Below are 52,983 nucleotides of genomic sequence, written 5' to 3'. Positions count from 1 at the left end.
GATTCAGCGGGTTACGATTGACGGAGCGAAGCGACGTCAAAGCGTATACAAAGTCGAGTCGGTTTAAGGATACGTTCGTTGGGTAGGGGAGCGTTCTGTAAGCCTGCGAAGGTGGCCTGTGAGGGTTGCTGGAGGTATCAGAAGTGCGAATGCTGACATAAGTAACGATAAAGCGGGTGAAAAGCCCGCTCGCCGGAAGACCAAGGGTTCCTGTCCAACGTTAATCGGGGCAGGGTGAGTCGACCCCTAAGGCGAGGCCGAAAGGCGTAGTCGATGGGAAACGGGTTAATATTCCCGTACTTGGTGTTACTGCGAAGGGGGGACGGAGAAGGCTATGTTGGCCGGGCGACGGTTGTCCCGGTTTAAGCGTGTAGGTGTGTGTTCCAGGTAAATCCGGTTCACTTTAACACTGAGGCGTGACGACGAGGCACTACGGTGCTGAAGCAACAAATGCCCTGCTTCCAGGAAAAGCCTCTAAGCATCAGGTAACATCAAATCGTACCCCAAACCGACACAGGTGGTCAGGTAGAGAATACCAAGGCGCTTGAGAGAACTCGGGTGAAGGAACTAGGCAAAATGGTGCCGTAACTTCGGGAGAAGGCACGCTGACACGTAGGTGAAGTGATTTACTCACGGAGCTGAAGTCAGTCGAAGATACCAGCTGGCTGCAACTGTTTATTAAAAACACAGCACTGTGCAAACACGAAAGTGGACGTATACGGTGTGACGCCTGCCCGGTGCCGGAAGGTTAATTGATGGGGTCAGCGCAAGCGAAGCTCCTGATCGAAGCCCCGGTAAACGGCGGCCGTAACTATAACGGTCCTAAGGTAGCGAAATTCCTTGTCGGGTAAGTTCCGACCTGCACGAATGGCGTAATGATGGCCAGGCTGTCTCCACCCGAGACTCAGTGAAATTGAACTCGCTGTGAAGATGCAGTGTACCCGCGGCAAGACGGAAAGACCCCGTGAACCTTTACTATAGCTTGACACTGAACATTGAGCCTTGATGTGTAGGATAGGTGGGAGGCTTTGAAGTGTGGACGCCAGTCTGCATGGAGCCGACCTTGAAATACCACCCTTTAATGTTTGATGTTCTAACGTGGACCCGTAATCCGGGTTGCGGACAGTGTCTGGTGGGTAGTTTGACTGGGGCGGTCTCCTCCTAAAGAGTAACGGAGGAGCACGAAGGTTGGCTAATCCTGGTCGGACATCAGGAGGTTAGTGCAATGGCATAAGCCAGCTTGACTGCGAGCGTGACGGCGCGAGCAGGTGCGAAAGCAGGTCATAGTGATCCGGTGGTTCTGAATGGAAGGGCCATCGCTCAACGGATAAAAGGTACTCCGGGGATAACAGGCTGATACCGCCCAAGAGTTCATATCGACGGCGGTGTTTGGCACCTCGATGTCGGCTCATCACATCCTGGGGCTGAAGTAGGTCCCAAGGGTATGGCTGTTCGCCATTTAAAGTGGTACGCGAGCTGGGTTTAGAACGTCGTGAGACAGTTCGGTCCCTATCTGCCGTGGGCGCTGGAGAACTGAGGGGGGCTGCTCCTAGTACGAGAGGACCGGAGTGGACGCATCACTGGTGTTCGGGTTGTCATGCCAATGGCACTGCCCGGTAGCTAAATGCGGAAGAGATAAGTGCTGAAAGCATCTAAGCACGAAACTTGCCCCGAGATGAGTTCTCCCTGAGACTTTAGGTCTCCTGAAGGAACGTTGAAGACGACGACGTTGATAGGCCGGGTGTGTAAGCGCAGCGATGCGTTGAGCTAACCGGTACTAATGAACCGTGAGGCTTAACCTTACAACGCCGAAGATGTTTTGGCGGTTGAGAGATGATTTTCAGCACTGATTCCGGATTTTCGGGAACGAAAGATTTTACGCTGAGGCAAGGCGGCAAATGAAGGAAAGGAAGGAGCATACTGAAGTATGTGACTGACTTTGCGAATGCAGCCAACGCAGCATCGGTGTAAAAGATTCGTTTCTGGCAACAGAATTTGCCTGGCGGCACTAGCGCGGTGGTCCCACCTGACCCCATGCCGAACTCAGAAGTGAAACGCCGTAGCGCCGATGGTAGTGTGGGGTCTCCCCATGCGAGAGTAGGGAACTGCCAGGCATCAAATTAAGCAAAAGGCTCAGTCGAAAGACTGGGCCTTTTGTTTTATCTGTAGTCTGTCGGTGAGCACTCGTTGCGCAGCAACGGCCCGGAGGGTGGCGGGCAGGACGCCCGCCATAAACTGCCAGGCATCAGACAAGTGAAGAAGCCCGTCCGTCAGGATGGGCTTTTTTGCGTGTGTAGTAACTGTAAAAATGTAGGCCTGATAAGCGCAGCGCCATCAGGCAACCGGCACCGCCGGATGGCAGCTTCGCCTTATCCGGCCCACAGCAATTATCCCGCCTACGAAGCTGGTGCTCTTGTAGAACCGATAAGAGCACAACCCACCCAATCGTTAACGATGAACTATCCTTTACACGTGCTTATATAAGCAGTGAGGATTTTCATTGGCTATCAAACCTTTTAACTACCAGCAAGACTTTTCCAGCATTGACTTCCGCCAGCAGCCTGAATTGTATCAGGTTGGACGAGGAGAGCAGGGGGTGCTACTGGTTGAACCCTACAAAAGCGAAATTCTTCCTTTCTGGCGCTATAAAGATGAAGCATCGGCGATGAAATCCGCAGAACAGATCTACCAGTTGTTCGAAGCTTACCGGCAGCAGGATGATTTCGTTGGTATGGACATGGCGCGTAAATTTATTCAGATGGGATACACCCGCGCCAGGCGATACGCTAACTATAAAGGCGGTAAAAAGTATGCCGAAGACGGCAGCCTGAATACACGGGGTAATGATCCTATTAAGGCCGCGGCGGCAACGGTTTTCAAAGGTTGGTGGGATAAAATTCGTCAGGACGAAGACTATCTGAAACTGAAACGCCAGCATCAGGCACGGTGGGGATAAAAATTAGCAAACAAATAATTAACACTTTATTTACTTTTTGGTCTCGCGTAATCTGAATCTCCAAAATAAAAGGCCGATTAAGCCTGGCAACGAGGAGAACAGTATGGCAGAAATTATTCAGCGTATAGATAGAAACAACGCTGAGGCTCCGAAGATGCGGCGACGCATATGGGCTATCGTGGGTGCATCTTCCGGAAACTTAGTGGAATGGTTTGATTTCTACGTCTACTCTTTCTGCTCGCTCTATTTTGCACATATCTTCTTTCCTTCTGGTAATACCACCACTCAGCTTTTGCAAACGGCAGGCGTCTTTGCCGCCGGTTTTTTAATGCGGCCTATCGGTGGGTGGCTGTTTGGACGCATTGCCGATCGACGCGGGCGCAAAGCCTCAATGTTGATTTCGGTGTGCATGATGTGCATGGGGTCGCTGGTGATTGCCTGCTTACCTGGTTACGATACCATCGGCACCTGGGCACCGGCGCTGCTACTTATTGCAAGGTTATTTCAGGGGCTCTCGGTAGGGGGAGAGTATGGGACCAGCGCGACATATATGAGTGAAGTTGCGCTTGAAGGTCGTAAGGGATTTTTCGCGTCGTTTCAGTATGTTACGCTTATCGGTGGCCAACTACTGGCATTGCTGGTCGTTGTGGTTTTGCAGCAGGTTCTGGAGGATGCTGAGCTTCGTGCCTGGGGATGGCGTATTCCCTTTGCGCTGGGCGCCGTGCTGGCGGTTGTGGCGTTATGGCTACGTCGCCAGCTGGATGAAACCTCGAAGCATGAGACTCGCGCATTAAAAGAAGCCGGTTCGTTGAAAGGTTTGTGGCGTAATCGCAAAGCCTTTTTGATGGTGCTTGGTTTCACCGCGGCAGGCTCGCTGTGCTTTTATACCTTCACCACCTATATGCAGAAATATCTGGTAAATACAGCAGGTATGCATGCCAATGTCGCCAGCGGCATTATGACGGCTGCGCTGTGTGTTTTCATGTTGGTGCAGCCGTTATTCGGCGCGTTATCCGATAAGATTGGAAGGCGCACCTCTATGCTATGTTTTGGCGCACTCGCGACGCTTTTCACCGTTCCAATTCTCTCCGCGTTGCAGAATGTGACGTCGCCTTATGCCGCATTTGCTTTAGTGATGTGCGCGCTATTGATTGTGAGTTTCTATACCTCGATTAGCGGGATCCTGAAAGCGGAGATGTTTCCGGCGCAGGTTCGCGCCCTGGGCGTCGGTTTATCTTACGCGGTAGCAAACGCGTTATTTGGCGGCTCTGCGGAATATGTCGCGCTGTCGCTAAAATCTGTCGGTATGGAGAGTTCGTTCTTCTGGTATGTTACCGCGATGGCCGTTCTGGCTTTCCTGGTTTCGTTGATGTTGCACCGTAAAGGAAAGGGCTTACGCCTTTAGTATCGCGCCATTTGCCAGATAGCGTAACCGGTTGTCGCGCCAGCGACATCCCAGACAAAATCTTTCCAGCTCCAGCCGCTGCCTTCCGGGCGGCTGTCCCAGAGTTCTTTTGAGGCTCCGAGACTCAAAGAAAACATCAGCCCTATCGCTGCGCTGCGGTCAGGGCTTACTCCCTGGTGACGCGCATACTCATTACCGGCTGCCGATAGCATCGCTGATGCCATAAAATGCTGGGCTTTATCCTGACCGCTCCAGCGGTCGTTAGCCAGATGGCTGCACCCGGAGAGAAACAACACCGTAAAAGGAATCAACACGCGCACCAGTTCACTCCTAAGAGAAAACCCCGTACAGGACGGGGCTTCGATTACAGGATACGGCTAATTAATCTGTCGATGCGGATCCGGCGCAGACGGCGAATCAATTTACGCACTTTTATCGGATAGTCGGCAATGCTCTGCAGGTCACGATAATGTTTTACGATGGTTGTGTGCGTTCGGATAAGTTCCAGCTCTTTTTCCCGCTGAGGGGCAAGCTCCTGCTTAGGGTCGTGGATCAGAATGGCGTTTTCCAGATCCAGACGCCAGGCGCGAGGATTCAGGTTGTTGCCGGTGAGTAGCATCCATTTATCATCTACCCACATCCCTTTCAAATGATAGGTATTGTCGTCATCTTTCCACAGACGCACCACAAGCTGATCGGTATTGACGTAATACTGTAAACGGCTCAGGAAGCGGCGCAGGTTAATCTCATAGAGATAGGGTAACGCGCCAATGATCTTGAACGGTTCATCTTCCGGAATGTAAAAATCATTCGCGGTTTTATCGCCAACAATGATTTCGACTTTCTTTCCGTCGCGCAGTAGCTGAATAATATTCCGCACCAGTACCGCTGGTAGATTGAAGTAAGGGGTACAAATGGTGAGCTTATGCTCCGCACAGGGCATGAGATGGAAAATGGTTTTGTTCAGCAGACTGGATTTGCCAAGCCCGACCAGCGGCGTAACGGAGAGCTGCTCGTCATTAGCGTCACCCTGAAAATGATATGACGCATCCCGCAACTCCTGACGGTATAAACGGATATCGTTTTTAATCTCCGGGCTTTTCGGACGCTGGGTATTATCCAGACGATTCACACCACGGCCATTCATCAGATTTTGCGTCACCCAGTCAAACATGATGTCTGCCATTTGCCGATTGCGAATCAGCTGGTAGCGATCGTAGCGATATTTGTCATGCTGATGGAGATAGACATCGTTCAGGCTGGCGCCGCTGTACAGGACGCTATCATCAATGATAAAGCCTTTAAAATGCAGTACGCCAAGCGCTTCTCGCGTATTAATCGGTACGCCGTAAACCGGGACATCAATGCCGGGGTTTTCCTGCGCTAGTCGGCAATACCAGTCTGCATTGGTATTCGAGGCCGCTGCGCCAATGCGCCCGCGTTGCGCGCGATGCCAGTCGACCAGCACCCTCACGTCCAGTTCAGGACGCTGCCGTTTAGCCGCATAGAGCGCGTCGAGTATACCTTTACCCCCATCGTCCTGTTCCAGATACAGGGCAACGATACAAATACGCTGCGTCGCGCTGGCGATTTTCTCCAGCAGTGTCTCCCGAAAAGTAGCAGGAGTATAAAAGAAATCTACATCATCAACTGACTGAGAAATCTTAGGGAGTTGGGCAAGGTGTTGTTGATGTTTATTACGCTTAAATTTTGACAACATCACAGTGCATTTCTTCTCTGTTCATTGAAGGGTCCTCTGTGCTATGCAGACGACATAAGCGAGCAATAATAACATCAGTACCCGTTAAAGTGGTCAACATTTCCAGTACATTACTCACGATTCATCACATTTGGCCAGATTTAGCGTCAATCCCACGATACCCTCGTCGAGCTGAATATCGACCTGAAATCCCAGTTTTCTGGCCAGCGCGACCATGCCGCGATTGTTCGGCATCGTAATACCGTTCAGCCGCTTCAATCCGTGATCGCGAGTATAGGCAATCAATTTCTCCATTAAACGGCGTCCTAAACCCAACCCTTTGAGATCTGAACGCACCAATACGGCAAACTCGGCATCTACGTTGTCAGGATCGGAGATCGCGCGCGTTACGCCGAGGATCTCTTCAGCGTTGTCCATCCGCCTCACGGCCACAAAGGCCATTTCTCGATCGTAGTCGATCTGCGTCATGTTGGCTAAATCTTCATGGGTGAATTCGTTGATCTCGCTGAAATAACGGTAGTAAAGATCCTCTTTGGTGACCTGGGCGATGAATTGTCGCAGCTGGGGCTCATCTTCCGGCAGGATAGGACGGAACAGGCAGCGATCGCCATTTTTCATCTCCACCCACTCTTCAAGCTGGTGGGGATAGGGGCGTACCGCAAGTCGACTTTCGTTATCGCCATCAAACGGGGCAATATCCAGCGTCACATCCAGCGCGGTAAACTCACTGGCGGAAGCCAGCAGCGGATGGATATCCAGACGCTGAATTTCCGGGCAGTCGACAATCAGGTTTGAAACCTGGACCAGCAGCTGGCTTAAACCGACAATATCCAGCGGACGCAGCGCGCTACGGGCGCGAATTTTCCGCTGTTTAATGCCCTGAATCACCAGATAGCGCGCCAGATTCATGTTGAGCGGCGGCAGCGCGACGACCGCCTGCTCTTCCGGACGCCACTCTACGCCGCCTTCACCCAACATAATCAAAGGACCAAACACCGGATCGTGCTCGACCACCACACGCAGCTCCTGCGCGCCGGCGCGGTTAGCCATGCTTTGTACCAGCAAACCGTGAATCCGCGCCTGCGGCCAGGCCATCTTTACACGATCGAAAATGGCGTTCGCGGCTTGTTGTACCTCGCTTGCGGTCCGCAGGTAAAGCATGACCCCCTGAACTTCAGATTTATGCGGAATGTCGGGCGAGCGCAGCTTGAGAGCTACCGGATAGCCTATCTGTTCGGCGATATGCACCGCTTCAGCGCTGTCGCTGGCAATCCAGGTTGGGAGCGTGTGCAGCCCATAGGCGTGTAAAATCGGCTGTACTTCATGGGTATCCAGTGAGGTGGCGCCTTCCGCAATCGCCCGCTGTAACAGATTATGCGCCTCAGTGGTATTGGACGTCAGGTTACTCGGCAACGCTGGCGTTTCCCGCAGTTGCTTCTGGTTACGCCGGTATTCCACCATATGCATAAACGCGGTAATCGTGCCTTCCGGCGTGCGGTAGGTTGGTAATCCGGCTTCGCTGAATAGCCGTCTTGCCTCCTGAGACGAGAACTCGCCGCACCAGTTTGTCAGCAGCGTAACAAACTTGCCTCTGGGGTGGCGCTTAATCGTCTCGATCAGAGCATGGGCGCTTTCCGTACCCGGCGCGGCAGCGCTGGGAGAGTGGATAACCATAAGCGCGTCAAAATCCTGACTGGCGAGCAGGATATCCAGCGTTTTGACGTAATGTTCGCTGCTGGCGTCATCACACAGATCCAGCGGATTGGCAATATCAATGTGCGCGGGAAGCGACTGCCGTAGTTGCAGGCAGGTCTCTTCGCTCAACGTCGCCAGCTTGCCGTTACGCGACCACAACTCATCTAACGCCAGCGCGGCAGGCGCGGCGCCATTGCTGATGATCATCAGTCTGTCGCCGCGTAGCGGACGCATATGGCTCAGTGTTTCGACGGCGGAAAAAAGCTCGTGCGTATCCTGGACTCGCAGCAGGCCTGCGCGCTGGATGGCCGCATCCCACGCAGGGTCCATTCCCGCGCTGGTATTAAGTAAACGCTGGGCTGCCGGGCTTCGGCCGCTTTTAATCACCAGAATCGGTTTGTTACGTGAAGCGCTACGGGCGGCGGAAACAAAACGGCGGGCGTCGCTTAACTGTTCCAGATAGAGCAAAATTGCGCTGGTCTTGCTATCGCGCGCCAGATAGTCCAGTAGTTCATCGACATCAATATCCAGGCTATCGCCCAGCGCGATAAAGTAGGAAAAGCCCATTTCACGCTGTTGCGCCCAGTCAAGAATAGTATTGGACACGGCGGCAGACTGGGAAATAAAAGCGAGCTTGCCCTGTTTAATCGGGACGGGAGAAAAGCTGGCATTCAGCCCTTGCCACGGCGCGAGGAGCCCAAGACTGTTTGGACCCAGCAGACGCATTTTATAATGCCGGGCACAGGCAAGAAGTTCTTCATGTTGTGACGAGGGAGCAGAAAGGATAATGCACGTTTTACACCCTTTCGCGCCAAGCGCGTCCAGTAACGCCAGGTTACGGCTGGCGTTAGTGCATAAAATAGCCAGATCGGGAGTAAAAGGGAGACTGGCGATATCCGGCCAGGCCATGACGCCTAAAACGGCTTTCCAGGCGGGCGTTACGGGAAGGACGGGGCCATTGAATCCGCCCGCCAACAAGTTACGCATCATCAGGTAACCCGCGCGGTGGGGCTTCATTGATGCGCCAATCACCGCGATCGATTTTGGTCGCAGTAGCGCTTCCAGTCCTTGCTGGCTCATACCGGTTTCCCTTACACAGAAGTGACCGGATAATTTTAAACGCTTTCGCTATTTTATGCTGTGACGTTTCCCGGATGTTGCGTTTTTCCTGCCAGATAGCGCGTTTTAAAACGGGTGAAATGTTCACCTAAACTGGTTGCCGCCTCGGTATCTCCCGCCAGATCTAACAACGCTATGGCGACTTCGGCGGTACAATATTGCCCTTCGGCATGGATTTCACGCAGACGATAAGCTGAAAGACGCGATAAATCGACGGAAATGACCGGCAGATGATCCAGATAAGGGCTTTTACGAAACATTTTACGTGCTTCGGGCCAGGTGCCGTCCAGCATGATAAACAGCGGCGGTTTCCCGGTGGGCGGGGTGGAAATGACCTCGCGCGCTTCGCCGGCGTAGGACGCAGGAAAAACCACTATCGGCTGATAATCCGGATGCTGTACCAGCTCCAGCAACGCCTGCGGCGGCTCGGTACGCGACCACTGAAACGCCGCGGTATCCGGCAAAATATCGGCTATCAGCCGGCCGGTATTGCTGGGTTTCATCGGTTCAGTGTCAAACATGACCAGACAAAAACGGCTTTTCGCCTGAGAAGGCGTTAACGTATCACACAGGCAAGATTTTAGCGGCAGCAGGCAGCGTTGACAGCGGCGAACCCGATTGCCTCTCGCAAGAAAAGGGCGTGTAGCGCGCGCAAGCCGTTCGGCGCGTAACTGAAGGACAGCGTTATTGGTCATAGAAAGCGTTTGCGGAGAAAAACGCTATTGTGGCAGAGGTGAAAACGGGGCACAAGATGTGCCCCGTGGCGTTTACAGCGCTTCGTTCAGCCAGCTGTCGAAAGGCGCTTTAGGCACTGCGCCATTAAGCATATCGACCACCTGTCCATGTTTAAAAATCATAATCGTCGGGATGCTGCGGATACCGAAACGGGCGCTGAGTTCCCGTTCCGCCTCGGTATTTACTTTGACGAAACGGACTTTACCGCTGCGCTCTTCTGCGACATCCTCGAAGATTGGCGCAAAGTTACGGCAAGGGCCGCACCAGGGTGCCCAAAAGTCGATCACCACTGGAAGATCGTCCTTCAACAGTTTGTCCAGCGTTTCGCCGGTCGCATTAATGACTTCTCCGTCAAACAACTCATGACCGCAGCGTCCACATTTTGCCGCGTCCTGAAGCCGATCGTCGGGGATGCGGTTAATGGCCTGACAATGGGTACAAACGGTGTTCATAGCTAACCTCTGAATACGTCGGAAGACGTCCCGCTACGCGCGGGATGTTTCTATAATGTTACATATTATCGAGGAGTCTGTGCTAAACAACAATGTGTTTTATTCAATGAGTACAATAGTCGCAAGCTTTTAAACGAAATCATGGCTAACCGGATGCACATCGGGTAATCTTCGCGCTTCGCGCAGCGCTGGTGGAGAAAAGCATGAACGATGAATTAAAAAACAAAAGCGGCAAAGTCAAAGTGATGTATGTCCGTAGTGATGATGACTCTGATAAACGCACCCATAACCCGCGTACCGGGAAAGGGGGAGGCCGCCCAGCAAAGTCTCGCACTGACGGTGGACGTCGCCCCGCCCGTGATGAGCGAAATAATCAGAGCCGTGACCGTAAACATGAAACTTCGCCGTGGCGCACTGTGTCCCGCGCGCCAGGCGATGAAACGCCTGAGAAAGTCGATCATGGTGGTATTAGCGGTAAAAGTTTTATCGACCCTGAAGTTTTGCGTCGCCAGCGTGCGGAAGAGACACGCGTCTACGGCGAAAACGCCTGCCAGGCGCTATTCCAGAGCCGTCCTGACGCCATCGTGCGCGCATGGTTTATCCAAAGCGTAACGCCGCGTTTTAAAGAGGCGCTGCGCTGGATGGCGGCGAATCGTAAAGCCTACCATGTGGTGGATGAAGCCGAACTGGCAAAAGCTTCCGGGACTGAGCACCACGGCGGCGTGTGTTTCCTGATTAAAAAGCGTAACGGTACGACCGTTAAGCAATGGGTAAAGCAGGCGGCGGATCAAGACTGCGTGCTGGCGTTGGAAGATGTCGCTAACCCGCATAATCTGGGCGGCATGATGCGTAGCTGCGCGCACTTCGGCGTGAAAGGCGTGGTGGTACAGGATGCGGCGTTGCTGGAGTCCGGCGCGGCGATTCGTACCGCGGAAGGCGGGGCGGAACATGTCCAGCCAATCACTGGTGAAAGCATTGTTGACGTACTGGATGACTTTCGTCAGGCGGGGTACACCGTGGTGACGACGTCCAGCGATCGCGGTCAGGCGCTCTTTAGTACGACCCTGCCGGAAAAGATGGTGCTGGTCTTAGGCCGTGAATATGACTACCTGCCGGAAGCGGCGCGCGAACCCGACGATCTGTGCGTGAAAATTAACGGCACCGGGAACGTGGAAAGCCTGAATGTGTCGGTTGCGACAGGCGTACTGCTCGCCGAGTGGTGGCGACAGAATAAAGCGTAAGGGCTGCAGCCCGGTGACGCAACGCGCGCCGGGCCAATGATGTACTTCCTACCGCCCGGTCAGACAAGGCGCTTTCGCGCCGTTATCCGGGCGATAAAACGGCGAGTCGCCAACGTTATTCACTCTCAGCCGGTAATACTGGCGTCCAGTCGATAGTTTTCTCGCCGTGTTGTTCCAGCCATTGGTTCGTTAGCGCAAAATGGTTACAGCCAAAAAATCCGCGGTGCGCAGAGAGTGGCGAGGGATGCGGAGCTTTCAGAATATGGTGGCGCTGTGGATCAATAATCGCGCCTTTCTTCTGGGCGTGCGAGCCCCACAACAGGAAGACGACCCCTTCGCGGTGTTGGTTAATCAGGCTTATCACTTTATCCGTAAAGGTTTCCCACCCCAGGCTGGCATGAGAGTGCGCCTGGCCTGCCCGTACCGTGAGCACCGTATTCAGTAACAGTACGCCCTGGCGCGCCCAGCTTTCCAGATAACCGTGCGCGGGGCGAACAAAGCCGGGAATGGAGGCTTCCAGCTCTTTGTACATATTCACTAATGACGGCGGGGGAGCGATCCCAGGACGCACGGAAAACGCCAGACCATGTGCCTGGCCGGGGCCGTGGTAAGGATCTTGTCCCAGGATCACCACCTTAACGTCGCCCAGTTCCGTGAAGCGAAAGGCATTAAACACATCTTTTTGCGGCGGGTAGACCGTGATACCCGACTGACGCTCGCCAGCAACAGTGTGAAGCGTATTGATAAAGTAAGGTTGCTGTTTCTCATCAGCCAGCACATCGTGCCAGGTTAACTCAGTCGCCATCTCGCTCTCCTGCGAATTTCCAGTTCCCTTAGCTTAACTGCTTCTTTCTGCAGTGCAAAATCCTGCGTGCTACAAAAACGGTTACCTACAAAAGATAGTTGAAAATTTATGTAAAAAGTTTATAGGTCTGAATGGTGTAAGTTGATGTAAAACAATAAATTCCCTTCATCACCCTTTTTATGGTGTGGTTTTTATTGATTTAAATCAAAGAATGAAGGGTGATCGAAGGGTATATATACACTCAAGCAACAATGGTTTTACCAATTGGCCGGGATTAGGCCGACCGAAATCAAATAATTTTGCCTGGGGAGGCATCACATGATTACAGGTATCCAGATTACTAAAGCCGCTAACGACGACCTGCTGAATTCCTTCTGGCTGCTGGACAGCGAAAAAGGCGAAGCGCGCTGCATCGTTGCAAAATCCGGCTTTGCTGAAGATGAAGTTGTGGCTGTCAGCAAACTGGGCGAGATTGAATACCGTGAAATTCCGATGGAAGTTAAACCGGAAGTACGCGTTGAAGGCGGTCAGCATCTGAACGTTAACGTTCTGCGTCGCGAAACTCTGGAAGATGCGGTTAAGCATCCGGAAAAATACCCGCAGCTGACTATTCGTGTTTCTGGTTATGCGGTGCGTTTTAACTCCCTGACGCCGGAACAGCAGCGCGACGTTATCGCTCGTACCTTTACCGAAAGCCTGTAAGGCTTATCCGGTAATAACAAGCGGAAGAGGCCGGGCCTTTTCCGCTTTTGTTTTATTTGGGTCAGTAAAAAATCCGCACCGCGCAGTACACCAGCAGTAACGCCAGAATGATATTTAACTGGCGACCATAATGGCGAAACGCCCGCTGAAACAGATGTCCCGCCAGCGCCCAACACACATTACCGAACGTGCCGATCAATGCCAGCAATATACTGACGCCGATGACCCAGTTCAGCGCCTGCGTTTGCGGTAAAACAAATGTAGACAGAGCGGTAATGCCGTACAGAATAATTTTGACGTTCACAAACTGCAGGCCAAAGCTTACCCAAAAGCCAACCGGTTTTGGTCTGACATTCTCATCCGCCGCTGGACTGGTGGCAATTTTCCACGCCAGCCACAGGATATACGCAGCCCCCACCCAACTGAGCAAATGAATGATTGCCGGATCGATAACCGCAAGGGAAAACGCGATCCCGGCGCACAGCAGCATGACGACCAAAAATCCCAGACTCATACCTGCCAGTACACGAATACTCTGCCGAAAACCATGTGCAGTTGCTGCGCTAAGCGCGAGAATATTGTTAGGGCCGGGGGTAAGGGCGGTGATTAATGTATAAGTCCAGAAAGCGCTTAAAAGCATCGGTGTCACTTGTCATCTCCTCTGTTTTAGCAGACAGTACCCGATATGAAATATTTAAAAAAATGAATGTTTTTTAATTCTGAATTCGAGATTTTCGATAGGTTGGTGGTTATGGATCTGCGTCGGTTTATTACGCTGAAAACGGTAGTGGAAGAGGGCTCGTTTCTGCGGGCTTCGCAAAAGCTGTGCTGTACTCAGTCGACGGTAACTTTTCATATTCAACAGCTTGAACGTGAGTTTTCCCTGCAACTGTTCGAGAAAATAGGGCGCCGAATGTGCCTGACCAATGAGGGGAAAAAGCTGATGCCGCATATCCATGAACTGACGCGAGTGATGGAGTCGATTCGTGAAGCCGCAAGACAGGATGCGGAACCCGGCGGAGAGCTGCGCGTGGCGACAGGTGAAACCTTACTGGCGTACAAAATGCCGCAGGTTTTACAACGATTTAAGCTGCGAGCGCCGAATGTCAGATTGTCGCTACAATCGCTGAATTGCTATGTGATACGTGATGCGTTGCTGAATGACGAGGTCGATCTGGGCGTTTTTTATCGCGTAGGTAATGATGACGCGCTCACGATGCAGCAACTGGGGGAGCAGTCGCTGGCGTTGGTGGCCTCTCCACTGCTACAGGATGCTGATTTTACGCAGCCAGATCAGCATATCCCCTGTAGCTTCATCATCAATGAACCGCAATGTGTCTTCCGCCAGCTGTTTGAAAGTACGCTACGGCAGAGGCGGATTACGCTGGAAAACACCATTGAACTGTGGAGTATTGAAAGCATTAAACAGTGTGTGGCTGCTAACCTGGGCATCAGCTTTTTACCACGATTTGCCGTTGAACGAGAACTTAGTACCGGTCAGTTGAAAGAGCTGCCGTTTGGCGCGCCGTCGCTATCGATCATGGCGCTGTGCGCCCATCATGCCGGGAAAGCGGTCAGCCCGGCAATGCAGATATTTATGCAGTGTATGGAGGCGTGTTTTACCGTGGAAGATAAAAAAATGCCAGGTTAACGAACCCGGCATTATCATCACTCTTCGCTGGATTGCTCCTGCATTTTCGTACCGCTTGGCTTGCGGCGCTTACCGATATTTTTTGTATCGCGGTGACGTTTCTTCACGCGCGGCTTCTCTTTTTCTTTCTCTTTTTTCTTCTCGGCGCGTTTCGCCAGCACTTTTTTCGACGGTTTGCCGGTCAGCTTTTCGCTGGGCGCACGCGTGGTCGGGCGAAGCTCATCAATGACGCGCGCTTTTAGCGGCTCTTCGATGTAGCGACCGATTTTCAGCAGCAACAGATGGTCGTGGGCTTCTACCAGCGAGATTGCAGTGCCTTTGCGACCCGCACGGCCTGTACGACCAATACGATGCAGATAGGTATCGCCACTGCGCGGCATGTCGAAGTTAATGACGTGGCTGACGTCAGGAATATCAATCCCGCGTGCCGCGACGTCGGTCGCGACCAGCACGTTAACGCGACCGTCGGTGAGACGCTTAATACCTTCGTTACGTTTGATCTGCGCCATCTCACCTTCAAGATAGCAATTGTTGATCCCTGCCAGACGCAGCGTTTCAGCCAGTTCATGGACGCGTTCACGTTTACGTACAAACACGATAGAACGGGTTGCATCGTCTTGTTTTAGCAGGTGCTTCAACAGCGCAACTTTATGTTCGAAATTGTCGGCACGGTAGTACCACTGGTGAATTTTCTTACGCTCGCGGGTTGACGGATTGGCGGAAACCTCAACCGGGTCTTCCAGCAGGCGCTCGGCAAAATCTTTAATCGCATCGCCTTCCAGCGTGGCGGAGAACAGCATCGTCTGTTTACGCCAGCGGGTCTCACCAGCGATATGTTCAATGTCCTGAGCGAAGCCCATGTCGAGCATCCGGTCAGCTTCGTCAAGGATCAGTGTTTCAACCGCCCGGCAGTCAAAGTTCTCTTCTTTTATATATTGCAGCAGACGGCCCGTCGTGGCGACCACGATATCCTGGTTTTCGCTAAACACTTCAGCATGGTTCATATAGGCCACGCCGCCGGTAATCGTGGCGATATCCAGATGAGTATGCTTAGCCAGTTCACGAGCGTGATCGGCAACCTGCATTGCCAGTTCGCGGGTTGGCGTCAGGATCAGAATGCGCGGCGGCCCCGATTTTTTACGCGGAAAGTCGAGCAGGTGCTGCAACGCCGGCAGCAGATATGCCGCCGTTTTACCGGTGCCTGTCGGCGCAGAACCGAGTACATCACGGCCATCGAGCGCAGGCGGAATGGCGGCAGCCTGAATGGCGGTCGGGCGAGTGAAACCTTTATCCTGGAGGGCATCCAGCAGGCTTTCGTCGAGTTCAAGTTCGGAAAAAGTCGTTACAGTCATGTTCTACCTCTGTGTGGGGCGCTGATTATAGACGTTACGGCCGCAATCTTCATCTGTTTGTATGGATATCCCTTCTCAGGTATTGTTTTCACTCGGCGCTGTCGCCGTTTTTTTGCAAGGTTGTTTTTACATGTCTCAGTCTGGCTCCGTTCTTCGTCGTAACGGATTTACGTTTAAACAGTTTTTTGTCGCACACGATCGGTGTGCGATGAAAGTGGGAACTGACGGTATTTTACTCGGGGCGTGGGCGCCGGTCGCGGATGTAAAGCGAATTCTGGATATCGGTACTGGAAGCGGTCTGCTGGCGTTAATGCTGGCGCAGCGGACGGATGACAATGTGCCTATTGACGCCGTGGAACTGGATGCCGGGGCTGCCATGCAAGCGCAGGAAAACGTGGCTCACTCTCCCTGGCCGCATCGAATAACGGTGCATACTGACGATATTCAGAGTTGGGCGCCTCGCCAGACGGTACGCTTTGATCTTATTATCAGCAACCCGCCTTATTACGAACCCGGTGTGGAATGCGCCACGCCGCAGCGGGAGCAGGCGCGTTATACCGCTACGCTGGATCACCAGACGTTATTGGCTATTGCGGCGGATTGTATTACCGAAGACGGCTTTTTTTGCGTAGTCTTGCCGGAACAAATAGGTAACGCTTTTACGCAGCAAGCGCTCAACATGGGATGGCATTTGCGATTACGTACTGACGTTGCGGAAAACGAAGCGCGCTTGCCGCACCGGGTTTTGCTCGCATTCTCCCCGCAAGCCGGAGAGTGCTTTAGCGACAGATTAGTAATTCGCGGGTCAGACCAGCATTATTCTGAAAGTTATACGGCGCTGACCCAGGCATTTTATCTGTTTATGTGAGGCGTTAACGGCGAAAGGATCGATGGGCCTGATTCAGCCAGTTGTTGCGGATAATCCAGCGTAAAGTGCAGCCCCCGGCTCTCTTTACGCATCATCGCGCAACGTACAATCAGTTCGGCCACTTGCACCAGATTGCGCAGCTCCAGTAAATTATTCGAGACGCGAAAGTTGGCGTAATACTCGTCAATCTCTTGTTGCAACATAGTAATACGCCGTAGGGCGCGCTCCAGCCGTTTCGTCGTGCGCACAATGCCCACATAGTCCCACATCAGCAGGCGCAGTTCATGCCAGTTATGCTGAATCACCACCCGCTCATCGGCGTTCTCCACGCGGCTTTCATCCCAGGCGGGAAGGACGTCAACGCTGTGGACAGAAGGCATTCGCCTGTCGATATCCATTGCTGCGGACCAGCCGTACACTAAGCATTCCAGCAACGAGTTGGACGCCATACGGTTAGCGCCGTGCAGGCCGGTGTAACTGACTTCGCCAATGGCATATAAGCCGTCTACATCGGTACGACCATAATCATCGACGACCACGCCGCCGCAGGTATAGTGCGCGGCAGGAACAACGGGAATCGGTTCTTTGGTTAAATCCATCCCCAAATCGAGCAGTTTCGCATAGATCATCGGGAAGTGCTGGCGGACAAAATCGTCAGGCTTGTGGCTGATATCGAGAAACATACAGTCTGCGCCGAGTCGTTTCATCTCATGATCAATAGCGCGGGCGACAATATCGCGCGGCGCCAGTTCCCCGCGTTCGTCAACGTCCGGCATAAACCGTGAACCGTCCGGACGTTTAAGGTATGCGCCTTCGCCGCGCAGCGCTTCGGTAAGGAGAAAATTACGCGCCTGCGGGTGATAAAGGGCGGTGGGATGAAACTGGTTAAATTCCAGATTAGCGACCCGACAGCCTGCGCGCCAGGCCATCGCGATACCGTCGCCGGAGGAAATATCCGGGTTAGTGGTATATTGATAAACCTTTGAGGCGCCGCCGGTCGCCAGCACCACCGACTTCGCATGACAGGTTTCAACCCACTCTTTATTGCGATTCCAGATCCAGGCGCCGACGACCCGGCGAGGCCCCGGCAGACCCATTTTATCGGAGATAATTAAATCAACGGCGTTGCTGCGTTCCAGCACCTGAATATTAGGATGATTTTGCGCCCGACTGACCAACGTGGTTTCGACTTCCTTTCCGGTAGCGTCAGCGGCATGAAGGATACGGCGATGGCTATGGCCGCCTTCACGCGTGAGATGATAGCTCTCCTTGCCGTTTGGCTGGACATGCGTATCAAACAGGACGCCCTGATCGATAAGCCACTGCACGCAGGTACGAGCGTTGCTGGCGACAAACTCCACCGCGTGGCGATCGCAAATTCCGGCGCCGGCAATCAGCGTATCTTCGACATGTGACGCAATACTGTCGGTTTCATCAAACACGGCGGCAATACCGCCCTGCGCATAAAACGTGGAGCCCTCGCTCACCGGCCCTTTACTCAGGACGATAATCTTATGTTTTTCAGCCAGACGCAGCGCCAGCGAGAGTCCGGCCGCGCCGCTGCCGATAATTAACACATCACAGGACAGTTCAGGAGTTGTCATCATGGTTCTTGTTTAATTTACTAAACATGGTTGCGGCAGATTAGCACTATATGGCGCTAAAAAGCACGTTATGATTTCAAAAGTGTTGTACTTATTAAACATAAAATAAAAATACGGCGAGAGATAAACGGCAAAAAATATTTTATAGGGCAGGGTGTTAGCGTCAGATTTTGTAGTGAAATAAAGATGCTGTTAGGTTACTCTGCAAACGACGAAATGGGCATTTCTGTACAGATAGTGCGTTGTTCAGCATCTGTAGACTTATAATGGAAGATAAGACCTGTCTACAACATGACAAACAAAAACAAATGCGTAACGGAACTTTACGAAACATAGACACTCTAACCTGTTGCTTGCTCATAGTGCGGCTTATGGAGTGGCGTTTCGAAAGCGCGTGGAAATTTGGTTTGGGGAGACATTACCTCGGATGAGCGAGCAGTTAACGGACCAGGTCCTGGTTGAACGGGTCCAGAAGGGAGATCAGAAAGCCTTTAACTTACTGGTAGTGCGCTACCAGCATAAAGTGGCGAGTCTGGTTTCCCGCTATGTGCCATCGGGCGACGTTCCCGATGTCGTACAGGAATCATTTATTAAGGCCTATCGCGCGCTGGATTCTTTCCGGGGGGATAGCGCTTTTTATACCTGGTTGTATCGTATTGCGGTCAATACCGCGAAGAACTACCTGGTTGCGCAGGGGCGTCGTCCGCCTTCCAGTGATGTAGACGCGATTGAAGCAGAAAACTTTGAAAGCGGCGGTGCGCTGAAAGAAATTTCGAACCCTGAGAACTTAATGTTGTCAGAAGAACTGAGACAGATAGTTTTCCGAACTATTGAGTCCCTCCCGGAAGATTTACGTATGGCAATCACCTTACGGGAGCTGGATGGCCTGAGCTATGAAGAGATAGCGGCTATCATGGATTGTCCGGTGGGGACGGTGCGTTCACGTATCTTCCGGGCGCGGGAAGCTATTGATAATAAAGTTCAACCGCTTATCAGGCGTTGACGATAGCGGGATACTGGAAAAGGTATTAGGCATGCAGAAAGAAAAACTTTCCGCTTTGATGGATGGCGAAACGTTGGATAGTGAGCTGCTCAAAGCGCTTACGCACGACCCGGAAATGCAGAAAACCTGGGAGAGTTATCACCTGATCCGCGATTCAATGCGGGGGGATACGCCTGACGTTCTCCATTTCGATATATCCGCTCGCGTGATGGCCGCTATTGAAAACGAGCCAGTACGTCAGGTGTCGCCATTAATCCCTGAGGCCCAACCCGCTCCGCAGCAATGGCAGAAAATGCCGTTCTGGAAAAAAGTGCGTCCGTGGGCGGCGCAGCTTACCCAAATGGGCGTGGCGGCGTGCGTTTCACTTGCAGTTATCGTCGGTGTCCAGCACTATAATGGGCAATCTGAAACATCCCAACAACCTGAAACGCCGGTTTTCAATACCCTGCCTATGATGGGGAAAGCCAGCCCGGTAAGTCTGGGAGTGCCTTCTGAAGCAGCGCCTGTCGGCAGTCAGCAACAGCAGGTACAGGAGCAGCGTCGTCGCATTAATGCCATGTTGCAGGACTATGAACTGCAGCGCCGACTGCACTCCGAACAGCTTCAGTTTGAGCAGGCGCAAACCCAGCAAGCCGCGGTACAGGTGCCAGGAATCCAAACTTTAGGAACGCAATCGCAGTAATGAAGCAACTTTGGTTTGCCATGTCCCTTGTGGCGGCTAGCCTGTTCTTCTCAGTAAACGCCTCGGCCGACCCTGCGTCCGGGGCGTTATTGCAGCAGATGAACATCGCCAGTCAGTCACTGAATTACGAGCTGTCATTCGTCAGCATCACGAAACAAGGCGTTGAATCTCTGCGTTATCGACACGCACGCCTGGATGGTCGCCCGCTTGCGCAATTGCTACAGTTGGACGGTCCCCGCCGGGAGGTCGTACAGCGTGGTAATGAAATCAGTTATTTTGAACCGGGCCTTGAGCCGTTCACCCTGAACGGTGATTATATTGTCGATTCTCTGCCTTCCCTGATTTACACCGACTTCAAGCGCCTGGCGCCATACTACGACTTTATTTCTGTCGGACGCACCCGTATCGCAGACAGATTGTGCGAAGTTATCCGCGTTGTGGCGCGCGATGGTACGCGTTACAGCTATATCGTCTGGATGGACATGGACACCAAACTGCCGATGCGCGTTGATCTGCTGGATCGCGATGGCGAGACGCTGGAGCAGTTCCGCGTTATTGCGTTCACGGTGAGTCAGGATATCGGCAGCAACATGCAGGCGCTGGCGAAGGCGAATCTGCCGCCGCTGCTTTCTGTTCCCGGTGGCGAAAAAACGAAATTTAACTGGAGTCCATCCTGGGTGCCGCAAGGCTTTAGCGAAGTTTCCAGCAGCCGTCGTCCGTTGCCGACGATGGATAACCTGCCTATCGAATCGCGGCTTTATTCTGACGGTCTGTTTAGCTTTTCCGTCAATGTGAACCGGGCGACGCAAAACAGCAGCGATCAGATGCTGCGCACCGGGCGCCGAACGGTTTATAGCAGCGTTCGCGACAACGCGGAAATCACCATTGTCGGCGAGCTTCCACCGCAAACGGCGAAGCGCATTGCCGACAGTATCAAATTCAGGGCAGTACAATGATTAAAGAGTGGGCAACCGTTGTCTCCTGGCAGAATGGTCAGGCGGTGGTGAGCTGCGACGTTAAAGCGTCATGCAGCAGCTGCGCCTCCCGTGCGGGATGCGGCAGTCGCGTGCTGAATAAATTAGGGCCGCAAACCACCCATACCATTGTTGTGCCAAGCGCGGAGCCGCTGGCGCCGGGGCAGAAAGTCGAGTTGGGCATCGCCGAAAAAAGCCTTTTAGGTTCGGCGTTGCTGGTCTATATGTCGCCTTTAGCGGGGCTATTTCTTTGTGCGGCGCTTTTTCAGATGCTGTTTGGATCTGACCTTGCCGCATTAAGCGGGGCCGTGCTGGGCGGCGTGGGCGGTTTTCTGGTTGCCCGCGGCTATTCCCGAAAACTGGCGGAGCGCGACGCCTGGCAGCCGGTGATTTTAAACGTTGCCCTCCCGCCGGACCTTGTTCGCGTCGAAACTACCTCAATCGAAACGCGTCAGTAAACGTTTTGCCCAACGGTACACCTGCCGCGTTGGGTTGTTGTCCCGATAAGCATGCGCTTTTCCTGCGTTGCGGTGTTTTACAGGAAAAAAGCGAGGCGTTTTCCAGTTCCCGCTCTCCTTACACTATGAACATTTCCTCGCCTTAGCGTTGTAGTGTAGAATGCGGCGTTTCAGTTAAAACAGACGTTAAGCTCAGAACAGCGACCTCTAAAGTCTGGTCAACCAGGCGTAAGGCATAATAATTTATCTCTATGAAGAACATACGTAACTTTTCGATCATTGCTCACATTGACCACGGTAAATCGACGCTGTCTGACCGTATTATCCAAATCTGCGGTGGCCTGTCTGACCGTGAAATGGAAGCTCAGGTACTTGATTCGATGGATCTTGAGCGTGAGCGCGGTATTACTATTAAAGCCCAGAGTGTGACGCTGGATTTTAAAGCGTCTGATGGTGAAACTTATCAACTGAACTTTATCGACACGCCGGGACACGTTGACTTTTCCTATGAAGTTTCCCGTTCGTTAGCCGCCTGCGAGGGCGCGCTGCTGGTGGTGGATGCCGGCCAGGGCGTAGAAGCGCAAACGTTGGCGAACTGCTACACCGCGATGGAAATGGATCTTGAAGTGGTGCCGGTGCTTAACAAGATTGACCTGCCGGCCGCCGATCCGGAGCGTGTGGCGGAAGAAATCGAAGACATTGTCGGTATCGATGCGACGGACGCGGTACGCTGCTCCGCCAAAACGGGTGTCGGCGTGACGGATGTTCTGGAACGCCTGGTGCGCGATATCCCGCCGCCGCAAGGCGATCCGGACGGCCCGCTGCAGGCGCTGATTATTGACTCCTGGTTCGATAACTACCTGGGCGTGGTATCGCTGGTGCGTATTAAAAACGGCACCATGCGTAAAGGCGACAAAATTAAAGTGATGAGCACCGGGCAGACCTACAACGCTGACCGCCTGGGGATTTTCACGCCGAAGCAGGTTGATCGTACCGAGCTGAAGTGCGGCGAAGTAGGCTGGCTGGTGTGCGCCATTAAAGATATCCTCGGCGCGCCGGTTGGCGATACCTTAACCTCAGCGCGTAACCCAGCGGAAAAAGCGTTGCCGGGCTTTAAAAAGGTGAAACCGCAGGTCTATGCAGGTCTGTTTCCGGTCAGCTCCGACGATTATGAAAGTTTCCGCGACGCGCTCGGCAAGCTGAGCCTGAACGATGCCTCACTGTTTTATGAACCGGAAAGCTCCTCGGCGCTGGGCTTTGGTTTCCGCTGCGGCTTCCTCGGCCTGTTGCACATGGAGATCATTCAGGAGCGTCTGGAACGCGAATACGATCTGGATCTGATCACCACTGCGCCGACCGTGGTTTATGAAGTAGAAACAACGGCGAAAGAGACTATCTATGTTGATAGCCCCTCCAAGCTGCCGCCGTTGAATAACATTTATGAACTGCGCGAGCCTATCGCCGAATGTCATATGCTGTTACCACAAGCCTATTTAGGTAACGTTATTACGCTGTGTATTGAGAAACGCGGCGTACAAACTAACATGGTGTATCACGGTAACCAGGTCGCGTTGACCTATGAAATCCCGATGGCGGAAGTGGTGCTCGACTTCTTTGACCGTCTGAAATCAACGTCGCGCGGCTATGCGTCTCTGGATTATAACTTCAAGCGCTTCCAGGCTTCCGATATGGTGCGTGTTGATGTGTTAATCAACAACGAGCGTGTCGATGCGCTGGCGCTGATCACGCACCGTGATAACTCGCAAAGCCGTGGTCGCGAGCTGGTGGAGAAAATGAAAGATTTGATCCCACGTCAGCAGTTTGATATCGCGATTCAGGCGGCGATTGGTACGCATATTATTGCCCGTTCGACGGTAAAACAGTTACGTAAAAACGTGCTGGCGAAGTGCTACGGCGGTGATATCAGTCGTAAGAAAAAACTGCTGCAGAAACAGAAAGAAGGTAAGAAACGCATGAAGCAGATCGGTAACGTCGAGCTGCCTCAGGAGGCGTTCCTCGCCATTCTGCATGTCGGTAAAGACAATAAATAATCCCTAAGGAGTTGGCATGGCGAACATGTTTGCCCTGATTCTGGTGATAGCCACACTGGTGACGGGCATTTTATGGTGCGTTGATAAGTTTGTTTTCGCGCCAAAACGTCGGGCGCGCCAGGCTGCCGCGCAAACGGCGTCGGGAGATGCGCTGGATAACGCTACGCTCAATAAAGTGGCGCCTAAGCCGGGCTGGCTGGAGACCGGGGCGTCGGTTTTCCCGGTTCTGGCGATCGTTCTGATCGTTCGTTCATTTCTTTATGAACCCTTTCAGATCCCGTCAGGCTCAATGATGCCGACGCTGCTTATCGGCGATTTTATTCTGGTGGAAAAATTTGCCTACGGCATTAAAGATCCGATCTACCAGAAAACCCTGATTGAAACCGGTCATCCAAAGCGCGGGGATATTGTGGTATTTAAATATCCGGAAGATCCTAAGTTAGATTACATCAAACGCGCCGTCGGTTTGCCGGGCGATAAAATCACTTATGATCCGGTTGCGAAAGAGGTGACGATTCAGCCTGGCTGTAGCTCCGGTCAGGCGTGCGAAAACGCGCTACCGGTTACCTACTCTAACGTTGAGCCGAGCGATTTTGTACAGACCTTTGCCCGCCGTAACGGCGGAGAAGCGACCAGCGGTTTCTTTGAGGTTCCGCTAAACGAGACGAAAGAAAACGGCATTCGCCTGACCGAACGTAAAGAGACGTTGGGCGATGTGACGCACCGCATCCTGATGGTGCCGATAGCCCAGGATCAGTTGGGCATGTATTACCAACAGCCAGGACAACCGCTGGCGACCTGGGTTGTACCGCCGGGGCAATATTTCATGATGGGCGACAACCGCGATAACAGCGCGGATAGCCGTTACTGGGGATTTGTTCCGGAAGCGAATCTGGTCGGTAAAGCGGTCGCTATCTGGATGAGCTTTGACAAGCAGGAAGGGGAGTGGCCGACAGGCGTACGCCTGAGTCGTATCGGCGGTATTCACTAACTGTGACGAAATGATCGTTCACGCTGCCGTCTTTTTAGCGGCAGCGTGAATTATTTCCTGGATAAATTCCCTCAGACTAACGACATCCCCTGTCGTTGTGTATAGAATATTCCCCCGAAGTTTTAGGTTGGCGCCGTTTGGTCGCCACGGCACACGAAACAGCGTTGGTTATAGACAACCTTCTTTCCGCTGCAGCGATGCGGCAGGACAGATGACGTGTATCAGGTCTGTTTCGTGTGCTGGATTGTTGACGCATTCATTTATTGGTATCGCATGAACCCCATCGTAATTAATCGGCTTCAACGGAAGCTGGGCTACACTTTTAATCATCAGGAGCTGTTGCAGCAGGCATTAACTCACCGCAGCGCCAGCAGTAAACATAACGAACGCCTGGAATTTTTAGGCGATTCAATCCTGAGCTTCGTTATCGCTAACGCGCTTTATCACCGTTTTCCACGGGTGGATGAGGGAGATATGAGCCGTATGCGCGCCACGCTGGTACGTGGTAATACGCTGGCGGAATTAGCCCGTGAGTTTGATTTAGGCGAGTGCCTGCGTTTAGGGCCGGGCGAATTAAAAAGCGGCGGATTTCGTCGGGAGTCCATTCTGGCGGACACCGTGGAAGCGTTAATCGGCGGAGTATTTCTCGATAGCAATATCCAGACCGTCGAGCAGTTAATCCTTAACTGGTATAAAACCCGTCTGGATGAGATAAGCCCGGGCGATAAACAAAAAGATCCTAAAACGCGCTTGCAGGAGTATTTGCAGGGTCGCCATCTGCCGCTGCCATCTTACCTGGTTGTGCAGGTGCGCGGCGAGGCGCACGATCAGGAATTTACTATCCACTGCCAGGTCAGCGGCCTGAGCGAACCGGTGGTTGGCACGGGTTCCAGCCGTCGTAAGGCGGAGCAGGCTGCCGCCGAACAGGCGCTGAAAAAACTGGAGTTGGAATGAGCACTGACAAAACTTACTGCGGATTTATTGCCATCGTCGGACGTCCGAACGTTGGCAAATCCACCTTGCTGAACAAACTGCTCGGGCAGAAGATTTCGATCACTTCCCGTAAAGCGCAGACCACGCGCCACCGCATTGTCGGTATTCATACCGAAGGCCCGTATCAGGCAATTTATGTCGATACCCCGGGACTGCATATGGAAGAAAAGCGCGCCATTAACCGTTTGATGAATAAGGCGGCGAGCAGTTCGATTGGCGACGTTGAGCTGGTGATTTTCGTTGTGGAAGGCACCCGTTGGACGCCGGACGACGAAATGGTCCTGAACAAACTGCGCGATGGCAAAGCGCCGGTTATTCTCGCCGTTAACAAAGTGGATAACGTGCAAGAAAAAGCCGATTTGCTGCCGCACCTCCAGTTCCTGGCAAGCCAGATGAACTTTCTTGATATCGTACCGATCTCTGCTGAAACGGGTATGAACGTCGATACCATTGCCGGTATCGTGCGTAAACATTTACCGGAAGCTATTCACCACTTCCCGGAAGATTACATCACCGATCGCTCTCAGCGCTTTATGGCGTCTGAAATCATCCGTGAAAAGCTGATGCGTTTTCTCGGCGCCGAGCTGCCGTATTCCGTTACCGTTGAGATTGAACGTTTTGTTACCAACGAACGCGGCGGCTATGATATCAACGGGCTGATCCTCGTCGAGCGCGAAGGGCAGAAGAAGATGGTGATTGGCAACAAAGGCGCCAAAATCAAAACCATTGGTATTGAAGCGCGTAAAGACATGCAGGAGATGTTCGAAGCGCCGGTACACCTGGAATTGTGGGTGAAAGTGAAATCCGGCTGGGCCGATGACGAACGCGCTCTGCGTAGTCTCGGTTACGTAGACGATCTGTGAGTTAACACAGCGTGGAAGGGTGGCAGCGCGCATTTGTCCTGCACAGTCGCCCCTGGAGCGAAACCAGCCTGATGCTGGACGTCTTCACGGAAGAATCGGGGCGCGTGCGCCTTGTCGCCAAAGGCGCGCGATCTAAACGTTCCAATCTGAAAGGCGCGTTACAGCCTTTTACGCCGTTATTGCTACGCTACAGCGGACGCGGCGAGGTGAAAACCCTGCGCAGCGCCGAGGCAGTTTCTCTGGCGCTGCCGTTAAGCGGTATTACGCTCTATAGCGGCCTGTACATCAACGAACTCCTCTCTCGCGTACTGGAATATGAAACGCGCTTCTCCGAACTCTTTTTTGATTATCTGAACTGTATTCAGGCGCTGGCGGGAACCACCGGCTCGCCTGAACCGGCGTTGCGACGTTTCGAACTGGCGTTGCTGGGTCATCTGGGGTATGGCGTCAATTTCACCCACTGTGCAGGCAGCGGCGAACGGGTGGATGACACCATGACCTACCGTTACCGCGAAGAAAAAGGCTTTTTCGCCAGCGTCGTCATCGATAACAACACCTTTACCGGACGGCACCTGAAAGCGCTGGAGGCGCGGGAATTTCCGGATGTAGATACCCTGCGTGCCGCTAAACGCTTTACCCGTATGGCATTAAAGCCGTATCTTGGGGGAAAACCGTTAAAAAGCCGGGAGCTGTTCCGGCAATTTATGCCCAAACGCACAGTAAAAACGAAGAAAGATTAACGAGGATTGTCATGGCTGAATTACTGTTAGGCGTCAATATTGACCACATTGCCACGTTACGTAATGCGCGCGGCACCGACTATCCGGATCCGGTACAGGCGGCGTTTATTGCTGAACAGGCAGGCGCGGACGGCATTACCGTACACCTGCGCGAAGATCGTCGCCACATTACCGATCGCGATGTGCGCATTCTGCGTCAGACGCTGCATACGCGTATGAATCTGGAGATGGCGGTGACCGAAGAGATGCTGGCGATCGCCGTAGAAACCAGGCCGCATTTCTGTTGTCTGGTGCCGGAAAAACGCCAGGAAGTCACCACCGAAGGCGGCCTGGATGTGGCCGGACAGCGCGATAAAATGCGTGATGCCTGTGCGCGCCTGGCGGCGGCTGGCATCCAGGTTTCGCTCTTTATCGATGCCGATGAAGCGCAAATCAACGCGGCGGCGGAAGTCGGCGCGCCGTTTATCGAAATCCATACCGGCTGCTACGCCAACGCAGAAACCGATGCGGAACAGGCAAAAGAGCTGGCGCGTATTGCCAGCGCCGCGACCCTGGCGGCCCGTCTGGGGCTAAAAGTAAATGCGGGTCATGGCCTGACCTACCATAACGTCAAAGCTATTGCCGCACTGCCGGAAATGCACGAGCTCAATATCGGTCATGCCATTATTGGTCGGGCAGTGATGACGGGGCTGAAAGAGGCGGTGGCTGAAATGAAACGTTTGATGCTGGAAGCGCGCGGCTAATGGCGATTCTCGGCCTGGGAACGGATATTGTAGAGATTGCCCGCATTGAGGCAGTGATCTCCCGTTCCGGCGAACGTCTGGCAAGGCGTGTGCTCAGTGACAACGAGTGGGCTATCTGGGAGACGCATCAGCAGCCGGTGCGTTTTCTCGCCAAGCGTTTTGCGGTCAAAGAGGCGGCAGCGAAAGCTTTTGGCACCGGCATCCGCAACGGTCTGGCGTTTAATCAGTTCGAAGTGTTTAACGATGAGCTGGGAAAACCACGTTTGCGGCTGTGGGGCGAGGCGTTAACGCTGGCGGAAAAACTCGGTGTGGCGCACATGCATGTCACGTTGGCCGATGAACGCCATTACGCCTGCGCTACGGTCATTCTGGAAAGTTAGATTTGCCGGATGGAGGCGTAAACACGTTACCTGACCTACAGGCCGATATATTGTCGGCCTGATAAGCATAGCGCCATCAGACATTGTTGCGTTGGAAATGCGTTAACCCGCTTACAGTTTATCTGCGTGATGCATCAGAACAAACTTATCCCACAACTGTTCTTCGCTTTCGACATGGGCGGGATCCTGCAAAATCGTATTGGGGATCGGACAGACTTTCTGACAGGTCGGCGTTTCGTAATGGCCTACACACTCAGTGCATTTGTCGCTGTTAATCTCATAAATGCTGTCGCCCATTGAAATCGCCTCATTCGGGCACTCCGGCTCGCACATATCGCAATTGATACATTTTTTGGTGATTAACAGCGCCATCAGGAAATTCTCAGAAACAACACAAATCGGGCGGGCATTATACGCCTATTTTCTGCTCGGGCCAGCTCTTTTCTGGCGCTGATTTGTTATCTACAGTGTAAAAATTTTTGATCTGCTTGAGCAGGCAGATGGTTGCGTTATCCAGTGAAAGATCATTACTGTGCACCAGCATGACAGGAATAAAGAATGCGGGGATGCCCAGTGAAACCAGGCGAACATTTTTGGGTGTCGATAAATGGGTTAGCGAGCGGGTAATAAATGCGATGCCAATCTGCGCTTCGGCATACTCAAGGCATGAGTAGTGGTTATCCAGTTCGCAGATGACGTTAGGAACGACTTTGCGGTTATTAAATTCTGTGGTGATGATCCCTCTTAATAGCAGAGAGTCATTAAGCACGATAATGGGCTGGTCGTTTAAATCTTTTAGCTGCAGACGTTCGCGTGTCGCCAGAGGATGAGAAAGTGGGATTGCAGCGATAATTTCATCTTCAAACAGCATGGTCGAGCTTAGCTGGGCAGGGAGCGCTGTTCGATAAACAATGCCAATATCAACGGCGCTATCCGTCAGCTTTTTAATGGTTTGCTCAGTTGAAAACTCTTTAACATTTAAGGATATTGCCGGATGGTGTGCCATAAAGCTGCGAAAAGCGGGCAGGACCAGGTAGCTGCCTGACACCCCGATTGAAATAGTATCGCGCTGTTGATCCTGGTAGGGAAGAAGTTCATTTTCCGCATTTTTTAAATCCAGCATTATTTTGTTAGCGTGCCGTTGCAAAATAATGCCTGCTTTTGTTAATTTAATTCCTCTACCTTTTCGCTTAAATAATATTGTTTTAAGTGATGACTCAAGTTGTTTGATTTGCTGACTTAATGATGGCTGAGTGATAAACAGGCGACTGGCTGCCCGACCATAATGTAATTCATCACACAATATCAGGAAGGAATGTAGTTGTTTGATATTCATTAAAATTTAATGCCAATCGATTGGGTTTTGTTATAACGATTATAAAAAATACCAAATTGTTTGCCTATTTTGCTTTTTTTAAACTGTGATCAGTGCATTTTTAAAAAGGGAAAATTATGTCGGCATCAATCAACCGCTGGGGAATGCTTGCCGCTCACGTGTGCATCAATTTTGTGCTCGGGGGCGTCTACGCATTTAGCTATTTCAAAACACCACTCATGGCGCAATATCACTGGGATCCGGCTACGCTGGCGTTAGCATTCTCTATCAACATGGGGATCATTCCTTTACCGATGATTTGGGGCGGGAGAATGATCGACAATGGTAAAGGAAAGCAGGCGATAGTTATCGGCGGTATCCTGTTTTCTTTAGGTTTTATCTTGTCCGGGTTTGTGGATAATTTGCCCATGCTGTTTTTAACCTACGGCGTCATTGCCGGGTTGGGATCGGGCCTGGCTTTTACGGGTAATCTTAATAATATTCTGAAATTTTTCCCCGACCGTCGCGGTCTGGCCAGCGGTATCGTACTGGCGGGTGTTGGCGTCGGGACGCTACTTTGCACCCGCCTGGCCGAATATTTTATGGCGCAAACTCACGATGTTAGTCGGGCGTTGTTATATCTTGGTATTGTTTATCTGGTGGTTATTTTTATCGTCCAGTTCTTTATTCGTAGCGCGCCAGCAAAAGATAGCGGAGGAATTAAAGCGTCGCCACTGGATAAAAACTATCGGCACATGCTGAAAGATCTGCGCTTCTGGCTGCTGTTTATGATTCTGGCGCTGGGCGTGTTCTCTGGGATGGTAATTAGCTCAAGCTCTGCGCAAATTGGTATGACGCAGTACGGTTTACTGTCCGGTGCATTAGTCGTTAGCCTGGTATCGATATTTAACTCAATTGGTCGCCTGTTCTGGGGAGGGTTAACCGATAAATTAGGCGGCTATAATACTCTGGTTATCGTTTATCTTTTTACCTGCGTCTGTATGCTGCTATTGTTGTTCTTCAACGGCAATACTTCGGTATTCTATTTCAGCGCTCTGGGCGTGGGCTTTGCTTATGCCGGTATATTAGTTATCTTCCCTGGCTTGACCAGCCAGAATTTTGGTATGCGTAACCAGGGACTAAACTACGGCTTTATGTATTTTGGTTTTGCCGTCGGTGCGGTTATTGCTCCTTACGTCACATCCGCTATTGCAAAATATACCGGAAGCTACAATACAGTATTTATTTTAACCACGGTGCTATTGCTTATTGGAGTCGTGTTGACCCTGATAACGAAAAAATATGTCGCAACGGTTTTAGCCAAAATTCATTAATCAAATCATAAGGAAATAAAAATGAAAATTGCAATCGCAGGTGCAGGCGCTATGGGATGTCGTTTTGGCTATATGCTGCTGGAGGCCGGGCACGACGTGACGCTTATCGATAGCTGGCAGGAGCATGTCGACGCTATTCGTAGCAAGGGGTTGTTTGTCGAAACGGAAACGACTCAGAAGTATTACCCCATCCCTGCTATGTTGGCTGATGAATCCCAGGGGGAGTTTGAGCTGGTTATTCTGTTTACCAAAGCCATGCAGCTGGATAGCATGTTACAGCGTATTAAGCCATTACTGCCAGCCGCGAAAGTCGTGATGATTTTATCTAACGGTCTGGGAAATATCGAAACGCTGGAGAAATATGTCGATCGGCAGAAAATCTATGCGGGTGTGACGTTATGGTCCAGCGAACTGGAGGGGGCTGGGCATATTATGGCCACCGGTAACGGAACGATTGAACTGCAGCCGATTGCCAGCCAGGATTCGGCTCAAGAGGCTAAGGTCATTGCCACCCTTAATAGCGCTGGATTGAATGCTGAAATAAGCCCTGACGTATTATTATCGATCTGGAAGAAAGCAGCCTTTAATAGCGTAATGAACACCTATTGTGCGCTACTGGATTGTAATGTCGGCGGATTTGGTCAGCGGCCTGGTGCTTTAGATTTAGCGCAAGCGGTAGTTGATGAGTTTGTATTGGTTGCTGCCAGCCAGAATATTCCGTTGACTGAGCAAATGGTGATGAATACGGTGAAGAAAGTGTTCGATCCGCGTGAGAGCGGCCACCACTATCCTTCTATGCATCAGGATTTACATAAAGGCCGACTGACTGAAATCGACTATTTAAATGGTGCGATTGCGCGAATCGGCGCTCAGAACAATATTGCCGTACCGGTTAACACACTCCTGACGCAATTGATTCACGCTAAAGAAGCGCAATAAACTTGATGGCTCTTCTGCATGAGGCGGAAGAGCCATTTTCAAACCAGTTTTTTTACCAGCGCCTCGCTATGGCGAATACGCTCCGGCGCCCGCTCTAAATCCTGTTGTACCAGCGCCATAAACAGTAAGTCGGTCAACATCATTTGCGCATGTGTCGAGGAGATAGCGGCGCTGCGCGTCGCTTGCTCTTCGGCAATCGTATACAGACAGCGGGTGGCGCGCTGCTGCAAGGCGTTGGGAGAAAAACCGGTAATGGCCAGGATTTTCGCGCCTGCGCGTAATGTTTCGTCCGCCGCCAGGTTCAGCTCGCGCCGCTCCCCGGAATAAGAGATCGCCAGCAGCAGATCCTCCGGCGCCAGCGCCTGCACCGTCGCCAGCAGGGCGTGCATATCGCGCTCAACCACCGCGTTAATGCCAATCTTCAGTAGCTTCCAGGCAAAATTTTGCGCCACCAGCCCAGAGGCGCCAATCCCGGTGATCACAATACGGCGGGCGTGGCGCAGCATCGTGACGCTTTCTAACAGCTTTTCTTCACTGTTAACGTCCAACGTGGCGTGCATCGCCGCCACATTCTCTTTAATTAATTTTTCCCCGACCAGACGCATCGGATCGTCGCCGCGAATCTGGTTATGAACGGGAACGGAATGCGGATTAGGATTGCTGGCCAACGCTTCGCTGATAGCCAGTTTCAACGCCGGAAACCCTTTAAACCCCAGTTTTTGCGCGAACTTGACTACGCTGGATTGGCTGACGCCCGCTTCAGCCGCCAGTTGCTGCGAGCTCAGATGCCGCGCCGTATCCGGTTGCGCGAGCAGATAATCCGCCAGTTTCCTGTCGCTTTGCGCGAGATCCGGATAACGCTGGCGAATACGAATCAAACAGTTCATGGGCAGCTCCTGCGAAACGTGATGGCGACGACAAAACGAAATTTCACTCGCCTGGGGGAATATTCTATTCCATCATGGACGCTTATTATGAATTAAAAATTCCAGAGGGACAAAAATGAATCTTGGTACCTTAGTGTCTGAAACCCGTAACCCGCAAACGATGGATCTGGATGCGTTGCCTACTCCTGAATTAGTTAAGCGTTTTAATGAACAGGATACGCTGGTAGCGGAAGCGGTAAAAGCCACTCTGCCTGACGTTGCGCGTGCGGTGGATGCCGCTGCGGCGGCGCTGAAGTCTGGCGGACGTATCATCTATATGGGTGCGGGCACCAGTGGTCGGCTTGGCGTACTGGATGCCTCAGAATGCCCCCCGACGTTTGGCGTTCCGCACGGTCTGGTCGTCGGGCTGATTGCCGGTGGGCCGGGCGCGTTGCTGAAAGCGGTCGAAGGCGCGGAAGACAGCCAACAGGCAGGCGAAGATGATCTTGTCGCACTAAATCTGCAAGAACAGGATCTGGTCGTGGGGCTCGCGGCGTCGGGTCGTACACCCTATGTGATTGGCGGCCTGCGCTATGCGCGACAGTCCGGTTGTACCACTGTTGCCGTCTCCTGTAATCCAGATTCGCCTATTGCGCGGGAGGCTAATATCGCTATTTCGCCCGTTGTCGGGCCGGAAGCGCTTACTGGCTCCACGCGGCTGAAATCCGGCACCGCACAGAAAATGGTGCTCAATATGATTTCTACCGGCGCGATGGTGAAGTTCGGCAAGGTCTATCAAAACCTGATGGTGGATATGAAAGCCACCAACGTCAAACTGGTCGATCGCGCGTGTCGGATGGTCGTTGAAGCGACCGGGATAGGTCGTGAAGAGGCGGAAACGTTGCTGAAACAGACCGATTTTGAGGTTAAGCCCGCCATTTTGATGGCGCTTACGGGGCTGGATGCTGCAGCCGCCAGGGAAAAACTCGCTGCTCATCAGGGCTTTTTAAGGGCGGCGTTAGAACACTAAAGAGGTGTGTATGGATAAGACGGCAGCGTTCGCCAGCGACATTTTACGTGGTATCGGCGGAGAGCAAAATATTCTGCGCCTGGAAAACTGTATGACGCGAGTCAGGGTGGAGGTACAGGACGACAGCCAACTGGATATTCCGCGCTTAAAAGCGTTGCCTGGCGTCAGTGGATACGTAAAGCAAGGGGAGCAACATCAGCTGATCGTTGGGCCGGGGAAGGCTGCACAGGTGGTTGATGCGATGCGCGTGCAGATTGCCGCAGGTGGTGTAAAGCCGGACGATGCTATGGCGCGTACCAAATCCGAGGCGAAAGCGAAGTATAAAGCGCCGATGAGCGATGCGTTGCGTAAGCTGGCGAATGTTTTTATACCGCTTATCCCCGCCTTTATCGCATCCGGCTTGATTACCGGCATTATCAACATTCTTAAACGTCCGGATATCGTCGGCGATGTTGCCGTCCACTATCCTAACCTGCTGGGCCTGATGGGGATATTTGGTAGCGCGGTGTTCGCTATCATGAACATTCTGGTTGGCGTCAATACCGCGAAAGTCTTTGGCGGATCGCAGGCGTTAGGCGGCGTGATGGCGGGGATCCTTTCCAGCCCGCAACTGGCGCAGATTACGCTCTTTGGCGAGGAGCTTCAGCCGGGACGGGGCGGCGTCATCGCCGTCCTGCTGGTGGTGGCGTTAATGTGCTGGATTGAGCGCCAGTTCCGTAAGCTGCTGCCGGGGTCGCTGGAGTTAATTCTTAACCCTTTATTGACGACTGTTATCACCGGCGCGGTAGCGATTGTCGCTCTGCAACCGCTTGGCGGCTGGATTTCAGACGCTATCGCTCACGGCGCGTCCTGGGCAATCGTAAGCGGCGGTTTTCTGGTGGGCGCGGTGTTAGCCGGAACCTTCCTGCCGTTGGTACTGACCGGGCTGCATCAGGGGCTGGTGCCTATTCATGTGGAGCTGGTGCAAGCGCACGGCTATAACGCGCTGTTTCCCATCCTGGCGATGGCGGGCGTTGGTCAGATAGGCGCGGCCATTGCCGTACTGATGAAAACCCGCAATGTGCGGCTCAAAAAGGTGATTAAAGGCGCGCTTCCGGTCGGACTGCTGGGGATTGGCGAGCCGCTGATTTTTGGCGTCACGCTGCCATTGGGTAAGCCATTTATTGGCGCTTGCCTCGGCGGCGCGGTAGGCGGGGCGTTGATCAGCTACTGGAAAGTGGCGACGGTAATTACCTTTGGTATTTCCGGTTTGCCGCTGGCATTAACAATTGTTGCCGGAAAAGTCCTGTTCTATCTGTTAGGCTATTTAATAGCGGTAATTGCCGGGTTTATTTTTACCTGGCTGCTGGGGTTCAATGATCCAGAGGAGTAAGGTTTGGTCAGCCACGAGCGTCGTGTCGTCTTTTTTGATTTGGATGGAACGTTACATCAACAGGATATGTTCGGCAGTTTTCTGCGTTATTTGCTGCGCCGTCAGCCGCTAAATGCGCTGCTCGTACTGCCGTTGTTGCCCATTATCGGTATCGGTTTACTGGTAAAAGGGCGTGCGGCCCGCTGGCCGATGAGTCTGTTATTGTGGGGCTGTACTTTTGGCCATAGCGAAACGCGTTTGCAGGCGCATCAGGCGGATTTTGTCCGTTGGTTTCGCGCTAACGTCACGGCGTTTCCGGTTGTACAGGAGCGTCTGACCACCTATCTATTGAGCTCTGACGCGGATATCTGGCTTATTACCGGTTCTCCGCAATCATTGGTAGAGCAAGTCTATTTTGATACGCCGTGGCTGCCGCGCGTTAACCTCATCGCCAGCCAGATGGCGCGACGGTATGGCGGCTGGGTATTAACCGTGCGCTGTCTGGGCCATGAAAAAGTCGCGCAACTGGAACGTAAAATCGGTACGCCGCTGCGTCTTTATAGCGGCTACAGCGACAGCAAACAGGATAACCCGCTGCTTTATTTTTGCCAGCATCGCTGGCGGGTGACGCCGCACGGCGAGTTGCAGCAGCTCGAATAGTGAAACGCATAGCGTCTGTGTATAATGCCGCCCGCTTTCATTACCGGAGTTACCTCTTTGTCTGATGTCGAATTAGATCACGAATACTGGATGCGCCACGCGCTGACGCTGGCGAAACGCGCCTGGGACGAACGCGAGGTTCCGGTTGGCGCGGTATTGGTGCATAACCATCGCGTCATTGGCGAAGGCTGGAACCGACCCATTGGCCGCCACGATCCTACTGCGCATGCTGAAATAATGGCGCTGCGTCAGGGCGGTCTGGTATTGCAGAATTATCGGTTACTGGATACCACGCTGTATGTCACACTGGAACCCTGTGTGATGTGCGCAGGCGCTATGGTGCATAGCCGCATTGGACGCGTTGTCTTTGGCGCGCGCGATGCAAAAACCGGCGCGGCCGGATCGCTAATTGATGTGCTGCACCATCCGGGAATGAATCACCGGGTCGACATTATTGAAGGGGTGCTGCGCGATGAATGTGCGACGCTGCTCAGTGATTTTTTCCGTATGCGTCGTCAGGAAATTAAAGCCCTGAAGAAAGCCGACCGTGCGCAAGGCGCGGGGCCGACAGTATAGCGCAATGCCGGATAAGACGTTGCGCGTCGCCATCCGATAAGACCATCGCGCTATTTTTCTTCTTTCTTCTGCGGCGTAAACAGTAAAGACGGCGAATGCGTCAGGTAGCCTGATGACTGCGATAAAAACGACAGGAGGGGGAAGGGCGCTTTATTCAGCTCCTCCGGCGACACCGCCGGGTAATCCTGCGCCAGTTTCATGGCTTCCGCTTCCTGCTTTTCTTTTTCCTGCAAATACCCCACTAAACTTATCTGGTATTTACGGATATTTTCCACATAAGCATAAGCCTCATGTCCACGCGCGTAACCGTAGGTTAGCTTACTGTAATACGGTTTTTGGCTTAACAGAGGCAAACGCTGCTTCACATCGGTCCAGCTATCCGGATTGCCTTTGGTTTTTACCGTCAGCGATCTGGCATCGAGCATGTGCGCATAACCCATATTGTAGGCGGCTAAGGCAAACCAGATACGCTCGTCTTCCGGAACGGTTTCGGGAACTTTAGCCATCATATCTTCAAGATAGCGAGCGCCGCCGCTGATGCTTTGCTCCGCATCGGTACGGTCGGTCAGCCCCAGACTTTGGGCGGTATTTTTAGTCAGCATCATCAGGCCGCGCACGCCGGTTGGCGAGGTCGCCAGCGGATCCCAGTGCGATTCCTGATAAGAAATCGCCGCCAGCAGGCGCCAGTCTATCTCTTTGGCATATTTTTTAAATAACGGTTCCAGCTCCGGCAGGACGTTATCCACCGCTCGCAGGAAAGAGCGGGTATCAACGTAGTCGAAATCATCGCCATGCCCCAGATATTTCTCTTCGATCCGCGCCAGAGAACCGTCTTCATTGATCGAATTGAAAAAATCGAGCAGCGCGGCGGAGAGCGTATTATCGTCGTCCAGTCGGCTAAACCAGGTCACGGGCTGTTCATCCGTGACATCCAGCGCCACGGCCAGCTCGGGATGAACGCGCTGAAACAGACTGATCGCCACTGAATCGGCAATGGTGTAATCCAGTTTGCCGCTGATGACCTCTTCCAGCAGCGTCGTCGAGCCTTTTTTATCATCCACTTTCCAGCTCAGGTCGGGAAACTTTGTCTCTTTTAAACGCTGTAAATCATTGACCACGACGTGCCCTGGCGCAATGGTAAGCTGATTCTCGTTAACGGTCGCCAGCGAACGTGGGCGATATTGTCCGACCCGGTAGACGAGCTGTTGCGAAACCGAATAATACATGGGACCAGGCTGATAGTTTTTAACGCGCGCGCTGTCGTAGACCAGCCCTGCCGCGAGCAGGTCGGCATTGCCGTTATCGAGATCGTCAAACAACTGGCTGATATTCTGGCGCACCGTCACTTTCAGCTTCACGCCGAGATAGTTGGCGAACTGCTGCGCCAGTTCATAGTCCAGACCATATTTTTTACCGTTGATAACGGAATAGGTTAATGGCGAGTCGATCGTACTGACGCGCAGTACCCCCCGGGCTTGAATCGCGGCGATATGGTTTTCGGTTTTACCGAACCAGGGGATTGAGGGCCAAAGGGCTGCTGCCAGCAGCAGCGTCAATATGCCGATGAACAGATAATTAATCTTTAATTTTTTCAATTAGTTAATTCTCTGGATCGTGCGTTGCCTCGGGCTGAAAAAGATGTTTTGCTGCAATAGATAAGTCATTAATGAGCGGCATTTTGCGTAACAATGCGCCAGTTGGCAACTTATTCGCAACGATAGCCGCACCGTATGACAAGAAAAAGCGGTGATTTTATTTCTACGCAAACGGTTTCGTCGACGCGTCAGATTCTTTATAATGACGGCCGTTTCCCCCCTTGCGCACACCGAAGCTTAGAAGACGAGAGACTTATGATGGAAATTCTGCGTGGTTCGCCTGCACTGTCTGCATTCCGTATCAATAAACTGCTGGCGCGCTTTCAGGCTGCCAACCTCCAGGTCCACAATATATACGCTGAGTATGTCCATTTTGCTGACCTGAACGCCCCGTTAAATGATAGCGAGCAGGCGCAGCTTACCCGTCTGCTGCAATACGGCCCGGCGCTTAGCAGCCATACGCCGGCGGGTAAACTCCTGTTGGTCACACCGCGTCCTGGTACCATCTCCCCCTGGTCTTCAAAAGCAACGGATATCGCCCACAACTGCGGCCTGCAACAGATTGATCGTCTGGAGCGTGGCGTAGCGTACTATATCGAGGCTTCGACGTTGACGGCGGAACAGTGGCGACAAGTGGCCGCAGAGCTGCACGACCGTATGATGGAGACGGTGTTCTCTTCTTTAACCGATGCGGAAAAACTGTTTATCCACCATCAGCCTGCGCCGGTTTCCAGTGTCGATCTGCTGGGAGAAGGCCGTCAGGCGTTAATTGACGCCAACCTGCGTCTTGGTCTGGCGCTGGCGGAAGATGAAATCGACTATTTGCAGGAGGCGTTTACCAAACTGGGACGCAACCCGAACGATATCGAATTGTACATGTTCGCCCAGGCGAACTCCGAGCACTGCCGCCACAAGATTTTTAACGCCGACTGGATTATCGACGGTAAACCGCAGCCGAAGTCGCTGTTTAAAATGATTAAAAACACCTTCGAAACCACGCCGGACTATGTGCTCTCTGCCTATAAAGACAATGCCGCGGTGATGGAAGGATCTGCGGTGGGGCGCTACTTCGCCGACCACAATACTGGCCGTTACGATTTTCATCAGGAGCCCGCGCACATTCTGATGAAGGTCGAAACGCATAACCACCCAACCGCCATCTCTCCGTGGCCGGGGGCGGCGACCGGTTCCGGCGGCGAAATTCGTGATGAAGGCGCCACCGGGCGTGGCGCGAAACCAAAAGCCGGGTTGGTGGGCTTTTCTGTTTCCAACCTGCGTATTCCGGGCTTTGAACAGCCGTGGGAAGAGGATTTTGGCAAGCCGGAACGTATTGTCACCGCGCTGGATATCATGACCGAAGGCCCGCTGGGCGGCGCGGCGTTTAACAACGAATTTGGTCGCCCGGCGCTGACCGGTTACTTCCGTACTTATGAAGAGAAAGTGAACAGCCATAACGGTGAAGAGCTGCGCGGCTACCATAAGCCGATCATGCTGGCGGGCGGGATCGGTAATATCCGCGCCGATCACGTGCAGAAAGGCGAGATCGTTGTTGGCGCGAAGCTGATCGTCCTTGGCGGCCCGGCGATGAATATCGGCCTCGGCGGCGGCGCGGCATCGTCAATGGCTTCCGGCCAGTCTGATGCGGATCTCGATTTTGCCTCTGTTCAGCGCGATAACCCGGAAATGGAACGCCGCTGCCAGGAGGTGATCGACCGCTGCTGGCAGTTGGGCGACGCTAACCCAATCTTGTTTATCCATGATGTGGGCGCGGGCGGTCTCTCCAATGCGATGCCGGAGCTGGTGAGCGACGGCGGGCGCGGCGGGAAATTCGAACTGCGCGACATTCTTAGCGACGAGCCGGGCATGAGCCCGCTGGAAATCTGGTGTAACGAATCCCAGGAGCGCTACGTACTGGCGGTCGCGGCTGACCAGTTGCCGCTGTTCGATGAACTGTGTAAGCGCGAACGCGCGCCGTATGCGGTCATTGGCGACGCTACCGAAGAACAGCATCTCTCGTTGCATGATAACCATTTCGACAATCAGCCGATCGACCTGCCGCTGGATGTCCTGCTGGGCAAAACGCCGAAAATGACCCGCGATGTGCAAACATTGAAGGCGAAAGGCGATGCGCTGAACCGCGCGGATATCACGATTGCCGACGCGGTAAATCGTGTTCTGCATCTGCCGACCGTGGCGGAAAAAACCTTCCTTGTCACTATTGGCGACCGTACCGTCACCGGTATGGTGGCGCGTGACCAGATGGTTGGCCCGTGGCAGGTTCCGGTGGCTGACTGCGCGGTCACTACCGCCAGCCTCGACAGCTACTACGGCGAAGCGATGTCGATTGGCGAGCGCGCGCCGGTGGCGCTGCTGGACTTTGCCGCTTCCGCCCGTCTGGCCGTCGGTGAAGCGTTGACTAACATTGCCGCGACGCAGATTGGCGATATCAAGCGCATTAAGCTTTCCGCTAACTGGATGGCGGCAGCCGGTCATCCTGGCGAAGATGCCGGTTTGTATGACGCGGTTAAAGCGGTGGGAGAGGAACTCTGTCCGCAGCTTGGCCTGACGATTCCGGTGGGCAAAGATTCGATGTCGATGAAAACCCGCTGGCAGGAAGGTAACGAACAGCGCGAAATGACCTCGCCGCTGTCGCTGGTGATTTCCGCGTTTGCCCGCGTGGAGGACGTGCGTCACACCCTTACGCCGCAGCTGTCAACGGAAGATAACGCCTTGCTGCTGATCGATCTTGGCAAGGGCCACAACGCGCTGGGCGCAACGGCGCTGGCGCAGGTCTATCGTCAGCTTGGCGACAAACCCGCGGACGTGCGTGACGTCGCGCAACTGAAAGGCTTCTATGACGCCATGCAGGCGCTGGTCGCTGCGCGTAAATTACTGGCCTGGCACGACCGTTCCGACGGCGGTCTGCTGGTGACGCTGGCCGAGATGGCCTTTGCCGGCCACTGCGGCGTGCAGGTCGATATCGCCGCGCTGGGCGATGACCATCTGGCCGCACTGTTCAACGAGGAGCTGGGCGGCGTGATTCAGGTACGCGCTGAAGACAGAGACGCGGTCGAAGCGCTGTTGGCGCAGTACGGCCTTGCTGACTGCGTCCACTACCTTGGTCAGGCTCTGGCTGGCGATCGCTTTGTGATTACCGCTAATGACCAGACGGTATTCAGCGAAAGCCGCACTACGCTGCGTGTCTGGTGGGCGGAAACCACCTGGCAGATGCAGCGTCTGCGCGACAATCCGCAATGTGCCGACCAGGAACACGAGGCGAAAGCGAATGATGCCGATCCGGGCCTCAACGTGAAGCTGTCGTTTGATATTAATGAAGATATCGCCGCGCCGTACATTGCGACAGGCGCACGACCGAAAGTCGCTGTACTGCGCGAGCAGGGGGTGAACTCTCACGTGGAGATGGCGGCGGCGTTCCATCGTGCGGGCTTTGACGCGATTGACGTCCATATGAGCGACCTGCTGGGCGGTCGTATCGGTCTGGGCAACTTCCATGCGCTGGTGGCTTGCGGCGGCTTTTCCTACGGCGACGTGCTGGGGGCGGGTGAAGGCTGGGCGAAATCCATTCTGTTTAACCCTCGGGTGCGCGACGAATTCGAAACCTTCTTCCATCGTCCGCAGACGCTGGCGCTGGGCGTGTGCAACGGTTGCCAGATGATGTCGAATCTGCGCGAGCTGATCCCGGGCAGCGAACTGTGGCCGCGTTTTGTACGTAACCATTCTGACCGCTTCGAAGCCCGCTTCAGCCTGGTGGAAGTGACGCAAAGCCCATCGCTGCTGCTGCAAGGAATGGTAGGATCACAGATGCCGATTGCGGTTTCCCATGGGGAAGGGCGCGTTGAGGTGCGTGACGATGCGCATCTTGCCTCGCTTGAGAGCAAAGGCCTGGTCGCCCTGCGCTATGTCGATAACTTTGGTAAGGTGACCGAAACCTATCCGGCTAACCCGAACGGTTCGCCGAACGGCATCACGGCGGTGACGACCGAAAACGGTCGGGTGACGATTATGATGCCGCATCCGGAACGCGTATTCCGCACCGTCGCCAACTCCTGGCACCCGGAAAACTGGGGCGAGGATAGCCCGTGGATGCGTATCTTCCGTAATGCGCGTAAGCAGCTTGGTTAATTAGCCCGATAGCCATTAAGCCCCTCTTCACGAGGGGCTTTTTTGTAGACGGCGCTTATCAGGCCCACGGGGAAGCGCGGTTGTAGCTACCGTCTTGAACGTCAAGCGGTAGGCCGGATAAGGCGTTTACGCCGCCATCCGGCAATAAACTAGTGCTTATGCCGCAAGATTAAAGTGTCGGGAAATCCCGACATGAGTGGAGGTAGGTTGTCGCCAAAAAGAGACATTTAACCATTTGATTTAAAATGATTTTGTTTTTAGGTGTTGCAGGTGTTGCTGATTGGCGACAGAAAGGGTAAAAAACAGGCAGAGCCATTTTGAGCATGAATAACGATATTTTTCATATCTATCATTATGTTAGCAAAGTCTTTTGAATGTTGGCACAATTACTGCATAATGGTAACCAGTGGCTCATTCACCTTCTTATGTCAGCCCCTTAGGGACGCGCTACATAAACTTCGAATGACGCACAACAAGGTGCCTGCCGTCCAACTTCTGATAATAGCGTAGCTTTATCAACCTCCGGGCGAAACGTCGAGTTAGGCACCGCCTTATTCCATAACAAAGCCGGGTTTAGCCCGGCTTTGTTGTATCTGGCGCTTCCCTCGGTTAGCATCTTTTTTATTCTTCTTTTATGTGAGCGACACGTTGAAGCGCTGGTCTGTTTTCCCCCGTTCTTTACGACAATTGGTCATGCTGGCCTTTTTGCTGATCCTGCTGCCGTTGCTGGTTCTGGCCTGGCAGGCGTGGCAAAGCCTTAACGCGTTAAGCGATCAGGCTGCGGTGACTAACCGCAGCACGCTTATTGACGCCCGGCGCAGCGAGGCGATGACCAACGTCGCGCTGGAGATGGAGCGAAGCTACCGACAGTATTGCGTGCTTGACGATCCGACGCTGGCAAAAGTGTATCAAAGCCAGCGTAAGCGCTATAGCGATATGCTGGACGCCCATGCCGGCGTCTTGCCGGATGATAAGTTGTATCAGGCGTTACGCCAGGATTTAAACGCGCTGGCGCAATTGCAGTGTAAAGATAGCGGCCCGGAAGCGGCAGCGGCCGCGCGTCTGGAGGCCTTTGCCAACGCGAATACGGAAATGGTGCAGGCGACGCGTACTGTGGTTTACTCGCGCGGGCAGCAGTTACAACAAGAAATCGCCGAGCGCGGACAATTTTTCGGCTGGCAGGCGCTGGTGCTATTTCTGGTGAGCCTGGCGATGGTGCTACTTTTTACCCGCATGATTATCGGGCCGGTGAAAGGAATTGAACGGATGATTAATCGCCTGGGCGAAGGCCGTTCTTTGGGGAATACCGTCACCTTTACCGGTCCGCGTGAATTACGATCGGTGGGGCAGCGCATTATTTGGCTGAGTGAGCGTCTGGCGTGGCTGGAATCCCAGCGCCATCAGTTTCTACGTCACCTGTCCCATGAGCTGAAAACTCCGCTGGCCAGTATGCGCGAGGGGACAGAGCTGCTGGCCGATCAGGTGGTTGGGCCGCTGACGCCGGAGCAAAAAGAGGTGGTCGATATTCTGGATGACAGCAGTCGTAATTTACAAAAATTGATTGAGCAATTGCTTGATTACAACCGGAAACTGGTAGACAGTGCCACAGAGCTGGAAGCGGTCGATATCGCGCCGCTTGTGGATATGGTGGTTTCCGCCCACAGTTTGCCTGCCCGCGCTAAAATGATGCATACCGATGTCGACCTGGAGGCCGAACGCTGCATAGCAGAGCCCATGTTGCTGATGAGCGTGCTGGATAATCTCTATTCCAACGCGGTGCACTATGGCGCTGAATCCGGTAACATTTGTATCCGTAGTCGCTCTCAGGGCTCCACGGTTTATATCGATGTGGTTAATAGCGGCGAACCGATTCCGCAAACCGAAAGAGAAATGATTTTTGAGCCTTTTTTCCAGGGAAGCCACCAGCGAAAAGGGGCGGTAAAAGGCAGTGGGTTAGGGCTGAGTATCGCCAGAGATTGTATTCGTCGAATGCAGGGAGAGATCCAACTGGTGGATGACAACGCGCAGGAAGTCTGTTTTCGCATCTCGCTGCCATTGCCTGCATCTGACAAACACTAATATGAATTTAAGCCTGGTGCGTATGTCACACGTTTTCGTCCAAACTATTAAACGATGCCTTTTGCGGTGGGGAATACCGGTGGGCATATCGTGTCTGGCGCTGACCGCATGTGTTCCCCATGCTTCACAGCAACTGCCCGGTAGCGCAGCGCAGGACACGCTCCCCCATTATCAACTGGCGGATTATCTCCCGACGGCGTGCGCGGATATCTGGTCGCTACGCGGGCAGGCGGTAGAGACGAATCCGCTGTACTGGCTACGCACGATTGACTGCGCCGATCGTCTGATGCCGGTTCAGTCGCGCGCAGAGGCGCGCGCGTTGACGGATGATAACTGGCAAAATGCCTTCAGGCGCGGGATCTTACTGGCGGATGCAAAAATTACGCCGCCGGAGCGGCGCGCCATAGTGACCCGTCTGGAGGCGTTAAGCGCGCAAATACCGGCTCAGGTACGGCCCGTCTACCAAATCTGGCATGACGGTCAGGCGCTGCAATTAGCACTTTCTGCCGAACGTCAGCGTTATAGCAAACTCCAGCAAACGTCAGATAGTGAGCTGGATGCGCTGCGCCAGCAGCAACAGGCCTTGCAAACGCAGCTCGATCTTACCACCCGTAAGCTGGAGAGTTTAACCGATATTGAGCGCCAGCTTTCGACACGAAAACCGGCAGGGAATTACAACGCCGATACGCCGCATACGAATGACAAACCCGCGACGTCTGAAGATGGCGCGGCGCCGTCACAAGATGAGGTAACGCCATGATAAGCCGTAAACCGGCGCACCTGCTGCTGGTCGATGACGATCCCGGATTACTGAAATTGCTCGGTATGCGCCTGACCAGTGAAGGATACAGCGTCGTGACCGCAGAGAGCGGCCAGGAAGGACTGCGGGTACTGCATCGGGAAAAAGTGGATCTGGTAATAAGCGACCTGCGCATGGATGAAATGGATGGTATGCAACTGTTCACAGAAATTCAGAAAGTACAGCCGGGAATGCCGGTTATCATTCTGACGGCGCATGGTTCTATTCCGGATGCGGTGGCCGCTACCCAGAAAGGCGTATTCAGCTTTTTGACGAAGCCGATCGACAGAGACGCGTTATATAAAGCGATAGATGAAGCGCTGGAACAGTCCGCTCCCGCGACGGACGATAGCTGGCGCAACGCTATCGTTACCCGTAGCCCGCTGATGCTGCGACTGCTTGAACAGGCGCGCATGGTCGCGCAGTCGGATGTCAGCGTATTGATTAACGGACAAAGCGGCACCGGGAAAGAGATTTTCGCACAGGCGATTCATAATGCCAGCCCGCGCAGTAACAAGCCGTTTGTCGCCATCAACTGCGGCGCGTTACCGGAACAGTTGCTGGAGTCCGAATTATTCGGCCATGCGCGCGGCGCCTTTACCGGCGCAGTGAGCAATCGTGAAGGGTTGTTCCAGGCGGCGGAAGGCGGCACGCTGTTTCTGGATGAAATTGGCGATATGCCCGCGCCGTTACAGGTGAAGCTGCTGCGGGTGTTACAGGAGCGCAAAGTCAGGCCGCTGGGCAGCAATCGCGATATTGATATCGATGTGCGAATTATTTCCGCGACGCACCGCGATCTGCCGAAGGCGATGGCGCGGGGCGAATTTCGTGAAGATTTGTACTACCGGCTGAATGTCGTGAGCCTGAAAATTCCGGCGCTGGCGGAGCGTACCGAGGATATTCCGCTGCTGGCTAATCATCTGCTCAGACAGTCGGCACAGCGGCATAAACCGTTTGTTCGCGCCTTTTCTACTGATGCAATGAAACGGCTGATGACGGCAAGCTGGCCGGGCAACGTGCGCCAACTGGTCAACGTCATTGAACAATGCGTGGCGTTAACCTCTTCGCCGGTGATCAGCGATGCGTTGGTCGAGCAGGCGCTGGAAGGCGAAAACACCGCGCTGCCAACTTTTGCCGAAGCGCGAAACCAATTTGAACTGAACTATCTGCGCAAGTTACTGCAAATTACCAAAGGTAACGTGACGCACGCGGCAAGGATGGCGGGGCGCAACCGCACGGAATTCTATAAGCTACTCTCCCGTCACGAACTGGATGCGAATGATTTCAAAGAGTAGTTTTCATGCCGTAAAGTAGTGCGAAATATGTTACGTTTAACCGATCAAAACACAGGCGACCTTTTCAAGGAATAGCATGAAAAAGATTGATGCGATTATTAAACCCTTCAAGCTGGACGATGTCCGTGAAGCGCTGGCCGAGGTAGGTATTACCGGCATGACGGTCACCGAAGTCAAAGGCTTTGGCCGTCAAAAAGGCCACACCGAGCTGTATCGCGGCGCGGAATATATGGTGGATTTTCTGCCGAAGGTAAAAATTGAAATCGTTGTGCCTGACGACATCGTGGATACCTGTGTTGACACCATCATTCGTACCGCGCAGACGGGGAAAATCGGCGACGGTAAGATCTTTGTCTTTGATGTCGCCCGCGTTATTCGTATCCGTACTGGCGAAGAAGACGACGCGGCTATCTGATGTGCCGATTCGCTGCCCGTCTCCTCCTTGTGGGCAGCGAACCACCGTTTAATCGCCCTGCGGTAGCGCCGATGTAGTCCGGGTGCAAACCCATCTCAGGCCGACAATGGCGACGATCAGCGCCACGCAACTTAGCGTCCACTCGCCCATTTGCGAGAAAAAGTGTCCGTAGGCGGCTACCGCCGTATCACTAATTTGCGATTCCGTGGTTTGTTGCGCGACGACGCCAGCCAGCCAGTTAGCGACCGCGCCGGTCGCCAGCATATAAATACCGGTCAGTACGCCCGTGACGCCAGGCAGGTTGAGGCGGGTAATTTGCGCCATCGCGACCGGATCAATAAACAGCTCTGCAAAGCCCATCAACGCCAGACCTGCGATCATCATTCCCATTGATGCCTGCCCGTCTAACCGGGCCTGATGCGCGTTTAGCGCCAGCAGCATAAAACCGCCGCCCATCAATACCAGCCCCACGGCAAATTTAAGCCAGACGCGCAGCACCGAGCGGGCGCTCTCTTTCGGGCTGCTCAGCCACGCCAGCACCACGCCCGCCGCCATCACCGCAATCGCATTGACCGACTGGAACAATGCGGTGGGGACGGTCATATTCAGCCAGTGGCGGTTGACAAAACGATCGATGAATAAACTGATCGAACTTCCGCCCTGCTGCGCCAGAACCCAGAAGAGAGTGCCGGTGATCATTAACAGAACGATTTGCCACAAGGCGCGACGGTGTTCGGGAAATTTAACCATAATACGGGCGATGAGTTGCGCCGCGAAGACGCAGACAATGGCCAGCACATAGCCAGACCAGTTATTTTCCAGCAGGAGGGTGAAGAATACCGGCGCGATACACAGCATTAATACCAGCCAACCCCAGGTTGGAAGGGCGAATTTAACCGCCCGCAGCGCGGGGCGATTAACACCGCGCGTCTGCTGAAAGTGACGATGACCGCTTAAAAAGATGAGCAGGCCGATGAACATTCCCACGCCCGCCAGCGCAAAGCCGACATGCCAGCCATACCACTGCGCCGCCAGACCACAGGCGATCGGCGCGGCTATCGATCCAATATTCCCGGCGGCGTAGAGCAGCGAGAATCCCCCGTCGCGGCGGTTGTCATCAGGGGCGTAAAGTTCGCCCAGCAGACAGCTAATATTGGATTTAAACAAGCCGTAGCCGCAGATAATAATGGCCAGCGCCGCATATAAACTCAGCGTTGAATCAGATTCTAAGCCCAATACCACATGACCCAGCGTCATCAATAAGGCGCCGGTGATAACCGCCACGCGGTTGCCAAGCAGGCGGTCGGCAAGCCAGCCGCCAAGAATAGGGGTAACGTAAACTAAAGAGGCGTAGGCGCTGAAGAGGTTGATCGCGTGGCTGTCATTAAAACCAAGCTGGTGGGTAAGATAAAGGATGAGTAAGGCACGCATGCCGTAAAAGCTGAAGTATTCCCAAATTTGAATCGCCACGATGTAAAAAATCGCGCGCGGTTGTGAGGGTGTTTTCATAAAGTCTCCTTGCTGCGTGAAAAAAGGGAAGTGGCAAGCCACTTCCCTTTGGTACTTATTTCGTATTTTCTTTCAGCACCTTAACGGTGTAACGTCCGTCTGCCTGACGATAGGCGCCGTGGATATCGGTTTCGAAGCCCGGATAGTGAGCGCCGATTTCGCACAGCATTTGCAGGAATTCCAGTACCGGACGGCTTTCCTCGGTGATCATTTCACCAGGCATCACCAGCGGCACTCCCGGAGGGTAAGGAAGGATCATGTTGGCGTTGACGCGACCAACCATCTCTTCAAGATACACCTCTTCCGTTTCGCCATGCAGCTCTTTCTGGAACGCAGTATACGGCGTCATCACCATTTTCGGCAGCACTTCAAACGCACGGTACATTAAGTCCGGCAGATTATGATGTTCGACCAGTTTATGAATATTCTGCGCCAGTTCCTGGATGCGCATATTTTCATAAAACTCAGGCGCTTCGCGGTACAGTGCCGGCAGAATGTTTTTGACGCGCAGGTTCAGGTCAAAGGCGCGTTTAAATTCAGTGAGCGCGCGCAGCAGGCTCAGAGCTTTGGTTTTGTCGATACCAATGCTGAACAGGAACAGCAGGTTGTATGGACCGGTTTTTTCTACGATGATGCCGCGTTCATCGAGATATTTGGCGACCAGACTTGCCGGAATACCGAACTCATCCATCGTACCGTCTTTCTTCATCCCCGGCGTCAGGATAGTGACTTTGATCGGGTCGAGGTACATGTGTTCGTTATCGATATTTTTGAAGCCATGCCATGCGCTATCTGAACGCAGCGGCCAGCACTCAGCCCCATCGATATGTTCCGGCTGCCATACGTCAAAGAACCAGCCGTCGGATTCGCTTTTCAGGCGTTTAATTTCTTTACGGAATTTAATCGCACGTTCAATAGAGCCGTTAATCAGGCGTTTACCCGCATTACCTTTCATCATCGCCGCTGCGGTTTCAGTAGACGCTACGATACCGTAGTGCGGAGAAGTGGTGGTATGCATCATGTAGGCTTCGTTAAAGGTTTCTTCGTTAATGTCGCCTTTAACATGAATCATGGATGCCTGTGAAAACGCCGCCAGCAGTTTATGCGTGGACTGGGTTTCATAAATGATTTTGCCTTCTACACGGTCGCCGCTCATACCGCATTTACCCTGATAAATAGGGGAGAAATTGGTGTAAGGCACCCAGGCGGAGTCAAAATGAATGGACTTCACATCCAGAGTTTTCTTGATGTAGTCAGTGTTATACAACAGACCGTCATAGGTTGAGTTAGTAATAACAGCATGGACCGGCCAGGTTGCGTTAGGCGTCTCTTTTACCCGTTTAGCGATAGTGGCGTGCTGGAACTCGCTTTGCGGGATACCGCCAAGAATACCGTAGGCGTTACGGGTTGGGCGGAAATAAATCGGCGTAATGTCGCTCATCATCATCAGATGGGTCAGCGATTTATGGCAGTTACGGTCAATCAGTACCGTGCTGCCTGCCGGCGCGGAGTACATACCGACGATTTTGTTCGCCGTAGAGGTGCCGTTCGTCACCATGTAGCTACGTTCGGCGTTAAAGACGCGGGCGATATACTCTTCTGCTTCTTTATGCGGGCCGGAGTGGTCCAGCAGCGAACCCAGTTCGGAAACGGAAATCGAAATATCGGATTTCATCGTGTTCGGGCCGAAGAAATCATAAAAGATGCTGCCGACGGGGCTTTTCTGGAAAGCGGTCCCGCCCATGTGGCCTGGCGTACAGAAAGTGTATTTCCCTTCGCGCACATATTTGAACAGCGCTTTTGTCAACGGCGGCAGAATATTGTCGATGTATTCATCGGTATTCTGGCGAATTTTCGCCGCGATATCGGCTGCGGCGCCTAAAGCATATTCAAAGAAGCGAACCTGCATTCTCAGATCGTTGAGGCTGACGTCCAGCGTAGAGTAGCTGTTGGCGAAGGCGTACAGCGGCATATACTCGTTCAGCTTGCTAATCTCTTCGCAAAGCTCAAGGTTATATTTATCCCAGTCGAAAATGACGCCGCAAAGGCGGGAGTTATTTTCAATCAGCTTCAGCAGGTCTTCTCGGTCGTTTGGATAGACGATACGGAAATTTAAACCTTCCAGTGCACGATGCAGTTCACGAATAGGCTCTTCTTTAAAGTAGACGCCCATGTGGTTCATGATAGCAATAACGTTCATAGTCTTGTTCCTGGTAAAGTGGGCCCCTCCCGCTACGCTATAGCAGGTGACGAAAGGGGCTTTGAGAAAAAGGAGTTAGCGGTTAAAGCGCTTCAGCCGTATTGTTGTCGCTGTCGTTGTTCTGGCGCTGGTGCATTTTGCGACCGTAGAACATCAGGATGATCAGACTGACGATAAAGGTGCCGGAGAGTTCGAACGAGCTGGCGCCCATCAGTGCGATGAAGCAAAATGCGCAGCCCAGTACAGAACAAATCAGGCTTACCGAGTTACGGATGTTGAACCCTTCGAAGCGAATCAGGTCAACACAGGAGTAGAAGTACGGCAGCATGGTAAGCAGTACGGCAATCCCGGTCAGTTCGCCGAACAGGTCGGACGCTTTACCGCCGCTGGAGTTCATGATGGTGATCAGAATCATCAGCGCCGTCATTTTCACCGCAGCCAACAGCAGACCTTTTTTCGGAATACCGTTTTTATCCATTTCACCGTAAATTTTCGGGAAGTTGCCGTCGTTGGCGGCGCGAACCCCAGCCTGGCCGACCAGCATCATCCAGGAGCCCAGAGACGTCAGGCAGGCGAAAGCGGTAAAGGCGGAAACCAGCGGCGCAGCCCAGCCACCCAGAATCGTGGAGGTACTGATAGCGAACGGCGCGCCGGAAGAGGCCATAACGGAAGCTGGGAACATCCCGGCGATAACCTGAGTCGCGGCGATATAGATGATGCCTGCCAGCGCGGTACCCAGCATGGTTGCCAGCGGTACGGTGCGTTTCGGGTTTTTCACCATGCCGGTGCTGACGGCGGCAGACTCAACGCCAACGAACGCCCACAGGCAGAGCAGAATACTTTTAACAATGGCGTGAGAGTCGGTCGTCGTAGACGTGTTCCAGTTCGCGTGATAGGTCGCGATATCGAACCAATGCCAGCCGGCGACTGCGGTCAAGACTACCGGGATCAGCACCAGGAATAGGCCAATCGTTGTCAAGCGGCTGACCCAGGCCCCGCCCAGCATATTAATAAAAGTGAACAGCCAGACGATAGCAATACAGGCAATACCTGCCGGTATTGGATTATTTAATGCCGGGAAGAACGTAGAAAGATAAGAAACAGCGGTAATACCGATGGCTAAGTTACCAATCCAGTTTGCGTGATAATAAAGAACGCCGGTCTGGAAACCAAACGCCGGAGATATTTCCCCAGCATAAGCGATAGGGCCACCCTGTTGAGGGTTTTTGGTTGCCAGCCTCGCATAAACATAAGCCAGCGACATTGCCCCAATAATAGAAATTACCCAGCCCCAGATGGCAATGCCACCAATACTGGCAAGGTTGGCGGGTAATAATGCAATCCCGCTCCCCATCATATTACCGGCAACGACGCCAGTACAGGCAAATAGCCCGATCTTTTTGACAGAACTCATGTTCATTTCTCCTGAGCTGTATTTTTAAGAACCGGGCTTATGCTTCATATATGCTGCGTGCCCGTTCAACTGTCGACAAGATTAACGAATGGGTTGAGATAAGTCCTAAAGAAAAAGTGAAATAAACACAAACATGAAAAAACTGATAGATTGATTTTTTTGAATTAACATATAATTATCATGGAAAATATCATGAAAGGATAAACATCGTTTAATTACAAAGAGTTATATTTACATTTCTTTGCGATGAACATGTTGCCAAAATTAACATAAGCTATTTTTGGCAACATGTTCTTCACAAAATAAAAGCGAAAAATTTAATATCTTTTCGCTTTTATTTGTCATGGTTCAGCGTTAAATTTAATCTTCTGCCAGAAAACTATTCAGATAAGGGACAATTTTCTGAACGGATGTCTGAAATACGCCGTTCTCGATCCAGTACAGCGTGTTTTCACCTGGACGTAAATTAAAGGCGGTCAGATAGGCATCAGCGGCCAGACGATTCTCACCTTTCATTTCGTAAACTTTCCCCAACAGGACATAGTTAAACCACGACATTTCAAGCTCGATGCTTTTATTGATTTCCTCATACGCTGCATCGATATCACCTTTGCCCAAAAGATCAACGGTCTTGATTTTATAATAAACAGACGTTTTCTCAACGCCCGGAATTTGATCTATTTTTTTAAACTCTTCGTTCAGCGCAGCCACTTGTTCTTTATCAAACGGCTGTTGTGATTGCCGTAATACATCTACCAGCACTTTATATTCATAGGCATAGTTGAAATCAGGCGTTTCCTTAATAATGCCATTCAGAATATCGCTGGCTTTACTTAGCGCCTGCGCATCGCCGCTCAGAATAAGCTGGCGCGCCTCATAAAAACGCATCAGCGCGGTATTTTGCGGCGTTCTGAACAGGGCCAGTTGTTCTCGCATACGATTAGGCCAGGGCTGTGTTAAAACGAAAGACAGGCTATTAAACAGATCATCCTGGATGGACAACTGGTTAGTATTGGTGACGAAATAACGCTTATCCAGCATGGTTGAACCATCGGCGTTATCAATGAGCACCACAGACATAAAGCACTGCTGCGCCCGATAGTGGCGCTGATTGACAAACTGAATGGTTAACGTCTTACCGGAGCTGCTTGGCTCATTGACCCGGTAATTAGTTTTATCGTGCACCATAAAGGTCGAGTAGGTGTTCAGCAGGTCGGTGATTAAGCCGCCCAGACCGATGGCGTAGGACTCCTGCGAGACCCAGTTATTACAGGAATTGC

Annotated in this window: 47 protein-coding genes and 2 rRNA genes (1 of these 49 cut by a window edge); 31 read left to right on the top strand and 18 right to left on the bottom strand. The window is 52.9% G+C overall.

What is annotated here, in order from left to right:
- From ACLD4F_RS08310 to ACLD4F_RS08295, 4 genes are all read left to right on the top strand, one after another.
- Positions 1–1,802, top strand: a 23S ribosomal RNA gene (locus tag ACLD4F_RS08310); the annotation flags it as partial.
- 196 nt (positions 1,803–1,998) lie between these two features.
- Positions 1,999–2,114: ribosomal RNA gene (gene rrf, locus ACLD4F_RS08305) — 5S ribosomal RNA — on the top strand.
- A 386-nt stretch (positions 2,115–2,500) separates the two neighbouring features.
- Positions 2,501–2,956 carry a DUF4385 domain-containing protein gene (locus tag ACLD4F_RS08300; protein WP_411010786.1) on the top strand — a complete coding sequence of 152 codons (456 nt, stop codon included), beginning with the start codon at positions 2,501–2,503 and terminating at the stop codon, positions 2,954–2,956.
- Between the two features lie 103 nt (positions 2,957–3,059).
- Positions 3,060–4,361 carry an MFS transporter gene (locus ACLD4F_RS08295; protein ID WP_411010785.1) on the top strand — a complete coding sequence of 434 codons (1,302 nt, stop codon included), beginning with the start codon at positions 3,060–3,062 and terminating at the stop codon, positions 4,359–4,361.
- Here the strand turns inward: ACLD4F_RS08295 and ACLD4F_RS08290 are convergent.
- The 5 genes from ACLD4F_RS08290 to trxC all read right to left on the bottom strand — a co-directional run bounded on the left by ACLD4F_RS08290 (position 4,358) and on the right by trxC (position 10,082).
- Positions 4,358–4,681, bottom strand: a complete 324-nt coding sequence (locus ACLD4F_RS08290; protein WP_001264478.1) for a YfiM family lipoprotein — start codon at positions 4,679–4,681, stop codon at positions 4,358–4,360. The two genes, ACLD4F_RS08295 and ACLD4F_RS08290, sit on opposite strands and share 4 nt — an antisense overlap.
- Positions 4,682–4,725: 44 nt before the next feature.
- Positions 4,726–6,081, bottom strand: coding sequence for a CDP-diacylglycerol--serine O-phosphatidyltransferase (gene pssA, locus ACLD4F_RS08285; protein ID WP_000949286.1), 1,356 nt, complete (start codon positions 6,079–6,081; stop codon positions 4,726–4,728).
- 114 nt (positions 6,082–6,195) lie between these two features.
- The gene (gene pat / locus ACLD4F_RS08280; RefSeq protein ID WP_411010784.1) at positions 6,196–8,856 is read right to left on the bottom strand and encodes a protein lysine acetyltransferase; all 2,661 of its coding nucleotides are present in this window, start codon (positions 8,854–8,856) and stop codon (positions 6,196–6,198) included.
- Positions 8,857–8,909: 53 nt separating this feature from the next.
- Positions 8,910–9,590: a tRNA-uridine aminocarboxypropyltransferase gene (tapT, locus tag ACLD4F_RS08275; RefSeq protein ID WP_076934878.1), complete on the bottom strand. Its 681-nt coding sequence runs from the start codon at positions 9,588–9,590 to the stop codon at positions 8,910–8,912.
- A 72-nt stretch (positions 9,591–9,662) separates the two neighbouring features.
- Positions 9,663–10,082: a thioredoxin TrxC gene (gene trxC / locus ACLD4F_RS08270; RefSeq protein ID WP_001098732.1), complete on the bottom strand. Its 420-nt coding sequence runs from the start codon at positions 10,080–10,082 to the stop codon at positions 9,663–9,665.
- 203 nt (positions 10,083–10,285) lie between these two features.
- On the opposite strand from trxC, the gene ACLD4F_RS08265 reads away from it, so the two are divergent.
- The gene (locus ACLD4F_RS08265) at positions 10,286–11,323 is read left to right on the top strand and encodes a tRNA/rRNA methyltransferase (RefSeq protein WP_000997368.1); all 1,038 of its coding nucleotides are present in this window, start codon (positions 10,286–10,288) and stop codon (positions 11,321–11,323) included.
- A gap of 115 nt (positions 11,324–11,438) precedes the next feature.
- On the opposite strand, the gene ung is transcribed toward ACLD4F_RS08265, so the two are convergent.
- Positions 11,439–12,128: a uracil-DNA glycosylase gene (gene ung / locus ACLD4F_RS08260; protein ID WP_000179978.1), complete on the bottom strand. Its 690-nt coding sequence runs from the start codon at positions 12,126–12,128 to the stop codon at positions 11,439–11,441.
- 318 nt (positions 12,129–12,446) lie between these two features.
- Here ung and grcA point away from each other — a divergent pair, with 318 nt between their 5' ends.
- Positions 12,447–12,830, top strand: a complete 384-nt coding sequence (gene grcA / locus ACLD4F_RS08255) for an autonomous glycyl radical cofactor GrcA (RefSeq protein WP_000627811.1) — start codon at positions 12,447–12,449, stop codon at positions 12,828–12,830.
- A gap of 61 nt (positions 12,831–12,891) precedes the next feature.
- On the opposite strand, the gene eamB is transcribed toward grcA, so the two are convergent.
- On the bottom strand, positions 12,892–13,479 hold the full coding sequence (eamB, locus tag ACLD4F_RS08250; protein ID WP_000188415.1) for a cysteine/O-acetylserine transporter: 588 nt from the start codon (positions 13,477–13,479) through the stop codon (positions 12,892–12,894).
- 102 nt (positions 13,480–13,581) lie between these two features.
- Between eamB and ACLD4F_RS08245 the strand changes: the two genes are divergently transcribed.
- Positions 13,582–14,481 carry a LysR family transcriptional regulator gene (locus tag ACLD4F_RS08245; RefSeq protein WP_001521114.1) on the top strand — a complete coding sequence of 300 codons (900 nt, stop codon included), beginning with the start codon at positions 13,582–13,584 and terminating at the stop codon, positions 14,479–14,481.
- Positions 14,482–14,498: 17 nt separating this feature from the next.
- On the opposite strand, the gene srmB is transcribed toward ACLD4F_RS08245, so the two are convergent.
- Entirely contained in the window at positions 14,499–15,833 is a 1,335-nt protein-coding gene (srmB, locus tag ACLD4F_RS08240; RefSeq protein ID WP_000219174.1) for an ATP-dependent RNA helicase SrmB, read from the bottom strand.
- A gap of 130 nt (positions 15,834–15,963) precedes the next feature.
- Here srmB and trmN point away from each other — a divergent pair, with 130 nt between their 5' ends.
- Entirely contained in the window at positions 15,964–16,701 is a 738-nt protein-coding gene (gene trmN / locus ACLD4F_RS08235) for a tRNA(1)(Val) (adenine(37)-N(6))-methyltransferase TrmN (protein WP_000083345.1), read from the top strand.
- On the opposite strand, the gene nadB is transcribed toward trmN, so the two are convergent.
- On the bottom strand, positions 16,686–18,308 hold the full coding sequence (gene nadB / locus ACLD4F_RS08230; protein WP_024156172.1) for an L-aspartate oxidase: 1,623 nt from the start codon (positions 18,306–18,308) through the stop codon (positions 16,686–16,688). The genes trmN and nadB overlap by 16 nt on opposite strands.
- A 263-nt stretch (positions 18,309–18,571) precedes the next feature.
- Here nadB and rseD point away from each other — a divergent pair, with 263 nt between their 5' ends.
- The 12 genes from rseD to acpS all read left to right on the top strand — a co-directional run bounded on the left by rseD (position 18,572) and on the right by acpS (position 28,183).
- Complete coding sequence (gene rseD, locus ACLD4F_RS08225) at positions 18,572–18,736, top strand: rpoE leader peptide RseD (protein WP_014344135.1); 165 nt, start codon at positions 18,572–18,574, stop codon at positions 18,734–18,736.
- A complete protein-coding gene (rpoE, locus tag ACLD4F_RS08220) occupies positions 18,733–19,308 on the top strand; it encodes an RNA polymerase sigma factor RpoE (RefSeq protein WP_000003307.1) in 576 nt (191 codons plus the stop codon). The genes rseD and rpoE overlap by 4 nt, the downstream gene beginning before the upstream one ends.
- 31 nt (positions 19,309–19,339) lie before the next feature.
- Positions 19,340–19,990: an anti-sigma-E factor RseA gene (gene rseA, locus ACLD4F_RS08215; RefSeq protein WP_001168374.1), complete on the top strand. Its 651-nt coding sequence runs from the start codon at positions 19,340–19,342 to the stop codon at positions 19,988–19,990.
- Complete coding sequence (gene rseB, locus ACLD4F_RS08210; protein WP_023201326.1) at positions 19,990–20,946, top strand: sigma-E factor regulatory protein RseB; 957 nt, start codon at positions 19,990–19,992, stop codon at positions 20,944–20,946. Before rseA ends, rseB begins: the two co-directional genes overlap by 1 nt.
- Positions 20,943–21,422, top strand: coding sequence for a SoxR-reducing system protein RseC (gene rseC, locus ACLD4F_RS08205; protein WP_000589087.1), 480 nt, complete (start codon positions 20,943–20,945; stop codon positions 21,420–21,422). The genes rseB and rseC overlap by 4 nt, the downstream gene beginning before the upstream one ends.
- A 251-nt stretch (positions 21,423–21,673) precedes the next feature.
- A complete protein-coding gene (gene lepA / locus ACLD4F_RS08200; protein WP_000790154.1) occupies positions 21,674–23,473 on the top strand; it encodes a translation elongation factor 4 in 1,800 nt (599 codons plus the stop codon).
- A gap of 16 nt (positions 23,474–23,489) precedes the next feature.
- Positions 23,490–24,464: a signal peptidase I gene (gene lepB, locus ACLD4F_RS08195; protein WP_000002559.1), complete on the top strand. Its 975-nt coding sequence runs from the start codon at positions 23,490–23,492 to the stop codon at positions 24,462–24,464.
- 273 nt (positions 24,465–24,737) lie between these two features.
- Positions 24,738–25,418 carry a ribonuclease III gene (gene rnc, locus ACLD4F_RS08190; protein WP_001068341.1) on the top strand — a complete coding sequence of 227 codons (681 nt, stop codon included), beginning with the start codon at positions 24,738–24,740 and terminating at the stop codon, positions 25,416–25,418.
- Positions 25,415–26,320: a GTPase Era gene (gene era, locus ACLD4F_RS08185; RefSeq protein WP_000102230.1), complete on the top strand. Its 906-nt coding sequence runs from the start codon at positions 25,415–25,417 to the stop codon at positions 26,318–26,320. Before rnc ends, era begins: the two co-directional genes overlap by 4 nt.
- Positions 26,321–26,331: 11 nt before the next feature.
- Positions 26,332–27,060, top strand: coding sequence for a DNA repair protein RecO (recO, locus tag ACLD4F_RS08180; protein ID WP_000399380.1), 729 nt, complete (start codon positions 26,332–26,334; stop codon positions 27,058–27,060).
- Positions 27,061–27,071: 11 nt separating this feature from the next.
- Positions 27,072–27,803 carry a pyridoxine 5'-phosphate synthase gene (gene pdxJ, locus ACLD4F_RS08175; RefSeq protein WP_000818964.1) on the top strand — a complete coding sequence of 244 codons (732 nt, stop codon included), beginning with the start codon at positions 27,072–27,074 and terminating at the stop codon, positions 27,801–27,803.
- Entirely contained in the window at positions 27,803–28,183 is a 381-nt protein-coding gene (acpS, locus tag ACLD4F_RS08170; RefSeq protein WP_000986043.1) for a holo-ACP synthase, read from the top strand. Before pdxJ ends, acpS begins: the two co-directional genes overlap by 1 nt.
- Before the next feature lie 111 nt (positions 28,184–28,294).
- Here the strand turns inward: acpS and ACLD4F_RS08165 are convergent, their stop codons facing one another.
- Entirely contained in the window at positions 28,295–28,555 is a 261-nt protein-coding gene (locus ACLD4F_RS08165) for a YfhL family 4Fe-4S dicluster ferredoxin (protein ID WP_001196290.1), read from the bottom strand.
- 37 nt (positions 28,556–28,592) lie between these two features.
- On the bottom strand, positions 28,593–29,519 hold the full coding sequence (locus ACLD4F_RS08160; RefSeq protein ID WP_076934886.1) for a LysR family transcriptional regulator: 927 nt from the start codon (positions 29,517–29,519) through the stop codon (positions 28,593–28,595).
- 116 nt (positions 29,520–29,635) lie between these two features.
- Here ACLD4F_RS08160 and ACLD4F_RS08155 point away from each other — a divergent pair, with 116 nt between their 5' ends.
- Together ACLD4F_RS08155 and ACLD4F_RS08150 are read left to right on the top strand one after the other, a co-directional pair.
- Entirely contained in the window at positions 29,636–30,832 is a 1,197-nt protein-coding gene (locus tag ACLD4F_RS08155) for an OFA family MFS transporter (protein ID WP_183058989.1), read from the top strand.
- Positions 30,833–30,853: 21 nt separating this feature from the next.
- Positions 30,854–31,771 carry an oxidoreductase gene (locus ACLD4F_RS08150; protein ID WP_411010783.1) on the top strand — a complete coding sequence of 306 codons (918 nt, stop codon included), beginning with the start codon at positions 30,854–30,856 and terminating at the stop codon, positions 31,769–31,771.
- Between the two features lie 38 nt (positions 31,772–31,809).
- Here ACLD4F_RS08150 and ACLD4F_RS08145 read toward each other — a convergent pair whose 3' ends face one another.
- Entirely contained in the window at positions 31,810–32,658 is an 849-nt protein-coding gene (locus ACLD4F_RS08145; protein ID WP_000995694.1) for a MurR/RpiR family transcriptional regulator, read from the bottom strand.
- A gap of 115 nt (positions 32,659–32,773) precedes the next feature.
- Between ACLD4F_RS08145 and murQ the strand changes: the two genes are divergently transcribed.
- From murQ to tadA, 4 genes are read left to right on the top strand one after another with little or no spacing between them, the layout of a single operon-like run.
- Positions 32,774–33,667, top strand: coding sequence for an N-acetylmuramic acid 6-phosphate etherase (gene murQ / locus ACLD4F_RS08140; protein WP_001048531.1), 894 nt, complete (start codon positions 32,774–32,776; stop codon positions 33,665–33,667).
- Between the two features lie 10 nt (positions 33,668–33,677).
- Complete coding sequence (locus ACLD4F_RS08135; RefSeq protein ID WP_411010782.1) at positions 33,678–35,039, top strand: PTS transporter subunit EIIC; 1,362 nt, start codon at positions 33,678–33,680, stop codon at positions 35,037–35,039.
- 3 nt (positions 35,040–35,042) lie between these two features.
- Positions 35,043–35,678: a phosphatidylglycerophosphatase C gene (gene yfhb / locus ACLD4F_RS08130; RefSeq protein WP_000253558.1), complete on the top strand. Its 636-nt coding sequence runs from the start codon at positions 35,043–35,045 to the stop codon at positions 35,676–35,678.
- Between the two features lie 24 nt (positions 35,679–35,702).
- Positions 35,703–36,254: a tRNA adenosine(34) deaminase TadA gene (tadA, locus tag ACLD4F_RS08125; protein WP_001134565.1), complete on the top strand. Its 552-nt coding sequence runs from the start codon at positions 35,703–35,705 to the stop codon at positions 36,252–36,254.
- Between the two features lie 50 nt (positions 36,255–36,304).
- Here the strand turns inward: tadA and mltF are convergent, their stop codons facing one another.
- Both mltF and ACLD4F_RS08115 read right to left on the bottom strand, forming a co-directional pair.
- On the bottom strand, positions 36,305–37,849 hold the full coding sequence (mltF, locus tag ACLD4F_RS08120; RefSeq protein ID WP_000734249.1) for a membrane-bound lytic murein transglycosylase MltF: 1,545 nt from the start codon (positions 37,847–37,849) through the stop codon (positions 36,305–36,307).
- Complete coding sequence (locus tag ACLD4F_RS08115; protein WP_001667158.1) at positions 37,850–38,080, bottom strand: hypothetical protein; 231 nt, start codon at positions 38,078–38,080, stop codon at positions 37,850–37,852.
- Between the two features lie 24 nt (positions 38,081–38,104).
- On the opposite strand from ACLD4F_RS08115, the gene purL reads away from it, so the two are divergent.
- From purL to glnB, 5 genes are all read left to right on the top strand, one after another.
- The gene (gene purL / locus ACLD4F_RS08110) at positions 38,105–41,992 is read left to right on the top strand and encodes a phosphoribosylformylglycinamidine synthase (protein ID WP_411010781.1); all 3,888 of its coding nucleotides are present in this window, start codon (positions 38,105–38,107) and stop codon (positions 41,990–41,992) included.
- 648 nt (positions 41,993–42,640) lie between these two features.
- Positions 42,641–44,071: a two component system sensor histidine kinase QseE/GlrK gene (qseE, locus tag ACLD4F_RS08105; protein ID WP_001670672.1), complete on the top strand. Its 1,431-nt coding sequence runs from the start codon at positions 42,641–42,643 to the stop codon at positions 44,069–44,071.
- Position 44,072: 1 nt separating this feature from the next.
- Positions 44,073–44,831: a two-component system QseEF-associated lipoprotein QseG gene (gene qseG, locus ACLD4F_RS08100; protein ID WP_331823884.1), complete on the top strand. Its 759-nt coding sequence runs from the start codon at positions 44,073–44,075 to the stop codon at positions 44,829–44,831.
- Positions 44,831–46,165, top strand: a complete 1,335-nt coding sequence (gene glrR / locus ACLD4F_RS08095) for a two-component system response regulator GlrR (RefSeq protein WP_024131115.1) — start codon at positions 44,831–44,833, stop codon at positions 46,163–46,165. Before qseG ends, glrR begins: the two co-directional genes overlap by 1 nt.
- A 76-nt stretch (positions 46,166–46,241) precedes the next feature.
- On the top strand, positions 46,242–46,580 hold the full coding sequence (glnB, locus tag ACLD4F_RS08090) for a nitrogen regulatory protein P-II (RefSeq protein ID WP_000717694.1): 339 nt from the start codon (positions 46,242–46,244) through the stop codon (positions 46,578–46,580).
- 48 nt (positions 46,581–46,628) lie between these two features.
- On the opposite strand, the gene dtpD is transcribed toward glnB, so the two are convergent.
- The 4 genes from dtpD to cadC form a co-directional block, all read right to left on the bottom strand.
- Positions 46,629–48,089 (bottom strand): dipeptide permease DtpD, encoded by a 1,461-nt coding sequence (dtpD, locus tag ACLD4F_RS08085; RefSeq protein WP_000856793.1) that lies wholly within the window; start codon positions 48,087–48,089, stop codon positions 46,629–46,631.
- A 55-nt stretch (positions 48,090–48,144) separates the two neighbouring features.
- Positions 48,145–50,289 carry a lysine decarboxylase CadA gene (cadA, locus tag ACLD4F_RS08080; protein WP_001100652.1) on the bottom strand — a complete coding sequence of 715 codons (2,145 nt, stop codon included), beginning with the start codon at positions 50,287–50,289 and terminating at the stop codon, positions 48,145–48,147.
- Positions 50,290–50,371: 82 nt separating this feature from the next.
- Positions 50,372–51,703: a cadaverine/lysine antiporter gene (cadB, locus tag ACLD4F_RS08075; protein ID WP_000100008.1), complete on the bottom strand. Its 1,332-nt coding sequence runs from the start codon at positions 51,701–51,703 to the stop codon at positions 50,372–50,374.
- A 360-nt stretch (positions 51,704–52,063) separates the two neighbouring features.
- A protein-coding gene (gene cadC, locus ACLD4F_RS08070) for a lysine decarboxylation/transport transcriptional activator CadC (protein ID WP_061424907.1) crosses the window boundary here: on the bottom strand, positions 52,064–52,983 show its 3' portion. The gene runs 625 nt beyond the window's last position; only the last 920 of its 1,545 coding nucleotides appear in the window; the start codon falls outside the window, past its right edge — the gene reads right to left on this strand; it ends in the stop codon at positions 52,064–52,066.

The organism is Salmonella sp. 741265050_HSA, assembly GCF_046569445.1.
GTDB lineage: Bacteria > Pseudomonadota > Gammaproteobacteria > Enterobacterales > Enterobacteriaceae > Salmonella > Salmonella enterica.
The sequence above is the reverse complement of the archived record's forward strand: the minus strand, read 5'-3'. Positions and strand labels throughout refer to the sequence as shown.

Bases quoted from the DNA above. Each gene is read 5' to 3' on its own strand.
- ACLD4F_RS08295 (WP_411010785.1), top strand. From the start codon at position 3,060: ATGGCAGAAATTATTCAGCGTATAGATAGAAACAACGCTGAGGCTCCG.
- pssA (WP_000949286.1), bottom strand. From the start codon at position 6,081: ATGTTGTCAAAATTTAAGCGTAATAAACATCAACAACACCTTGCCCAA.
- pat (WP_411010784.1), bottom strand. From the start codon at position 8,856: ATGAGCCAGCAAGGACTGGAAGCGCTACTGCGACCAAAATCGATCGCG.
- tapT (WP_076934878.1), bottom strand. From the start codon at position 9,590: ATGACCAATAACGCTGTCCTTCAGTTACGCGCCGAACGGCTTGCGCGC.
- trxC (WP_001098732.1), bottom strand. From the start codon at position 10,082: ATGAACACCGTTTGTACCCATTGTCAGGCCATTAACCGCATCCCCGAC.
- ACLD4F_RS08265 (WP_000997368.1), top strand. From the start codon at position 10,286: ATGAACGATGAATTAAAAAACAAAAGCGGCAAAGTCAAAGTGATGTAT.
- ung (WP_000179978.1), bottom strand. From the start codon at position 12,128: ATGGCGACTGAGTTAACCTGGCACGATGTGCTGGCTGATGAGAAACAG.
- grcA (WP_000627811.1), top strand. From the start codon at position 12,447: ATGATTACAGGTATCCAGATTACTAAAGCCGCTAACGACGACCTGCTG.
- ACLD4F_RS08245 (WP_001521114.1), top strand. From the start codon at position 13,582: ATGGATCTGCGTCGGTTTATTACGCTGAAAACGGTAGTGGAAGAGGGC.
- srmB (WP_000219174.1), bottom strand. From the start codon at position 15,833: ATGACTGTAACGACTTTTTCCGAACTTGAACTCGACGAAAGCCTGCTG.
- trmN (WP_000083345.1), top strand. From the start codon at position 15,964: ATGTCTCAGTCTGGCTCCGTTCTTCGTCGTAACGGATTTACGTTTAAA.
- nadB (WP_024156172.1), bottom strand. From the start codon at position 18,308: ATGATGACAACTCCTGAACTGTCCTGTGATGTGTTAATTATCGGCAGC.
- rseD (WP_014344135.1), top strand. From the start codon at position 18,572: ATGGAAGATAAGACCTGTCTACAACATGACAAACAAAAACAAATGCGT.
- rpoE (WP_000003307.1), top strand. From the start codon at position 18,733: ATGAGCGAGCAGTTAACGGACCAGGTCCTGGTTGAACGGGTCCAGAAG.
- rseA (WP_001168374.1), top strand. From the start codon at position 19,340: ATGCAGAAAGAAAAACTTTCCGCTTTGATGGATGGCGAAACGTTGGAT.
- rseB (WP_023201326.1), top strand. From the start codon at position 19,990: ATGAAGCAACTTTGGTTTGCCATGTCCCTTGTGGCGGCTAGCCTGTTC.
- rseC (WP_000589087.1), top strand. From the start codon at position 20,943: ATGATTAAAGAGTGGGCAACCGTTGTCTCCTGGCAGAATGGTCAGGCG.
- lepA (WP_000790154.1), top strand. From the start codon at position 21,674: ATGAAGAACATACGTAACTTTTCGATCATTGCTCACATTGACCACGGT.
- lepB (WP_000002559.1), top strand. From the start codon at position 23,490: ATGGCGAACATGTTTGCCCTGATTCTGGTGATAGCCACACTGGTGACG.
- rnc (WP_001068341.1), top strand. From the start codon at position 24,738: ATGAACCCCATCGTAATTAATCGGCTTCAACGGAAGCTGGGCTACACT.
- era (WP_000102230.1), top strand. From the start codon at position 25,415: ATGAGCACTGACAAAACTTACTGCGGATTTATTGCCATCGTCGGACGT.
- pdxJ (WP_000818964.1), top strand. From the start codon at position 27,072: ATGGCTGAATTACTGTTAGGCGTCAATATTGACCACATTGCCACGTTA.
- acpS (WP_000986043.1), top strand. From the start codon at position 27,803: ATGGCGATTCTCGGCCTGGGAACGGATATTGTAGAGATTGCCCGCATT.
- ACLD4F_RS08165 (WP_001196290.1), bottom strand. From the start codon at position 28,555: ATGGCGCTGTTAATCACCAAAAAATGTATCAATTGCGATATGTGCGAG.
- ACLD4F_RS08160 (WP_076934886.1), bottom strand. From the start codon at position 29,519: ATGAATATCAAACAACTACATTCCTTCCTGATATTGTGTGATGAATTA.
- ACLD4F_RS08155 (WP_183058989.1), top strand. From the start codon at position 29,636: ATGTCGGCATCAATCAACCGCTGGGGAATGCTTGCCGCTCACGTGTGC.
- ACLD4F_RS08150 (WP_411010783.1), top strand. From the start codon at position 30,854: ATGAAAATTGCAATCGCAGGTGCAGGCGCTATGGGATGTCGTTTTGGC.
- ACLD4F_RS08145 (WP_000995694.1), bottom strand. From the start codon at position 32,658: ATGAACTGTTTGATTCGTATTCGCCAGCGTTATCCGGATCTCGCGCAA.
- murQ (WP_001048531.1), top strand. From the start codon at position 32,774: ATGAATCTTGGTACCTTAGTGTCTGAAACCCGTAACCCGCAAACGATG.
- ACLD4F_RS08135 (WP_411010782.1), top strand. From the start codon at position 33,678: ATGGATAAGACGGCAGCGTTCGCCAGCGACATTTTACGTGGTATCGGC.
- tadA (WP_001134565.1), top strand. From the start codon at position 35,703: ATGCCGCCCGCTTTCATTACCGGAGTTACCTCTTTGTCTGATGTCGAA.
- purL (WP_411010781.1), top strand. From the start codon at position 38,105: ATGATGGAAATTCTGCGTGGTTCGCCTGCACTGTCTGCATTCCGTATC.
- qseG (WP_331823884.1), top strand. From the start codon at position 44,073: ATGAATTTAAGCCTGGTGCGTATGTCACACGTTTTCGTCCAAACTATT.
- glnB (WP_000717694.1), top strand. From the start codon at position 46,242: ATGAAAAAGATTGATGCGATTATTAAACCCTTCAAGCTGGACGATGTC.
- dtpD (WP_000856793.1), bottom strand. From the start codon at position 48,089: ATGAAAACACCCTCACAACCGCGCGCGATTTTTTACATCGTGGCGATT.
- cadA (WP_001100652.1), bottom strand. From the start codon at position 50,289: ATGAACGTTATTGCTATCATGAACCACATGGGCGTCTACTTTAAAGAA.
- cadB (WP_000100008.1), bottom strand. From the start codon at position 51,703: ATGAGTTCTGTCAAAAAGATCGGGCTATTTGCCTGTACTGGCGTCGTT.